56 protein-coding genes, 2 tRNA genes and 1 pseudogene (1 of these 59 cut by a window edge) are annotated in these 55,546 nt (G+C 63.1%); 41 read left to right on the top strand and 18 right to left on the bottom strand.

The window, feature by feature from the left end:
- A protein-coding gene (locus GPA25_RS12185) for an HAD domain-containing protein (RefSeq protein WP_169260665.1) crosses the window boundary here: on the top strand, positions 1 to 352 show its 3' portion. It extends 152 nt beyond the left edge of the window; 352 of the gene's 504 nt are visible here — the last part of the coding sequence; its start codon lies beyond the left edge, outside the window; the stop codon is at positions 350 to 352.
- Positions 353 to 355: 3 nt separating this feature from the next.
- On the opposite strand, the gene GPA25_RS12180 is transcribed toward GPA25_RS12185, so the two are convergent.
- On the bottom strand, positions 356 to 1,348 hold the full coding sequence (locus tag GPA25_RS12180) for a serine/threonine protein kinase (RefSeq protein ID WP_169260664.1): 993 nt from the start codon (positions 1,346 to 1,348) through the stop codon (positions 356 to 358).
- Between the two features lie 140 nt (positions 1,349 to 1,488).
- On the opposite strand from GPA25_RS12180, the gene GPA25_RS12175 reads away from it, so the two are divergent.
- The 4 genes from GPA25_RS12175 to paeA all read left to right on the top strand — a co-directional run bounded on the left by GPA25_RS12175 (position 1,489) and on the right by paeA (position 5,324).
- Positions 1,489 to 2,277, top strand: a complete 789-nt coding sequence (locus tag GPA25_RS12175; RefSeq protein WP_169260663.1) for a hypothetical protein — start codon at positions 1,489 to 1,491, stop codon at positions 2,275 to 2,277.
- A gap of 12 nt (positions 2,278 to 2,289) precedes the next feature.
- Positions 2,290 to 2,835: a YaeQ family protein gene (locus GPA25_RS12170; protein ID WP_169260662.1), complete on the top strand. Its 546-nt coding sequence runs from the start codon at positions 2,290 to 2,292 to the stop codon at positions 2,833 to 2,835.
- Between the two features lie 136 nt (positions 2,836 to 2,971).
- On the top strand, positions 2,972 to 3,925 hold the full coding sequence (locus GPA25_RS12165; protein WP_169260661.1) for a hypothetical protein: 954 nt from the start codon (positions 2,972 to 2,974) through the stop codon (positions 3,923 to 3,925).
- Between the two features lie 100 nt (positions 3,926 to 4,025).
- Complete coding sequence (gene paeA, locus GPA25_RS12160) at positions 4,026 to 5,324, top strand: polyamine export protein PaeA (protein WP_169260660.1); 1,299 nt, start codon at positions 4,026 to 4,028, stop codon at positions 5,322 to 5,324.
- Between the two features lie 12 nt (positions 5,325 to 5,336).
- On the opposite strand, the gene amaB is transcribed toward paeA, so the two are convergent.
- The 4 genes from amaB to GPA25_RS12140 form a co-directional block, all read right to left on the bottom strand.
- Positions 5,337 to 6,854 carry an L-piperidine-6-carboxylate dehydrogenase gene (gene amaB, locus GPA25_RS12155; RefSeq protein WP_169260659.1) on the bottom strand — a complete coding sequence of 506 codons (1,518 nt, stop codon included), beginning with the start codon at positions 6,852 to 6,854 and terminating at the stop codon, positions 5,337 to 5,339.
- A gap of 54 nt (positions 6,855 to 6,908) precedes the next feature.
- Positions 6,909 to 7,199 carry a hypothetical protein gene (locus tag GPA25_RS12150; protein WP_169260658.1) on the bottom strand — a complete coding sequence of 97 codons (291 nt, stop codon included), beginning with the start codon at positions 7,197 to 7,199 and terminating at the stop codon, positions 6,909 to 6,911.
- 78 nt (positions 7,200 to 7,277) lie between these two features.
- Entirely contained in the window at positions 7,278 to 8,144 is an 867-nt protein-coding gene (locus GPA25_RS12145; RefSeq protein ID WP_169260709.1) for a class I SAM-dependent methyltransferase, read from the bottom strand.
- A 32-nt stretch (positions 8,145 to 8,176) separates the two neighbouring features.
- Complete coding sequence (locus GPA25_RS12140) at positions 8,177 to 8,737, bottom strand: DUF1415 domain-containing protein (RefSeq protein ID WP_169260657.1); 561 nt, start codon at positions 8,735 to 8,737, stop codon at positions 8,177 to 8,179.
- A gap of 87 nt (positions 8,738 to 8,824) precedes the next feature.
- Here GPA25_RS12140 and ylqF point away from each other — a divergent pair, with 87 nt between their 5' ends.
- Positions 8,825 to 9,733 (top strand): ribosome biogenesis GTPase YlqF, encoded by a 909-nt coding sequence (gene ylqF, locus GPA25_RS12135; RefSeq protein ID WP_169260708.1) that lies wholly within the window; start codon positions 8,825 to 8,827, stop codon positions 9,731 to 9,733.
- Here the strand turns inward: ylqF and GPA25_RS12130 are convergent.
- Complete coding sequence (locus GPA25_RS12130; protein ID WP_169260656.1) at positions 9,699 to 9,908, bottom strand: dodecin; 210 nt, start codon at positions 9,906 to 9,908, stop codon at positions 9,699 to 9,701. The genes ylqF and GPA25_RS12130 overlap by 35 nt on opposite strands.
- A gap of 223 nt (positions 9,909 to 10,131) precedes the next feature.
- Between GPA25_RS12130 and GPA25_RS12125 the strand changes: the two genes are divergently transcribed.
- The 4 genes from GPA25_RS12125 to GPA25_RS12110 all read left to right on the top strand — a co-directional run bounded on the left by GPA25_RS12125 (position 10,132) and on the right by GPA25_RS12110 (position 13,649).
- Positions 10,132 to 11,340 (top strand): YbfB/YjiJ family MFS transporter, encoded by a 1,209-nt coding sequence (locus tag GPA25_RS12125; RefSeq protein WP_169260655.1) that lies wholly within the window; start codon positions 10,132 to 10,134, stop codon positions 11,338 to 11,340.
- Between the two features lie 60 nt (positions 11,341 to 11,400).
- Positions 11,401 to 13,014 (top strand): NAD(P)/FAD-dependent oxidoreductase, encoded by a 1,614-nt coding sequence (locus GPA25_RS12120; protein WP_169260654.1) that lies wholly within the window; start codon positions 11,401 to 11,403, stop codon positions 13,012 to 13,014.
- A 90-nt stretch (positions 13,015 to 13,104) separates the two neighbouring features.
- Positions 13,105 to 13,350, top strand: coding sequence for a CDGSH iron-sulfur domain-containing protein (locus GPA25_RS12115; RefSeq protein WP_169260653.1), 246 nt, complete (start codon positions 13,105 to 13,107; stop codon positions 13,348 to 13,350).
- A gap of 98 nt (positions 13,351 to 13,448) precedes the next feature.
- A complete protein-coding gene (locus tag GPA25_RS12110; RefSeq protein ID WP_169260652.1) occupies positions 13,449 to 13,649 on the top strand; it encodes a SlyX family protein in 201 nt (66 codons plus the stop codon).
- A 76-nt stretch (positions 13,650 to 13,725) separates the two neighbouring features.
- Here GPA25_RS12110 and GPA25_RS12105 read toward each other — a convergent pair whose 3' ends face one another.
- From GPA25_RS12105 to GPA25_RS12065, 9 genes are all read right to left on the bottom strand, one after another.
- Positions 13,726 to 14,628, bottom strand: a complete 903-nt coding sequence (locus GPA25_RS12105) for a DMT family transporter (RefSeq protein ID WP_169260651.1) — start codon at positions 14,626 to 14,628, stop codon at positions 13,726 to 13,728.
- Positions 14,628 to 15,338: an ABC transporter ATP-binding protein gene (locus GPA25_RS12100; RefSeq protein ID WP_169260707.1), complete on the bottom strand. Its 711-nt coding sequence runs from the start codon at positions 15,336 to 15,338 to the stop codon at positions 14,628 to 14,630. Before GPA25_RS12100 ends, GPA25_RS12105 begins: the two co-directional genes overlap by 1 nt.
- Before the next feature lie 2 nt (positions 15,339 to 15,340).
- The gene (locus GPA25_RS12095) at positions 15,341 to 16,177 is read right to left on the bottom strand and encodes an ABC transporter ATP-binding protein (RefSeq protein ID WP_169260650.1); all 837 of its coding nucleotides are present in this window, start codon (positions 16,175 to 16,177) and stop codon (positions 15,341 to 15,343) included.
- Complete coding sequence (livM, locus tag GPA25_RS12090) at positions 16,174 to 17,475, bottom strand: high-affinity branched-chain amino acid ABC transporter permease LivM (RefSeq protein WP_169260649.1); 1,302 nt, start codon at positions 17,473 to 17,475, stop codon at positions 16,174 to 16,176. Before livM ends, GPA25_RS12095 begins: the two co-directional genes overlap by 4 nt.
- A complete protein-coding gene (locus GPA25_RS12085; RefSeq protein WP_169260648.1) occupies positions 17,475 to 18,389 on the bottom strand; it encodes an ABC transporter permease subunit in 915 nt (304 codons plus the stop codon). Before GPA25_RS12085 ends, livM begins: the two co-directional genes overlap by 1 nt.
- A gap of 154 nt (positions 18,390 to 18,543) precedes the next feature.
- Entirely contained in the window at positions 18,544 to 19,641 is a 1,098-nt protein-coding gene (locus GPA25_RS12080) for a branched-chain amino acid ABC transporter substrate-binding protein (protein WP_169260647.1), read from the bottom strand.
- A complete protein-coding gene (locus GPA25_RS12075) occupies positions 19,638 to 20,336 on the bottom strand; it encodes a GntR family transcriptional regulator (RefSeq protein ID WP_169260645.1) in 699 nt (232 codons plus the stop codon). The genes GPA25_RS12080 and GPA25_RS12075 overlap by 4 nt, the downstream gene beginning before the upstream one ends.
- 422 nt (positions 20,337 to 20,758) lie before the next feature.
- The gene (locus tag GPA25_RS12070) at positions 20,759 to 21,157 is read right to left on the bottom strand and encodes a thioredoxin family protein (RefSeq protein WP_169260644.1); all 399 of its coding nucleotides are present in this window, start codon (positions 21,155 to 21,157) and stop codon (positions 20,759 to 20,761) included.
- 114 nt (positions 21,158 to 21,271) lie between these two features.
- Positions 21,272 to 21,883, bottom strand: a complete 612-nt coding sequence (locus GPA25_RS12065; RefSeq protein WP_169260642.1) for a hypothetical protein — start codon at positions 21,881 to 21,883, stop codon at positions 21,272 to 21,274.
- 192 nt (positions 21,884 to 22,075) lie between these two features.
- Here GPA25_RS12065 and GPA25_RS12060 point away from each other — a divergent pair, with 192 nt between their 5' ends.
- Positions 22,076 to 23,278 carry a PQQ-dependent sugar dehydrogenase gene (locus GPA25_RS12060; protein WP_169260641.1) on the top strand — a complete coding sequence of 401 codons (1,203 nt, stop codon included), beginning with the start codon at positions 22,076 to 22,078 and terminating at the stop codon, positions 23,276 to 23,278.
- A 26-nt stretch (positions 23,279 to 23,304) separates the two neighbouring features.
- Here the strand turns inward: GPA25_RS12060 and GPA25_RS12055 are convergent, their stop codons facing one another.
- Positions 23,305 to 23,733: an acyl-CoA thioesterase gene (locus GPA25_RS12055; RefSeq protein WP_169260639.1), complete on the bottom strand. Its 429-nt coding sequence runs from the start codon at positions 23,731 to 23,733 to the stop codon at positions 23,305 to 23,307.
- A 236-nt stretch (positions 23,734 to 23,969) separates the two neighbouring features.
- Here GPA25_RS12055 and GPA25_RS12050 point away from each other — a divergent pair, with 236 nt between their 5' ends.
- Together GPA25_RS12050 and GPA25_RS12045 are read left to right on the top strand one after the other, a co-directional pair.
- Positions 23,970 to 26,090, top strand: coding sequence for a DUF1631 family protein (locus tag GPA25_RS12050; RefSeq protein WP_169260638.1), 2,121 nt, complete (start codon positions 23,970 to 23,972; stop codon positions 26,088 to 26,090).
- 16 nt (positions 26,091 to 26,106) lie between these two features.
- The gene (locus tag GPA25_RS12045) at positions 26,107 to 27,042 is read left to right on the top strand and encodes an HDOD domain-containing protein (protein WP_169260637.1); all 936 of its coding nucleotides are present in this window, start codon (positions 26,107 to 26,109) and stop codon (positions 27,040 to 27,042) included.
- A 26-nt stretch (positions 27,043 to 27,068) separates the two neighbouring features.
- Here GPA25_RS12045 and GPA25_RS12040 read toward each other — a convergent pair whose 3' ends face one another.
- A complete protein-coding gene (locus GPA25_RS12040; protein ID WP_169260636.1) occupies positions 27,069 to 27,578 on the bottom strand; it encodes a hypothetical protein in 510 nt (169 codons plus the stop codon).
- A gap of 252 nt (positions 27,579 to 27,830) precedes the next feature.
- Here GPA25_RS12040 and GPA25_RS12035 point away from each other — a divergent pair.
- From GPA25_RS12035 to GPA25_RS11905, 27 genes are all read left to right on the top strand, one after another.
- A tRNA-Val gene (locus GPA25_RS12035) sits at positions 27,831 to 27,905 on the top strand.
- 27 nt (positions 27,906 to 27,932) lie between these two features.
- Positions 27,933 to 28,007, top strand: a tRNA-Val gene (locus tag GPA25_RS12030).
- A 155-nt stretch (positions 28,008 to 28,162) separates the two neighbouring features.
- Positions 28,163 to 29,560, top strand: coding sequence for a glutamate--tRNA ligase (gene gltX / locus GPA25_RS12025; RefSeq protein WP_169260635.1), 1,398 nt, complete (start codon positions 28,163 to 28,165; stop codon positions 29,558 to 29,560).
- A gap of 102 nt (positions 29,561 to 29,662) precedes the next feature.
- Positions 29,663 to 30,973 (top strand): L,D-transpeptidase Cds6 family protein, encoded by a 1,311-nt coding sequence (locus GPA25_RS12020; protein ID WP_169260634.1) that lies wholly within the window; start codon positions 29,663 to 29,665, stop codon positions 30,971 to 30,973.
- Between the two features lie 59 nt (positions 30,974 to 31,032).
- Positions 31,033 to 31,431, top strand: coding sequence for a hypothetical protein (locus GPA25_RS12015; protein WP_169260633.1), 399 nt, complete (start codon positions 31,033 to 31,035; stop codon positions 31,429 to 31,431).
- A 253-nt stretch (positions 31,432 to 31,684) separates the two neighbouring features.
- Entirely contained in the window at positions 31,685 to 32,581 is an 897-nt protein-coding gene (locus GPA25_RS12010; protein ID WP_169260632.1) for a helix-turn-helix transcriptional regulator, read from the top strand.
- 418 nt (positions 32,582 to 32,999) lie between these two features.
- Positions 33,000 to 34,139 (top strand): benzoyl-CoA reductase, bzd-type, subunit N, encoded by a 1,140-nt coding sequence (bzdN, locus tag GPA25_RS12005; RefSeq protein ID WP_169260631.1) that lies wholly within the window; start codon positions 33,000 to 33,002, stop codon positions 34,137 to 34,139.
- Positions 34,140 to 34,159: 20 nt separating this feature from the next.
- Entirely contained in the window at positions 34,160 to 35,473 is a 1,314-nt protein-coding gene (gene bzdO / locus GPA25_RS12000) for a benzoyl-CoA reductase, bzd-type, subunit O (protein WP_246265631.1), read from the top strand.
- Positions 35,474 to 35,505: 32 nt separating this feature from the next.
- Positions 35,506 to 36,315, top strand: coding sequence for an acyl-CoA dehydratase activase (locus GPA25_RS11995; protein WP_169260630.1), 810 nt, complete (start codon positions 35,506 to 35,508; stop codon positions 36,313 to 36,315).
- Positions 36,316 to 36,352: 37 nt separating this feature from the next.
- A complete protein-coding gene (gene bzdQ, locus GPA25_RS11990) occupies positions 36,353 to 37,270 on the top strand; it encodes a benzoyl-CoA reductase, bzd-type, subunit Q (protein ID WP_169260629.1) in 918 nt (305 codons plus the stop codon).
- A 106-nt stretch (positions 37,271 to 37,376) separates the two neighbouring features.
- A complete protein-coding gene (locus GPA25_RS11985; protein ID WP_169260628.1) occupies positions 37,377 to 37,661 on the top strand; it encodes a ferredoxin in 285 nt (94 codons plus the stop codon).
- Positions 37,662 to 37,670: 9 nt separating this feature from the next.
- A complete protein-coding gene (locus tag GPA25_RS11980) occupies positions 37,671 to 37,997 on the top strand; it encodes a hypothetical protein (protein WP_169260627.1) in 327 nt (108 codons plus the stop codon).
- A gap of 53 nt (positions 37,998 to 38,050) precedes the next feature.
- The gene (locus tag GPA25_RS11975) at positions 38,051 to 38,503 is read left to right on the top strand and encodes a GNAT family N-acetyltransferase (protein ID WP_169260625.1); all 453 of its coding nucleotides are present in this window, start codon (positions 38,051 to 38,053) and stop codon (positions 38,501 to 38,503) included.
- Positions 38,504 to 38,533: 30 nt separating this feature from the next.
- Entirely contained in the window at positions 38,534 to 39,175 is a 642-nt protein-coding gene (locus GPA25_RS11970; protein WP_169260624.1) for a PHP domain-containing protein, read from the top strand.
- A gap of 47 nt (positions 39,176 to 39,222) precedes the next feature.
- Entirely contained in the window at positions 39,223 to 41,772 is a 2,550-nt protein-coding gene (locus tag GPA25_RS11965) for an FAD-dependent oxidoreductase (protein ID WP_281357713.1), read from the top strand.
- A 10-nt stretch (positions 41,773 to 41,782) separates the two neighbouring features.
- A complete protein-coding gene (locus GPA25_RS11960; RefSeq protein ID WP_169260623.1) occupies positions 41,783 to 41,965 on the top strand; it encodes a hypothetical protein in 183 nt (60 codons plus the stop codon).
- Between the two features lie 32 nt (positions 41,966 to 41,997).
- Positions 41,998 to 42,777 carry an enoyl-CoA hydratase/isomerase family protein gene (locus GPA25_RS11955; protein ID WP_169260622.1) on the top strand — a complete coding sequence of 260 codons (780 nt, stop codon included), beginning with the start codon at positions 41,998 to 42,000 and terminating at the stop codon, positions 42,775 to 42,777.
- A gap of 174 nt (positions 42,778 to 42,951) precedes the next feature.
- Positions 42,952 to 44,019 carry a 6-hydroxycyclohex-1-ene-1-carbonyl-CoA dehydrogenase gene (gene had, locus GPA25_RS11950; protein WP_169260621.1) on the top strand — a complete coding sequence of 356 codons (1,068 nt, stop codon included), beginning with the start codon at positions 42,952 to 42,954 and terminating at the stop codon, positions 44,017 to 44,019.
- Positions 44,020 to 44,055: 36 nt separating this feature from the next.
- Positions 44,056 to 45,186, top strand: coding sequence for a 6-oxocyclohex-1-ene-1-carbonyl-CoA hydratase (oah, locus tag GPA25_RS11945; RefSeq protein WP_169260620.1), 1,131 nt, complete (start codon positions 44,056 to 44,058; stop codon positions 45,184 to 45,186).
- Positions 45,187 to 45,343: 157 nt separating this feature from the next.
- Complete coding sequence (locus tag GPA25_RS11940) at positions 45,344 to 46,090, top strand: SDR family NAD(P)-dependent oxidoreductase (RefSeq protein ID WP_169260619.1); 747 nt, start codon at positions 45,344 to 45,346, stop codon at positions 46,088 to 46,090.
- Positions 46,091 to 46,141: 51 nt separating this feature from the next.
- The gene (locus GPA25_RS11935; protein WP_169260618.1) at positions 46,142 to 47,743 is read left to right on the top strand and encodes a benzoate-CoA ligase family protein; all 1,602 of its coding nucleotides are present in this window, start codon (positions 46,142 to 46,144) and stop codon (positions 47,741 to 47,743) included.
- A 63-nt stretch (positions 47,744 to 47,806) separates the two neighbouring features.
- Complete coding sequence (locus GPA25_RS11930; RefSeq protein ID WP_169260617.1) at positions 47,807 to 48,994, top strand: ABC transporter substrate-binding protein; 1,188 nt, start codon at positions 47,807 to 47,809, stop codon at positions 48,992 to 48,994.
- Between the two features lie 121 nt (positions 48,995 to 49,115).
- A complete protein-coding gene (locus tag GPA25_RS11925; RefSeq protein ID WP_169260615.1) occupies positions 49,116 to 49,982 on the top strand; it encodes a branched-chain amino acid ABC transporter permease in 867 nt (288 codons plus the stop codon).
- A gap of 2 nt (positions 49,983 to 49,984) precedes the next feature.
- A complete protein-coding gene (locus GPA25_RS11920) occupies positions 49,985 to 50,959 on the top strand; it encodes a branched-chain amino acid ABC transporter permease (RefSeq protein ID WP_169260614.1) in 975 nt (324 codons plus the stop codon).
- Positions 50,952 to 51,713 carry an ABC transporter ATP-binding protein gene (locus tag GPA25_RS11915; RefSeq protein ID WP_169260612.1) on the top strand — a complete coding sequence of 254 codons (762 nt, stop codon included), beginning with the start codon at positions 50,952 to 50,954 and terminating at the stop codon, positions 51,711 to 51,713. Before GPA25_RS11920 ends, GPA25_RS11915 begins: the two co-directional genes overlap by 8 nt.
- Positions 51,706 to 52,422: an ABC transporter ATP-binding protein gene (locus GPA25_RS11910; protein WP_169260611.1), complete on the top strand. Its 717-nt coding sequence runs from the start codon at positions 51,706 to 51,708 to the stop codon at positions 52,420 to 52,422. Before GPA25_RS11915 ends, GPA25_RS11910 begins: the two co-directional genes overlap by 8 nt.
- Positions 52,423 to 52,587: 165 nt before the next feature.
- The gene (locus tag GPA25_RS11905; RefSeq protein ID WP_169260610.1) at positions 52,588 to 53,946 is read left to right on the top strand and encodes an MFS transporter; all 1,359 of its coding nucleotides are present in this window, start codon (positions 52,588 to 52,590) and stop codon (positions 53,944 to 53,946) included.
- Positions 53,947 to 54,051: 105 nt separating this feature from the next.
- On the opposite strand, the gene GPA25_RS11900 is transcribed toward GPA25_RS11905, so the two are convergent.
- Positions 54,052 to 54,954, bottom strand: a complete 903-nt coding sequence (locus GPA25_RS11900; RefSeq protein ID WP_169260609.1) for a TetR/AcrR family transcriptional regulator — start codon at positions 54,952 to 54,954, stop codon at positions 54,052 to 54,054.
- Between the two features lie 476 nt (positions 54,955 to 55,430).
- Here GPA25_RS11900 and GPA25_RS24015 point away from each other — a divergent pair.
- Positions 55,431 to 55,546: pseudogene (locus GPA25_RS24015) on the top strand (branched-chain amino acid ABC transporter permease); the annotation flags it as partial.

The following is a 55,546-nucleotide window of genomic DNA, read 5'->3' as shown; positions in this document are numbered from 1 at the left end:
TTTTTCGCTGCCCAAGCTGGTGAGCCGCTTTGCGGAGGACATCCGTCCGCGTGTTGCGGGGGTGACTCCGCATGTGATTCCGAAGCATGGCGCGGAGCTGCATGGCCTGCGCGAGCGCGAGGCGATGCTTTGGCTGGGACAGCATGTGCCCGATGTGGCGACCGCCACGTGGTGTGCGCTGGACGATGCGCCGGGTAACTGGTTCAGCCGGTCGCACTTGTTGTTGACCGATTTCAAGCGTGGTTTCACTGAAGAGGATGCTGGTGCACTTCGGCGCATGCTCGAAAATTTCCGCACGGGAACCCCTGTTCCCGCGGTCAGTCGCCAGCCTTCCTTCCTGCGTCGCGCTTGAGATTCAGACTGACCAAAGCGGTGGCTCGTCCATCAGCGCGATCTGCTCGCGCAGTTCCAGGATGCGGTCCTGCCAGTAGCGCTGAGTGTTGAACCAGGGAAATGCCGCGGGAAACGCCGGATCGTCCCAGCGGCGGGCGATCCATGCCGAATAGTGGATGAGCCGCAGCGTGCGCAGCGCTTCGACCAGATGCAATTCACGCGGCGAGAAATCGTGGAAGTCTTCATAGCCCGCCAGCACATCCCCGAGCTGCCGGCTCATGTCCTCGCGCGAGCCGGACATCAGCATCCATAAATCCTGCACCGCCGGGCCCATGCGGCTGTCGTCGAAATCGACGAACTGCGGGCCGGGCGATTGGCCGGATTCGGTCCACAGCACGTTGCCGCCGTGGCAGTCGCCATGCAGGCGGATCTGCGCGAAATCGCCGGCGCGATCAAAGCAGCGATGCACGCCGTCGAGCGCCTGTGCGACGGTGCTGGCCCACGCCGGTAACAGGTCGGAAGGGATGAAGTCGTGGGCCAACAGCCAGTCTCGCGGTTCCTCGCCGAAGCGGGCAATGTCGAGTACCGGGCGGGCGTAGTAGGGCTTGAGCGCGCCGACGGCATGAATGCGGCCGATGAAGCGTCCCATCCATTCGAGTGTGGCCGGATCGGACAGCTCCGGTGCGCGACCGCCGACTCGTGGAAAGAGCGCAAAACGCAGGTCTTCGTAATGATGCAGGGTTGCACCGCGCAAGGCGAGCGGCGGCACGACCGGAATCTCTCTCTCGGCCAGTTCGACGACGAAGGCGTGTTCTTCCGCGATCGCTTCATCGCTCCAGCGTTGTGGGCGATAGAACTTCACCACCAGCATCGGGGCATCCTCGATGCCGACTTGGTAGACGCGGTTCTCATAGCTGTTGAGTCCCTGCATTCGCCCGTCCGGTTGCAGTCCGACGCTTTCGAGGGCGTCCAGGATGAGATGCGGCGTGAGTGATTCGAACGGCAGGGTCGGCATGAGTTGTTCGGCAGCGGGTGCCGCTAGATCGGGGCGGACCATTCTGTCAGGAATCGGGCAATGCACAAGTCTCATCGCGAACCGATTTGCCGGCGCTGGTCAAGGGGCTCACAATAGTGCGCTTTGCCCGGATCCGAAGGATGACGCAAAACGCTTCCGCTGCAATCGCCAGCTCCATTCCCGACGACACGCTGGCCACACTGGTCGAAGCGGGCGTGCAGAAACACGCCGCGCGCATGGCGCAGGACGGGTTTGCGCAGGTTTTCCGCTTGACGCTCAACGAGGATGACGAGGGGCGTGCGCGCGGAGTCAAGTTGCTGACGACGGCTCTGCGCAACTGGAGCAACGCGGCCGATCGCGACGAGGCCCGTGCCTTGCGCCTGGCGATGATCGTTGCCGGCCTCGATCAATGGGGGCTTGCCTACAGCCAGGCTTTCGGGCTGGCGGCGATTCCCGGGCTGACGGAACTGGTTGGCGCCCTGCGCACCGGGCTGGAGCCGCAACAGGAGGCGCGCTTCCTGCAGCAGTTCGCAGCGATCGACGCTGCGGAGGGCAATGCGATCGACTTCAAGATCGACCTGCGACGTGGCATTCATATCGCGCTGTGGCACGCGATGATTGCGAGCAACGAGCGTGAGCAGGCGACGATGATTCTCACGCGGCTGGGCGGCATGATGTTCGCGCTGGTCGAGCTGATGCCGGAGCTGGGCTGGCGGCTGGTGGCCGATGCGCTCGCCAATATCCAGATTCAATGCCTTGCGGACGGACTTGCCGCAGAGGGGCTGGCGCGCGAGATGAACGAGGCGCTGTTCGCGGCACTGTCGCAGGAACTTCCCGCGCAACATCGCGACCGCGCAATGGCCTACGCGACACAGGCCGTCCTTCGCTGGCAGCAGGCGCGCCGGCCGGCAGACGGCACCACGCACTGACCGGGAGCTGGCATGGCAATCAAGGCAACCATTTACAAGGCCGAACTCGCGGTGGCCGACATGGACCGCAATTATTACGGCGATCACAGCCTGACCATTGCCCGTCATCCGTCCGAAACGGATGAGCGCATGATGGTGCGGCTCCTGGCGTTTGCACTGTACGCCGATCCGGCGCTGGGTTTCGGCAAGGGACTGTGTGTAGACGACGAGCCGGACCTTTGGCAAAAGGATCTCACGGGGCAGATCGAACGATGGATCGATGTCGGACAGCCGGATGAGAAATGGATCCGCAAAGCATGCGGCCGCGCGCGCGAGGTGGTCGTCGTCAGCTACGGCCGCGCTGCGGACATCTGGTGGAACGGTGTCCGCGACAAGCTCGCGCGCTTGTCGAACCTGACCGTCTGGAATCTGCCGAGCGATGTCGCTCCCGCCCTTGCAGCAATGACGGAACGCGGCATGAAACTGCAATGCACGCTGCAGGATGGCCAGCTGTGGATCACCAACGGCATTACGACCGTCCTTGTCGAGCCTGAGCGTCTGATGAGCCCCAGAATTTGAGGCGCCAACGCAAGCTCAGTGGCATGCGTGGTGTGACGGGGTACCGCTCTGTGCGCATATGAGAGTCGCCTTTTGTCCGCCAACGCCGTAAAGTCATGATGGTGTCGCGTTCCGATTGCTGCAGAGGGGATCTGCCATGAGACGCAGTCTGGTGAGTTGTATCCTTTTCGGATACCTGGTGGGGGCAGGCGCAGCAGAACCTGTGCCGTCGGCTCCCGAGCAGGACTTGGGGGGGCAGGATAGCGTCATGGTGCGCGGGCGGGCGGCGGTACGTGACCTGACCGAGTCTGTCGCGCGCCATGTCGATCGATGGTTTGGGGACAAGCCGTTCGAGCCGGGGGGCAAGGTATCCGGCAGCATCGGATTAAAGTTCCTCGCGCAGCAGCATGAGAGCCCGGAAATGAACTTGCGTTTTCGGGCGCGCCTCGACCTGCCGAACGTGAAGGAGCAAACCTATCTCTTTTTCGGTCAGGAAAACGAACAAGAGCTGATCACGGACCAGCCGGACGCGTTCACTCGGCGTGAGTTGCTGCTGCCCGAAGACAGGAAAGCCGATCTGACCGGGTTTGCCGGCCTGGGCTACGCGCTGCGTGACATGATCGATTTCCGTGCGGGCGTGCGTGGCGGATTCAAGCCGTATGCCCAGGCTCGCTACAAAAAGAACTGGCTCGTGTCGGAACGGAACGGTGTGGAGTTTCGCGAGACCCTATTCTGGAAGCCGGACGACGGTTTTGGGGCGACTACGGTGTTCAACGTCAGCCATGCATTCTCGCCCTCGGTGGCGCTGCGCTGGCAAAGTGCCGGAACCATATCGAAGGAAACCGACGGCATGGCGTGGGCGAGCAGTCTGGGCGTTTTCAAGAGTTACGGGGTCGATCGCCTGGCGTCGCTCGAGGCGGTGGTCAGTGGCGCAACCGCCGCGTCCGACGATATTGGCGAATATGGCGTGCGCGCGATCTGGCAACAGCCCATCTATCGCGAATGGACCATCCTAGAGGTGAGCGTCGGGCATTTCTGGCCGCAGGGCGAAGCAAAGGCCGTGCGCGGCCAAAACTGGGCGTTGGGCGTCGGCGTCGATATCAGGTTCTGACAAGGCGACGCAGCGTTACTTGAATTGCCGCTGGTCGTCGCAATAGTTCCGGGGGCGCGCCCGCAGGGTGTTCGGGCGCCGGCGCATCGGGGGCAGTATCGTGAGTCTCACCAATCAGTTTTTTGTCATCGCGCTGTTGATTGTGCTCAGCGCATTCTTTTCGATTTCCGAGATATCGCTCGCAGCGTCGCGCAAGATCAAGCTGCGCGTGATGGCCCAACACGGCGATGCAGCGGCCGGGAAGGTGCTCGCGCTGCAGGAAAATCCGGGGCATTTCTTCACGGTGGTGCAGATCGGGCTCAACGCCATCGCCATCCTTGGCGGTATCGTCGGCGAGTCTGCCCTGTCGCCGGCGCTGTCGCGGTTGATCGGACTCGTCTATGACGGACCGTGGCTGGAGTCGGCAAGTTTCGTGCTGTCATTCGTCGTGGTCACGTCGCTTTTTGTCCTGTTTGCGGATCTGATTCCCAAGCGCCTGGGCATGATTGCGCCCGAGCGCGTCGCGGTGGTCGTGGTCAAGCCGATTCATTTCTTTCTGACGGTATTTGCGCCGCTGGTGTGGCTCTTCGACGGGCTGGCGAACCGTTTGATCGGCCTCTTCAAGCTGCCTACCGTGCGCCCGGAGGACATCACGTCCGACGAGATCGTTGCAATGGCCTTTGCCGGCGCGCAGACCGGGGCATTGCTCAAGCAGGAGCATCAGCTGATCGCCAACGTGTTCGAGCTGGATACGCGCACGGTCGGGTCGGCGATGACCAATCGTGAGAGCATCGTGTTCTTCACGCTGAACGAATCCGACGATAGCATCCGCGCGAAGCTCACCGAACAGCCGCACGGTAAATTCCCGGTGTGCGAGAGCACGATCGATACAGTGGTCGGTTATGTCGATCTGAAGGACATCTTTGCGCGCATTCTGACCGGCCAGAAGCTCTCGCTGCGCGCCGATCCGGTGGTGCGCAACGTGCTGGTAATACCGGATACCCTGACCCTGTTCGAGGCGCTCGACCGCTTCCGCGCCGCACGCGAAGACTTCGCGATGATCGTCAATGAGTACGCACTGATCGTCGGTCTGCTGAGCTTGCAGGACGTCATGAACACGGTGATGGGTGAGCTCGGCAGCACGCAGCAGGAGGAACTTATCGTCAAGCGCGACGAGGATTCCTGGCTAATCGACGGTATTACGCCGATTGAGGACGTGATGTTTGCGTTGGCAATCGACGAATTCGACGACAGCGAGAGTTACGAGACGATCGCCGGCTTCATGATGTACATGCTGCGCAAGGTGCCCAAGCGGACGGACTCGGTGACCTACCGCGACTACAAGTTCGAAGTCGTCGATATCGACAATTACCGTATCGACCAGCTATTGGTCACGCGTGCGCCAAAGTCCGGCGCCTGAGGCTGGCCTGAATTACTCGTCGAGCCCGAAGCGGATGCCCTGCGCCAGCGGCAACGCGCCGGAATAGTTGATCGTGCAGGTGGCGCGGCGCATGTAGGCTTTCCACGCATCCGAGCCCGATTCGCGACCGCCGCCAGTGTCCTTCTCGCCACCGAAGGCGCCGCCGATCTCCGCGCCGGAGGGGCCAATATTCACGTTGGCGATACCGCAGTCGCTGCCGGTGGTCGACAGGAAACGCTCGGCTTCGGTCAGGTCGCGCGTGAAGATCGACGAAGCGAGTCCCTGTGGCACGTCGTTGTGCAGCGCGATGGCGTCGTCGAAGTCGCGGTAGCGCATGACATAGAGGATCGGCGCGAAGGTTTCGCGTTTGACCACGGCGCATTGCGCCGGTATCTCGACGAGGGCGGGTCGCCGGTAGCAGCCGCCTTCGCAGCCCGGGACAGAAATTTTTTCGCCGCCGCGGACGGTACCACCCTCTTCGCGTGCCTCGGCCAGTGCCGCATCCATCGCCGTGCCGGCAGCGCTGTCGATCAGCGGGCCGACAAGAGGTGTGGGGTCGAGCGGGTTGCCGACCGGGATGCGCCGCCACGCGGAGTGCAGGCGTTCGAGCAACGCATCGCACACGGATTCGTGCACGATCAGCCGCCGCAGAGTGGTGCAGCGCTGGCCGGCGGTGCCGGCGGCGGCAAACAGGATGGCGCGTTCGGTGAGCGCGAGATCGGCGCTGGGACAGACGATGGCGCCGTTGTTGCCGCCGAGTTCGAGGATCGAGCGCCCGAGCCGGGCGGCGACACGCGGGGCAAGCGCCTTGCCCATCGCGCACGAGCCGGTCGCCGAGAACACCGCGATGCGTGGGTCGTCGGCGAGCAGGGTGCCGAGTTCGCGTCCGCCGACGAGCACTTCCAACAATCCTTTGGGGACTTCGCCGAGTTCGCGGGCCGCCGCGTTGAAAAGGGCCGCGCAGGCGAGTGCGGTGAGCGGCGTGCGTTCGGACGGTTTCCATACCACGCTGTCGCCGCACACCCACGCGAGCGTTGCGTTCCAGGCCCATACCGCGGCAGGGAAGTTGAACGCGGAGACGACACCGACCACGCCCGCCGGGTGCCATTGCTCCATCATGCGGTGGCCCGGGCGTTCGCTGGCGATGGTGAGTCCGTGGAGCTGGCGCGACAGACCGCAGGCGAAGTCGCTGATGTCGATCATCTCCTGCACTTCGCCGAGACCTTCCTGACGGATCTTGCCGGTCTCGATGGTCACCAGTTCGCCCAGTTCAGCCTTGTGCTGGCGCAGCAGAATGCCGTAACGGCGCACCAGTTCGCCGCGCCGTGGCGGCGGAACCTTGCGCCAGGCGAGGTAGGCGGCGTGGGCGCGCTTCAGTGCGGCATCGGCGTCCGCTGGCGGAGTGGCCGCCAGCCGTGCGATCGTCCCGCCATCGATGGGACTACGCACGGCCAGGTCGCCGCGGTCGAGTTGGTCTGTTGCGACACCGAGGTGCGTCAGCAGCGACGCCGTTAAGGAAGCGAGTTCCATGGCCGGGCTCCGGGAGGGAGATCTCCCGTTGACCGGTCGACGCTCGAGAACGTTCTAGCTTCTTCGCATTTCGGTGTTGCGACTGTACTGGAACATCAGCTTGTCGCAGTGCGCGCAGGCGACGACGCGGCGATGGTCCTCGCCGTCGTGCAGGCCGAATTCGCGCGTGTCGATCGAGCGGCAGCGCTGGCAGGCGGGGGTTTGCTGGCCATGCGCGGCGAGATAGGCGTCACGTTGCGGCAGTGCACGCTGGGCGTCCTGCTGGCGCCGGTGTATGTGAAGCACGGCAAGGCAGCCGAACAGGAAGATGGCGGCGACCAGGATCGGGAAGGGAATATCGGACATTTTAGCGAGTCGCCGGAGTGTGGAACTGCAGATTAACCGTCACTAAGGGCGCTGTACTTCGCCAAGATCAAGTCCGACTCAATACACGAAGCGCTCGTGCAACTCGTCCAGGTTCAGTTCGGCGAGAATCTGTTCCAGACGCTCGCGGGCATTGCCGCGGGGCTGGCCGGCGGCGCGGGCGATGATCAGTTCGTTCTTCATCGAATGCTCCCAGCCCACCAGTTCCGTGACCGTGAGCTGGTAGCCGTGCGATTCGAGCAGCAGGCAGCGCAACACGTTGGTGAGCTGGCTGCCGAATTCGCGGGTGTGGATCGGGTGGCGCCAGATTTCGGACAGCGGGGTCTTCGCGAACGATTCGTTCTTGTGCTTGCGCAGAACGGCGGCGACTTCGGCCTGGCAGCAGGGCACCAGCACGATGAAGCGGGCCTGCTTGTGCAGCGCGAAGCGGATCGCGTCGTCGGTGGCAGTGTTGCAGGCGTGCAGCGCGGTGACGACGTCGATATGCTCGGGCAGTTCCGGGGAATGGATCGAGTCCTCGACCGACAGGTTGAGGAAGGACATGCGCCCGAAGTCGAGCCGTGCGGCGAGTTCGCGCGACTTCGACACGAGTTCGTCGCGGGTTTCGATGCCGTAGATGTGGCCGCTCATGTGCCTCCCCTCACGCGCCTTGAGAAAGAGGTCGTAGAGGATGAAGCCGAGGTAGGACTTGCCCGCGCCGTGGTCGGCAAGGGTGAGATCGCCGTGCGCGCTGATTACCTCTTCGAGCAGCGGCTCGATGAAATTGTAGAGGTGATAGACCTGCTTCAGCTTGCGCCGGCTGTCCTGGTTGAGCTTGCCGTCGCGCGTGAGGATGTGCAGTTCCTTGAGCAGTTCGATTGACTGCCCGGGGCGGATGTCCGGGATCGCAGTGGCCGGAGTTTTCGGTACTTGCGCGGTCGCCAGCATGGTCTCCGAGATGGCCTTTTTGCGCATGCGGTTCACTTTTCGCCGTCCTGTCCGTCGGGAACGCCCAAGGCCTTCCAGCCAGCGTGGCCGAGTTTCTGCAGCGTTTCGATGTTGCGCTCGTAGATCGACTCGGCCTCGGGGTAGGCTGCCACGGCGCGCTCGATGCTTTCTTCGCGCAGCAGGTGCAGCGAAGGGAAGGGCGAACGGTTGGTGAAGTTTGCGATATCGTCTTCGGCGCTGTCTTCGAACTGAAAGCGCGGGTGGAAGCTCGCGACCTGCAGGATGCCTTCGAGTTCGTGCTCGACGACGGCTTCTTCGGCGATGCCGGCGATCTCGTTGAAATCGAGGAAGTCGGAGAACAGGGTCGGGTGGATCAGCAGTGTCGTGTCGACCTCCTGCGGGTCGGCGGCGGCGAGGAAATCGAGTTCGCGGTCGAGTTCTTCGAGAAAGGCGTCGGTGTGCTTCGCGTCGCTGACGACGAAACGTACCTGGGTCTTCACGTACACCGATTTCGCGAACGGACACAGATTGAGCCCGATCACAGCTTTTTCCAGCCACTGCCGCGTCGCCGCAATCACTTCGTCACGATTCATGCGCTACCCCTCGAAAGTCCGCCATTTTGCCCCAATCCACGAGCGAACGAGGCGATAATGCGCCTCTTGTCCACGGTTCCGTCCCAGATGTCCATTCAGTGGTTTCCCGGTCACATGACCTCGGCGCGCAAGAAGGCGGCCGAGACCATGGCGCTGACCGATGTCGTGATCGAGGTGCTCGACGCGCGCATTCCCGAGGCGAGCAGCAACCCGATGATCCGCGAGCTGCGCCTATTCCGGCAGCGGCCCTGCCTCAAGCTGCTCAACAAGGCCGACCTTGCCGATCCGGTCGCGACGCGCGCGTGGCTGGATTTCTTCAACAGCCAACCGGGCGTCAAGGCGGTCGCGCTGTCGTGCAAAAAACCGGGCGATGTCGCTCGCGTGCCGAAGCTGTGTCAGGGGCTCGCACCGCATCGCAATGACGGTACCAAGTTGCTGCGCATCATGATCATGGGTATTCCGAACGTCGGCAAATCGACGCTGATGAACGCGCTGCTGAAACGCCGCGTCGCGGCAGTTGGCGACGAGCCGGCGGTGACGAAGTCGCAGCAGACCCTGGACCTCGGGGACCAGATGACGCTCACCGATACACCGGGCCTGATGTGGCCGAAGATCGACCATGATTCGGACGGCTTCATGCTCGCCGCGAGTCACGCGATCGGGCGCAACGCGGTCATCGACGAGCAGGTGGCGGCCTTTCTCGGCTACCTCTTGCTCGACCGCTACCCCGCGCTGGTGGCCGCGCGCTACGGCATCGCGCCCGAGCGCATGGAAGCGCTCGACGGAGTCGGCGTGATCGAAGCCGTTGCGGCTCGGCGCGGCTGCCGCTTGAAAGGCGGCGCGCCGGATCTCGAGAAGGCGTCGCACATCCTGCTCAACGACTATCGCAGCGGCTCGCTTGGGCGGATCAGCCTCGAAACGCCCGAAACGCGCCGTGCAATGCTGGAGCAGGGCCGCGGGATCACTCTTCCAGTCGAAAGCCCACCTTCAGCTTGACCTGGAAGTGCGCGATCTTGCCGTCGGCAATGTGGCCGCGGATTTCGGTCGTCTCGAACCAGTCCATGTGACGGACCGACTTGCTCGCCATTTCGATGGCATTGCGAATCGCGTCGTCGACACTGACGGGTGATGAACCGACAAGCTCGACGAGTTTGTAGACGTGGGCCGACATTGCCATCTCCTTGCGCGTTGATCGGGGTTGCGCTCCCAGTATAGAGAAGGAGCGAAGGGCTGCGCGCGCGGATATGCAGGATCAAACGCGCTCGCAGCCGTGCTGCCGCATGTCGTGATCGCAATGAATCGTCATCGACGGATCTTATCCCTGCATTTGTGCGACTTGCGATGCCGGGCACCGTACCGTACCGTATCGCAATCACGCACAAGGATCAGGTTCGATGAGCGACGAACAGAAGCAGCGTCTGAAAGTCCTGAGTGCGGGCATCCTGAGTCTGATCCTGGTGCTCGGGATCGCACGTTTCGCCTATACGCCGCTGTTGCCGCTGATGCAGCAACAGGCCGGCCTGGGCCTGGGGGAGGGCGGCGTCCTGGCAGCGTGGAATTACGCGGGTTATCTCTGCGGTGCGCTGATCGCTTCGCTGATCAGCGACCTTGTGTTGAAGGACCGCCTGTACCGCATCGGTCTCGTCGTGGCGGTGGTCAGCACGGCGGCAATGGGCCTGACGACCAACCCGCTGCTGTGGTCGGTGTTCCGCTTCATTGCCGGGCTCAGCAGCGCTGCGGGGATGCTGCTCGGTACAGGGCTGATCCTGAACTGGTTGATCCGCCACCAGCATCGTTCGGAACTCGGCATTCATTTTGCCGGGATCGGGCTGGGCATTGCCGGTTGTGCGGCAGCGGTGGCATTGATGACACAGTGGTTCGACTGGCGCACCCAGTGGTTCATTTTTAGCGCGCTCGGGGTGCTGGTATTGATCCCGGCGTGGCGCTGGTTGCCGCCGCCGGATCGCACGTCCTTTACGGTCGGCGGCCAAAAAATGGTCGATAGTCCGCCGGGGCCGGCATTCATGCGTATCTTCATGGCGGCCTACTTCTGTGCGGGGGTTGGTTACGTCGTCAGCGCAACCTTCATCGTTGCGATCATCGACAAGCTGCCCGGTCTCGCGGGACGGGGCTGGCTGGTGTTTCTTGTCCTCGGACTGGCCGCGGCTCCGGCATGCATCGTCTGGGACTTGATTGCGCGTCGTATCGGTGACCTTAACTCGCTGATCCTGGCCTATGGCCTGCAGATCGGTGGCATCCTGCTGCCGGTGCTGGCCGGCGGTCTGATCCCGGCGTTGCTGGGCGCAGTGCTGTTCGGCGGCACCTTCATCGGCGCGGTCAGCCTCGTCCTGACGATGGCAGGGCGCTATTACCCGACCCGCCCGGCCAAGATGATGGGCAGAATGACGATCGCCTACGGTATTGCACAGATCATCGGCCCGGCAGTGACCGGCTGGCTGGCGGCATTGCGCGGCAGCTACGCCGACGGACTGTATCTTGCAGCGGCAGTGATGGTGGTGGGAACCTTGCTGGTGGTGGTGCTCAAAGGCATGGAAATACGTGATCGCGCAGGCTCTGCGGTGACGGACAGCGATCCCGTTTAGAATCGCGCCCTCGGCCGTTTGTGCCAATACGCTCACCGAACCCGGATACTGGAAACACCCATGTTGCGAATTACCGAACTCAGGCTGCCGCTGGACCATCCGGACGGCGCCCTGAGGGAAGCCATCCTCGCTCGGCTGGACATCAAGCCGGCAGAGCTCATCGATTTCAAGGTCTTCAAGCGCAGTTACGACGCACGCAAGGCCAGTGCGATCATGCTGATCTACACGGTCGACATGACCGTCGCCAACGAGGCGGCATTGCTGACGAAGTTCGCCGGCGACCGCCATGTGACGCCAACGCCCGATACGAACTACCGTTTCGTCGGACGTGCGCCGGAAACGCTCGCACACCGGCCGGTGGTGGTCGGCTTTGGCCCATGCGGCATCTTCGCCGGGCTGATTCTTGCGCAGATGGGCTTCCGGCCGATCATCCTCGAGCGCGGCAAGGCGGTGCGCGAGCGAACCAAGGACACCTGGGGGTTGTGGCGCAAGAATGTGCTGAACCCCGAATCCAACGTGCAGTTCGGCGAAGGCGGGGCGGGCACGTTCTCGGACGGCAAGCTCTACAGCCAGATCAAGGACCCGAAGCACTACGGCCGCAAGGTGCTCAACGAGTTCGTCAAGGCGGGTGCGCCGGAGGAGATCCTGTATGTGGCCAAACCCCACATCGGCACCTTCCGCCTTGTGGGCATGGTCGAGAGCATGCGCCACGACATCGAGGCGCTGGGCGGCGAGATCCGATTCCAGCAGCGCGTTACGGATCTGCTGATCGAGGACGGTCAGGTACGCGGACTGACCCTCGCGTCGGGCGAGGAAATCCGCACCGACCACGTCGTGCTGGCGCTCGGACACAGTGCGCGCGACACCTTCGAGATGCTGCACGCGCGCGGGGTATTCATGGAAGCCAAGCCGTTTTCGGTGGGCTTCCGCATCGAGCACCCGCAGTCGCTGATCGACACGGCGCGTTTCGGCCCCCATGCGGGACATCCGCTGCTGGGGGCGGCGGATTACAAGCTGGTGCATCACGCGAAGAACGGGCGCGCGGTGTATAGCTTCTGCATGTGCCCGGGCGGCACGGTGGTCGCGGCGACGTCGGAGCCGAACCGTGTCGTCACCAATGGCATGAGCCAGTATTCGCGCAACGAGCGCAACGCCAACGCGGGCATTGTGGTCGGCATCACGCCGGAAGATTATCCGGGCGGACCGCTCGCAGGCATCGAGTTCCAGCGCCGCTGGGAGTCGCGTGCGTTTGAACTCGGTGGCGATAATTACGAGGCGCCAGGGCAACTCGTTGGCGACTTCATCGCCTGCCAGCCGTCGTCGGCACCGGGCTCGGTGGAGCCCTCGTACAAGCCCGGCGTCAAGTTTGGCGATCTCTCGACGAGCCTGCCGGATTACGCAATCGCGGCGGTGCGCGAGGCGCTGCCGGCCTTCGAGCGGCAGATCAGGGGTTTTTCGATGCGCGACGCCGTACTGACAGGCGTGGAAACGCGCACCTCGTCGCCGCTGCGCATCACCCGCGGTGCGGACTGCCAGAGCCTCAACGTGAAGGGGCTGTATCCGGCGGGTGAGGGGGCCGGCTACGCCGGCGGTATCCTGTCGGCCGGTGTCGACGGTATCCGGGTTGCCGAAGCGTTGGCGACTACGCTCCTCGGCGCGCCGGTCAGTGCATAGCGACCGCGCTTGCAGCTTCGTGGCGGACGCCTAGATTGAGGGGGTGCGGGCAGGCGAATCAGTCCCGCGCCCTTCGTCAAGGAGAACACCATGAGCGAGCCGGTCCCCAATATTGCGCAGAAAGGCCCTTACGCTGTCGAACTCGAGGCTGGCAAGGTGTACTTCTGGTGCCAGTGCGGCAACAGCAAGAACCAGCCGTTCTGTGACGGGTCGCATAAGAGTGGCCCTTTTACCCCGGTCAAATTCACCGCCGAAACCACCGGCACGGCCTATCTGTGCGGCTGCAAACACTCGGGCCACAAGCCGTTCTGCGACGGTACGCACAAGAGCGTGTAAGCGCGGGTGCGGGACGTCAGCCCGAAAGCTTCATCCACCACTCTGTTCCGGCACGGGTCATCCCGCGGCCTGCGGACGAGGGTATTAAAGGACCATGCATGGAAGATCGCCTCAACCGAATCGAATCCAAGATCGCGCTTTCGGAGGATCTGCTGGAGGAACTGAATCTGATGGTGTTCCGTCAGCAGCAGCAGATCGATCGCTTGCAGCAGCAGATCGTCGATCTGCACCGTCAACTCGCTTCCGGCTCGCCGGGGGAACGCCGCGACCTGCGCGAGGAGATTCCTCCGCATTATTGACGAGGCGAACGGAGGGTCCGCCTAGGGGCGGCACGACAGCCTGCGGAAGCAATTTTCGATGCCGGCGCGAAACGGATCAGGACTTCTCGCCGCGTGCCGCCAGATAGATTCCCGCGAGCAGCAACGCGAAGCCGCCGAACTGCAGCGGTGCGAAACCTTCGCCGAAGACGATGAACGCCATTGCCGCGCTGCCGACCGGTTCGCCAAGCGTGACGACCGCGACGAATGTCGCCGACACGTGGCGCAGCGACCAGTTGTAGGCGGTATGGCCAAGCAGTTGCGGCCCCAGCGCCATGCCGGCGAGCACCGCCCACGCGGTCAGGTCAAAACCGGTCAGCGGCGCACCGGATGCGCTGCTCGCAGCGACGAGGAACAGCGCCGCCGCGCCGTACGCGAGCCAAACGTAGGCGGGTAGCGGCAGCCCGGCGCGCAGTCGGCGACCGATCAGCAGGTACGCCGAGAAGCACCACGAGCCGATCAGCGCAAGCAGATTGCCGAACATGGGGTCAGATCCCGCGCTTGCGGTCTGGCTGTCGCTCCAGAAGATCAGCAGGCTGCCACCGAAGGACAGCGCAATGCCGCCCATCATCATGCGGCTCGGGCGTTCGCGGAACAACACGAAGGATGCGAGTCCGATCCACAGCGGATTCGTCGTCACCAGCGCGGTGCTCGACGCGACCGAGGTGTATTCCAGCGAAGTGATCCAGGTGGCGAAATGCAGTGCGAGGAAGAAGCCGGCCGCCAAAGCCAGCAGTCCCTGGCTGCGATTGAGTGACGCGAGCGCGCGACGCGACTGGAACAGTGCGATCGGCGTGACGATCAGCGCAGCCAACCCCAGCCGCCAGCTCGCCACTGCGAGCGAGGGCACGCCCTCGGCCTGCGCGAGGCGAGCGAGGATCGCGCCGAAGGAGATCGCGAGCAGCCCCGTGCCGAGGACGGCAAAGGGCATCCAGCGCGGCGGGGCGGCGGTCGAACTCATCAGTGCCCGCCCTCCAGATAGGCCGCGCGCACTTCCGGACTGGCAAGCAATTCTGCACCGGTGCCGGCGAGCACGATCTCGCCGTGCTGCAGCACATAGCCGCGGTGCGCGACGCGCAGCGCGTGGTGGGCGTTCTGCTCGACCAGCAGCACCGTCATGCCATGCTCGGTATTGAGCTCGCGGATGATCTGGAAAATGCGCTTGATGTAGATCGGCGCAAGCCCCAGCGAGGGTTCGTCGAGCAACAGCAGCTTCGGTCGGCTCATCAGCGCGCGGCCGATCGCCAGCATCTGCTGCTCGCCGCCCGACAGCGTGCCGGCACGCTGCGACTCGCGCTCCTGCAGGATCGGGAACATCGCGTAGATGCGCTTGATGTCCGCATTGAAGTTCGCCGGGTCGGCGAAGGTCGCGCCCATCAGCAGGTTTTCCATCACCGTCATGCGCGGAAAAATCCGCCGGCCTTCGGGCACGATGGCGATGCCGCGGCGCGAGATCTGGTGGCTCGGCACGCGGGTGATGTCCTCGCCGTCGAACACGATGCGCCCCGAGGACGCACCGGGGCGTCCGAACAGGCTCATCATCAGTGTCGATTTGCCGGCACCATTCGCGCCGATCAGCGTCACGATCTCGCCCACCTGCACCGTCACATCGATTCCGCGCAGCGCGTGGATGTGACCGTAGTGGGCGTGTACGCCTTCCATGTGCAGCATCATCAGGCGTTCCCCCCGATCAGTGTGGCCGGCTCGCTCTCATCGTCCTCGCCGAGGTAGGCCTTGATGACTTGCGGGTCGTTGCGAATTTCAAGCGGTGTGCCTTCGGCGATCTTGCGGCCGTAGTTGAGCACGCAGATGTGATCCGAGACGTTCATCACGACGCTCATGTCGTGTTCGATCAGCAGGATCGCGATGCCTTCCTCACGGCACAGCGACAGCAGCAGCGTGTTCAGCTCCGCCGACTCGCGCGGGTTCAAGCCCGCTGCCGGCTCATCGAGACACAGCAGCACCGGATCGACGCACAACGCGCGTGCGATTTCGATGCGCCGCTGCGTGCCGTACGGCAGGTCCCCCGCGGCGGTGTCTGCGATGCCCGTGAGACCGAGTCGATCGAGCCAATGGACGGCCGTTTTCAGCGCTTCGACTTCCGCCTTGCGGTAGCCGGGCAGGCTGAAGAGGCCGGCGATCGAGAAGCGCGATGCGTCCTGCAAGCGGTTGTGCTGCGCGACGATCAGGTTTTCCAGTACCGTCATCTTGGGAAACAGGCGGATGTTCTGGAAAGTCCGTACCACCTGTGCATCACGCGCGACGCGGTGGCCGGTCATCGTTTCCAGGCGCATTTCACCGCGCTTCGGATGCGCGAGCCGCACGCTGCCGGTGGTCGGCTTGTAGAAACCGGTCAGGCAGTTGAAGAAGGTCGTCTTGCCGGCGCCGTTGGGGCCGATGATCGCGGTGATCTTGCCCGCGGGCACTGACAGCGACAGGTCATCGATGGCGGTCAGGCCGCCGAAGCGCATCGTCAGATTCTCGACCGAGAGCAGTGTGGCGGCGCTCATTTCTGACCTCCCATGGCCGACGCCTTCGCAAGACGGATCGTGGGTTCGCGCGACGACAGCAGGCCGCTCGGCTTCCACACCATGATCAGCACCATCGCAGTACCGAACAGCAACATGCGGTATTCGGCGAAATTGCGCCCGAGTTCGGGCAGCAGCACCAGCACCAGTGCTGCGAGCACGACGCCCATCTGGCTGCCCATGCCACCCAGCACGACGATCGCGAGGATGATCGCGGACTCGCTGAAGGTGAAACTTTCCGGCGAGATGAAGCCCTGGCGCGCGGCGAAGAACACGCCGGCGAAGCCGCCGAGCATCGCGCCGATGGCGAAGGCCGAGAGTTTGACGTTGGTCACGTTCATGCCCATCGCCTTGCATGCGATCTCGTCCTCGCGCAGTGCTTCCCACGCCCGCCCGACCGGCAGCTTGCGCAGGCGCGACACGAACAGGTTTGTCAGCAGCGCGAGCACCAGGATCAGGTAATACAGGAAGATGATGCGGTGCATGCCCGAGAATTCCAGGCCGAAAAATGTCGCGAAGCTCTGTTCGCCTTCGGCAGGATTGCGCTCGAAGGGTAGGCCGAACAGGGTCGGGCGCGGAATCGAGCCGATGCCGTTCGGACCATTGGAAAGCTCGGTCCAATTCACCAGGATGACCCGGATGATCTCGCCGAAGCCCAGCGTGACGATCGCCAGGTAGTCGCCGCGCAGACGCAGGATCGGGTAACCGAGCAGGATGCCGAAGGTCGCGGCCATCGCACCGGCCGCTGGCAATGCCTCCCAGAAGGTCCAGCCGAAGTGCGTGAACAGCAGCGCGTACGTGTAGGCGCCGACGGCGTAAAAGGCGACGTAGCCGAGATCGAGCAGGCCCGCGAGGCCGACCACGACGTTGAGGCCCCAGCCTAGCATCACGTAGATCAGCACCGTGGTCGCGGTGTCGACGACGTAACGATTGTCCGAATACATCGCCGGCAGGAAGAGCGCGACCCCGAGGATCCCCCAGCCCAGCACCTGCACGACTTTTGCCGTGCGATCGACCTTGACGGTGGTGGACTTCGCATCGCGACGGGTACGGTACTGGTCCATGACCCATCGGAACGCAAAGCGACCCGCGAAGGACGCGGCAACGAACGCTGCGAGCACCCCGAAGCGGGTCGTGACGACCAGCGCGCCGCCCTGGTCCACGGTCGTCATGCCGACCATCGGGATGCCCAGCAGCAGCGCGACGAAGGCCACCCATGCGGCGTCCTTGAAACGCTCGGTGGGCGTGCGCGCATGGCGCGCGACAATGACGGCGCTCATCAGACCTTCTCCACTTCCGGACGGCCGAGCAGCCCGCTGGGGCGGAACATCAGCACGAGGATCAGGATCGCGAAGGTCGCGACGTCCTTGTATTCGGCCGACAGATACGCCGCCCAGAAGGATTCGATCAGGCCGATCAGCAGACCGCCGAGCATTGCGCCGGGCAGCGAGCCGATGCCGCCCAGCACCGCGGCGGTGAAGGCCTTGATGCCGGCGACGAAGCCGATATAGAAATCGACGACGCCGTAATACACCGTGACCATCACCCCGGCGACTGCGGCGAGCGCGGCGCCGAGCATGAAGGTCAGCGAAATCGTGCGGTCCACATTGATTCCGAGCAGCGCCGTCATCGTGCTGTCCTGCTCGCAGGCGCGCTGCTGGCGGCCGAACGAGGTCTGTGTGATGAGCCAGGTGAAGGCCACCATCAGCACGACGGTGACGAGGATGATGAGAATCTGCGTCCACGCGATCTGCACGGTGAAGTCGGGCGTCGTCCACAGCACGATGCCGCCTTCGATTACCGGCGGGATCGGCTTGACGCGCGCGCCCTGGGTCAGCTGGACCATGTTCTGCAGGAAGATCGACATGCCGATCGCCGAGATCAGCGGCGCCAGCCGGGTAGAGCCGCGCAGCGGGCGGTAGGCCATGCGCTCGACCGCCCAGCCATAGGCGGACGTGAAGAAGATCGCGACGATCAGCACTGCGGTGATCGCCAGCGGCAGCGAGGTGATGTCGAAGGCCGCGAGCAGGGTGAAGGCGGTGACCGCGATGAACGCGCTCACCATGAAGATGTCGCCATGGGCGAAGTTGATCATGCCGATGATGCCGTACACCATCGTGTAGCCGATCGCGATCAGGCCGTACACGGCCCCCAGCGTCAGGCCGTTGATGAGCTGTTGCAGTGCGTATGCCACAGCGGTCTCCTTTGTCGTTTTACGGTATATCTCACGCTCGACGCCGGCGCTCGGTGGTGGTGTCCGCGCGTGGAGTCAGTCGGAGATGGCACCGCCGGCCTTGTGGGCCGGCGGTGCGATGACCGGGAGGGTTTCCCGGCCAATAGCTGCGGTCTTACTTGGCGGCGTAGTCGTACTGGCCGCCCTTCCACTGGTAGACGACGAAACCGGGCTTCTTCTGGTCGCCCTTGGCATCGAAGTTCATGTCACCGATGACGGTCTTGAAGCTGCCGCCGCGCATCGCCTTTTCCAGATCGGCGAACTTGGTGCTCTTGGCCTGCGTCGCGGCCTGCTCGAACAGCTGCATCGCGGCATAGGCGTACATCACGTAGCCTTCCGGCTCAACCTTGGCGTCGCGGAAACGCTTGACCACCGGGGCTGCGTCCGGATTCTTGCGCGGATCGGGCGAGAACGTGAACATCACGTTGTCGGCGCTGGCGCCGGCGGCGGTGACGAGTTCCGAGTTGGTCATCGTGTCGCCGCCCATCACGGTCAGCTTCAGGCCGGCCTGCTGCGCCTGGCGCAGGATCAGCGCGACTTCGGTGTGGTAGCCTCCGTAGGCCAGCACTTCGACACCGGCCTGCTTGAGCTTGGTGACCAGACCGGAGTAATCCTTTTCGCCCGCGGTGATCGACTCGCGCAGCGTCGGCTTCACGCCCTTGCCATTGAGCGCCTTCGCCATCTCGTCGGCGAGTCCCTTGCCATAGGCGCTCTTGTCGTCGACCACGGCGATCTTCTTGCCCTTGAACTTGTCGGCCAGATACTCGCCGGCGACCAGACCCTGCTGGTCGTCACGACCCATGATACGGAAAACGTTCTTCAGACCGCGCTCGGTAACCTGCGGGTTGGTCGACACCGTCGCCATCGGGATGTCCGCCTCCTGGTACACCTCGGACGCCGGGATCGTCGAGCTGGAACACCAGTGACCGTGCATGAACACGATCTTCTTATTGACCATGGTGTTCGCAACCGAAACAGCCTGTTTCGGATCGCAAGCGTCATCACCGACTTCCAGTTTCAGCTTCTGGCCGAGCACGCCGCCCTTGGCGTTGATGTCGGCGATCGCCATCTCGGCGCCGCGCCGGATCTGGTCGCCAGCGGAGGCATATTGGCCGGTCATCGGGCCGGCAATCGCCACCGTCAGATCGGCATGCGCGAGGTTGATCTGTGCGCCGAGCGCGAGGAAGGCAGTAGCGATCAGGGTCTTCTTCATGTGTTTCCTCCGTGGTGTCTGTGGTCGTTCAGGTACTGCACGAGTGACGCCCCTGCGTCGAGCACATGCGCTCGCGTAAGGGCTGCCGCTGCGTCGGGGTCGCGCCGCGCGAACGCATCCAGGATGGCGGCGTGTTCGCGTTGCGTCTTGGGCATTTCCGTCTGGGTGGTCATCGCCAACAGGGCGCGCACGTAGCGCTCGACCTTGTCGTACAGCGCGCGGATTTCGGCCAGCAGGATGGGGCGGTCCGCGTCTGCGTACAGCGTCGAATGAAACTGCCAGTTCAGCTCGCCCCAACGTCCGGTGTTCGGCGAGGCACCGAACTCGGCCAGCCTGGCGCGCGCTTCGGCCAGATGCTCATCGCTAATCCGCACGGCGGCGAGTCCCGCGGCGCGGGCTTCGAGCATCGCGCGGATGTCCATGTATTCAAGGATTTCCGCTGGGGAGAGACCGGCGACAACGGCGCCGCGGTTCTTCGCGAAGCTCACCAGCCCTTCTGCTTCGAGTCGCTTCAGGGCCTCGCGTACGGGAATCTTGCTGACGTGAAAACGTGCCGCGATCTCGTCCTGGCGCAGCACCTCGCCCGTCGGGAGTTGCCCTTCGACGATGGCATCGCGCAGCGCCTCGGCGATCTGATCCGAGGCCGAAAGCCGCAAGATGCGCGGGATTTCGAGGTGTGCGAGGGGAGAGGTCATTGCGCGGCGTTTCGTAAGATCGTATACGGTATACGTAGAAGCCGCGAAAAGTACCCTTCCTCGATCGGGAACGCAAGCTGCGCTGCAACATGATGATTTGCCGATGTTTCCGGCGGAACGCTCAGGTGTCGGGCTGCTTCAGTGCAATCCACATCACCCACTGGCCACAGGCGTTGCGCGGGCTGCGAAGGGAGCCATGCCACGGCCCTTCATTGCAGGGGCCGCGGGCGTCTTCTGCATATTCAACCTCGCCGGGCGTTGCGCCCGGCTGTCGAATGCCGCCCCAGCGGTTGCAGGAGACACAGCGCTTGCGGTCGGACGGTTGGGTGGCCATGGGGCGACGGGGCGAAAGATGCCTTGGCAGTCGAGAACGGTGACGAGCGTGATGAGTGGTGTCGGGCCTGTCGGAGTGCAAATCCCGATCAGGCGAGGTTGCGCGCCAGGTGCTGCTGCAGCGCCGAGCGCATGTTGCACTCCTGCTGCCAGGCGCGTCGCTCAGCGTTAGCATGCGCATAGGCACGCGCTTCTGCTTCGGTCAGTGCGCTCAGGGTCTCTAGCGTGCGTTGCAGGAAAACGTGCTGCGGCAACATCGTGCCGAAGAACAGCACCAGATCGCCGCGCTGGATAAGCAGGGTGGGGAAGTTCTCGACGTCCAGATCGCCGATCCAGTCGGCGTCATCCTCGACATCTACCCAGTAGAAACCTGCGTTCGGCCACTGTGCGGCGAGCGTGTCAAAGCCTGCGCGATATTCGCGACAGGTTCCGCACCATTCGGCGCACAGGCAGACGACAAGAAGTTCGGGAATCGTTCGGGCGTTCATCGGCGACGGCCATCGTTTCGGAGCAGCCCGAGGCTAGCACATTCACCGGGTGGATCGCCGCCGAATCGCCGCTCGATCGACAACCCTGCCGGATCGGCTCCGGCAGGGCCGTACTTAGTTGCAGGCGCGAATCCGGAACACCTCCGGATCATCACCGTGGTCGATCAGGATCTTGCGTACGCGTTCCTGCCACAGCGTGGCAAAACGCCGCTGTGCTGCACTGTCGCCTTCCTTGTGCAGACAGCGCGCCATCAGTTCCGGCATCTCCGCATCCGCTGGAATGCCCGAGAGGTCCGACTGCGCATCGACGCCAGCACCCGTGTCGAGCCGCGTAAAGCGCAAGCCCAGCGGAATATCGACGGCGAAGTCCTGCAACCCGCGGCGCACGAAACGTCCGGCGATGCCCTTGAAGCCGCCTTCCTGCGCCGCTCCGGTAAGCAGCGTGACGACGCTCGCTGTGACGCCGGTCACGCCATCGTCAAGGCGGGTCCTGAATGCCACGCGAACGCCGCCACGCTCGGGTGGCTGATCCGGGTAAAGCGCCGCAAGGGCATGGCAGCTCAGCATGTAGGCGGAGGCCACGGTGGGGCAGGAATGGCCTGCCAGTTTCACGGCATCCCCATATTCATATTCGATCAATCCGCCATCCGCTGCGCCGAGGAATTCCGCCAGCGGATCGCGGACGGTGATTCGGCGCACGTTCCGGAAAAAATCGGGTTGATGCATGATGAGCCCTTGCTTTTCGCATTCAGGTAGGGGCGATGGGGGCTTGACGCGGCGACGCGCATCATTGACTGTCACCAGCAGCAGGACACTCCCCGTCGTGCAGGTGCGAAGGATCCCAGAAAGGGGGAGCCAATCTCATTGATGTCTGTCAAATTATCCTAAAGATCGGCTTGCTCTGTTCCGGAGACGTTAATGATCCGACTTCTTGCTCTCGTTCGTTCAACCTGCGCGCGGCATGTCCGGCCATCGCGCCATGCGGTTATCCAGTTGCTTGCGCTTTTTGCACTGATTGCTGCAGTGGGCGCCATCCTTGCGTCGTCATCGGTCCGCGCCCAGATCGTGGTGCGGAGCGAGGCCGGACCGGTGAACGTCGCGGAGGTCGCGCGTGGCCTGGAAACCCCTTGGGCGCTGGCCTTTTTGCCTGGGGGACGGATGTTGGTGAGCGAGCGGCCGGGTCGTCTGCGGATTGTCGCCGCGGATGGTACGTTGTCCGCGCCCGTGAAGAATGTACCTGCCGTGCATGCGGAGGGGCAGGGCGGCTTGCTCGACGTGGTGCTGGGTCCGAACTTTGCGACCGATCGCCTGATCTATTTTTCCTTCGCCGAGCCGACGGCACGTGGCGCACGCACCGCGGTCGCACGTGCCGCGCTGGACGTCGAGGACCTGAGTCTGCAGGACGTCAAGGTGATCTTCGCCCAGCGCGACGATCCGGATGGACGCCACCACTGGGGTTCGCGGCTGGTTTTCGATCGCGAGGGAAACCTGTTCGTGACGCTTGGCGACCGCTTCTTTCTTCGCGATCGCGCGCAGGAGCTGCGCAGTCATCTCGGCAAGGTAGTTAGGATCCGCCCGGATGGCAGCGTTCCGCCCGACAACCCGTATGTGAAGATGTCCAGAGCACTACCCGAAATCTGGTCCATCGGCCATCGCAACCTGCAGGGTGCGGCACTTCATCCGCAAACCGGGGCGCTGTGGGCCCATGAGCATGGTCCGCAGGGGGGCGATGAAGTGAATGTCGTCAAGCCGGGACTCAACTACGGTTGGCCGATGGTGACCTACGGTCGCGAATATGGCTCCGGCGCGCGTATCGGAGAAGGCAGCGAACGTGCCGATATAGAGCCCCCCGTGCATTACTGGGTGCCGTCCATCGCCCCCTCCGGGATGGCGTTTTACACCGGGGATGCGTTTCCGAAATGGAAAGGCAGCCTGTTCGTCGGCGCCTTGCGCGGACAGTTGCTGGCGCGCCTCGAACTGGATGGCGACAAGATCGTCCGCGAGGAACGGTTACTTACCGAACTGGGCATCCGCATTCGCGACGTAAGGCAGGGGCCGGACGGCAAGATTTATCTGCTTGATGAGTCGCAGGGGAGAATCCTGCGCCTGGATCCGCCTTGAGTGTGGTCAGCACCGTCCGCTCCGGATCAGACGGCCGAGAGCTGCTCCCTGAAACGCTCGGGAACTGCCACGACCTTGCGATTCCCGTAATCGAAGAACACGATGCCTATCTTGCCGCGCGCCACCTCGCGGCCGCTGTCCCGGTCGCACACACGATAGACCAGGTCACAGCCGTACTTGTTGAAATCATTCGCGGCCATCTCGATGACCAGGGTTTCACCGTGGAAGGCCTCGGACACGTACTGTGTCGCCGCGTCGGCGACAACCGTGCCGACGCCTTCGACCTGCGTCTGTGTGTAGCCGAGCGACTTGAAGAAGCGCTGACGTGCCTCGGACACCAGGGTCAGTAGTTGTGCGTTGTCCAGATGCGCGGCCTCGTTGATATGGCTCGCATAGATCTGCAATTCGGTCGAAAAGGCAAAATGTTCGGGCAGGTCGATGCGAATACGGGGCATGGCGGGTTCCGGGTGCGAAGGTGTAGATTGATCAGCGCTGCGGATGATACCTGTTGTGTCCGTCATCCCTCCATTCGTGCCACGCGGGGCGCCGGCTGTCGGAATGCTGGTGGATTGAGTCGTTTGGCACAGCGACAGGCGCCGTTTTTGTGTCAAACTGCCATTCGACGCGGTTCTCCCCGGAGCCGCCGCAATGGCGGCACAAGCCCCGAACTGCCATCGAAGCGGAGCATGTCGTGACCATCGAACATCCATCGCGCCACTCAGGAGCATCCGAGGCTTTTCGCCCGCACCAGGGTGTATTGCTCGAATGTCGCGATTTTGTCTGTCAGCGCGTGCGTGAAGCGCTTGCCAAGGCCGTGGGCGAAATCGAGGACGAACTCCAGGCCCGCCGTCAGGCTGCGAGCAGTTCCGACGAATCTCAGAAACTCATTGAACTCCAGGTCCTCCTGCGCAGCGTCGGCGCCGGTGTTGACCGTGCCTTCGGTACGGGCTTCGAAGAGCAGTTCCAGGAGCGTGCCAAGACCTCCAATGTGGTCGGCACCATCTATCAGGACGAAAACGGCTTCTTCCCCGAACTGGCGCTGGTCGACGACGCCGAGATCGACGACACGCTGACGGTGCGCAACCTCGCGGCGCGGCTGGAAAAATCCTGCGAAGCGGAAAATCAGGATTTGCAGACGCGCGTCGCCTTCATGCTCGGCGAAAGCGACATCGACAACGCGGCCAATCCGATCGGGCCCGCCGCGATTTGCGAGACCCTCAAGGATATCTGCTGGGCCCAGGATGCATCCGGCGAGCGTCGTGCGACCATCCTCGAAATGCTGGTTACGCGATTGACGGGCGAAATGTCGAACGTGTATCACGAGGTCAATGCGCTGCTGGTGTCGCGGCGGGTGATGCCCAACGTGCGTGCGCGCGCCAAGCGCGGGAAGGCTTCGCAGCGCATTGCAGCGCGCAAGCGCGATGTCGCGGCGGGCGAGCCGGATGCTTCCGACGTCGTCAAGCAGTTGTTCTCGAGCAGATCGTCTGCAGGCGAGGAGCCCGACTGGATCACACGTACCGGCGCGAACGAGTTGATGCAATTGCTCAATGGTCTGCAGAGGGGCCAGTCGGATGTCGCAATCGGCGGTCAGAGTTTTTCGCTTGCGACCGACACATCCGCGTCCGGCAATGTCATCAGTGCCTTGCTCGAGGCCGGATTGGGGAAGCACGTCGGATCGGTCGACGGCATCGTCATCGATGTCGTGGCGACCCTGTTCGACTACATTTTCGACGATTCGCGGGTCCCGGACCCGATGAAAGGGCTGATCGGCCGCCTGCAGATTCCGGTGCTCAAGCTGGCGATGATGGATCACAGCTTTTTCTCCAACCGCGCCCATCCCGCACGCCGCCTCATCAACGCGCTTGCCCAGGCCGGGGTGACCTGGGATGGCCCGCTTACCCCGGACAGTTCGCTACAGCGCAGCGCCGAGGCGATCGTCCTGCGCATTCAGAATGAGTTTTCCGAAGACCCCGGGGTATTCGCCAGCTGTCTTCAGGAATTCGAAACCTACCTGGTCGAGCAGGAGCGTTACGCCGACGCCCGCGCTGCGACCCTGACCGAACGCCTCAAGCAGCGTGAGCGCCAGGAACTTGCCCGTAAGGTTGCGCAGGATGCGCTTGCCGCGCATCTCGCAAACGAAGACATCCCGCAGGTCGTGCGCGACTTCATCGCAGGGGCTTGGTTGAAGGTGCTGGCTCAGGCAGCGCTCGACAGTGGTGCCACCAGTGAGGCGCCAGTCAGCAGCGAGCGCTGGCGCGAGGCCATGGCGACGGTCGAGGAGCTGGTGTGGAGCGTGCTGCCGAAGCAGGGCGCCGAAGCACGCCAGCGCATGGTGCAGCGTCTGCCGGTGATCCTGCGCACGGTCAAGGCCGGCATGGCAACGGCGGGCCTCGATGACGCTGGCCAAAAGGCCTTCTTTTCCGAACTGGTGCAGTGCCACGCGGCAGCTCTGAAAGCGGGCATCACTCAGGCAGACCCCAACTCGATGACGACTGCGCGCAAGACTGCTGCGGTCGGTCTGAAACCGCCCGCCGACGAGCCGACGCCGGAAACGCTCGAACTTGATTTGCTGAGTCGTGGCAGCTGGGTCGAGTTGAAGGACGAGTTCGGCGAGATTCGCCGCGTGCGTCTGACCTGGATCAGCCCGGCGCGGACGATGTATCTGTTCGCCAACCGTCAGGGCCAGCGTGCGCTGGCGTTGACGCGCGTCGAATTGACACGGCGATTCGCCACCGGCGAAGCCGTCACTGCAGATCAAGAACCTCTGCTGGATCGAGTTGTCGACGACGTTCTCGATGAACTGCGGGGTTGAGCCAGAGGAAACCGGCATGACTCAAAGTACAGACCACCGCGATCGCGGCCAGGTGACGGGTAACATCCGCGATTTTCTGCTCGCCGCCGACGAGCTGCCCAGTCCGCGTGGTGCAGCACTCCAACTGATCGAATTATCGCGCGACCCTGAAGTCAGCATCGATGCGATCGTGCGCGTCATCCGTTCCGATCCCGCGCTCTCCGGCTTCGTGCTGCGCGCGGCCTCGGCGGCGCGCTTCGGACGCACCGAACGTCCGCTCGATTTGCGTCAGTCGGTGGTGCGGCTTGGCATGAATATCGTACGCGCCCATGCAGTGGCCCTGTCGCTGGTCGCGAACCGCCCCAAGATCACGTCGCAGCGGTTCGACTACAACGCTTTCTGGACGGCCTCGCTGCTCAATGCTGCCGTAATGGAAGCGCTTGCCCGCCATCGTGGCGACCTTCCCGCGAGCGAAGCGTTCACACTTGGACTGCTCAGCGACATCGGCATGCTTGCGTTTGCGACAGCGGCGCCCGCCAGCTACGATCTGGTGCTCGAGCGGGCAACGCAAAGTCAGGACCCGGTCGAGTCTATCGAACAGCAGACCTTCGGATTTGATCGTCATGAATTGTCGGCCGTGCTGCTCGCCGACTGGGGGATTCCGACTTCGCTGGCAGACGTGGTTTACTGGCAGCGCGATCCGGAGGGCGGCGGCTTCGAATCGGATTCACGCTCGTACAACCTCGCCTGTGGCTTGCAGCTCGCAACGCGATTGGCGGAAACCTGTCTGGCCGAGCAAGCCGATGTGGATAGCGTTGCCACTGTCTACCTGCGCGCGGCGATTCTCGATCTCACTCCGGATGAAACCCGGGCACTCGCGACGGATGCACTTGCCGAGCTGCCGATGTGGACGGAACTCGTCCGGCTGCCCAAGCCGCGCATCGCAGCCTTGCCGTCCAGCTGGGTGGATTGATTCACGCGGGCGCTTGCGCCCCCCGGCTACAGCACCTTCAACAGGTCGTTGCGCAGTTCTTCCGCGCGTCGCCGGCCGGTCCGGCTATCGACGATCATGTGGTACCAGTTCGGGAAGTGTTCGCGCAGTTTTTCGTGGCTGCCCGCCGAGTTGATGTTGGTCATCAGTGAGATCGGCCCGTACAGACTACAGAAGGATTTGAGCGTATTGATCATGAAGTGCCGCGCCATCTCGAGTTCGCGCGGATCAGGTGCGATTGGCAATTCGCGGAACGCGGTGATTGACGGGAGTGGCCCGCTGGGGGCGCTTTGCACGCCCTTGTCGGTTACGACACTATTTACCTCGATCAGGCCAAGCTCTTCGAGGGCTCCGAGCGTATGTGTCAGGTCGTCCGCCGTTACCAGTTCGCGCAGCGCCTCGACGCTGCGGCGACCATCAATCAGTATCAGCACTCGGCGAACGCGTGGTGACAGCTCGCCACTGCGGTTTGCGATTTCCTGCTGCCCCTTGGCAGTCTTGGCGAATACCACGCCCATAGGTTGTCTCCTCTTGTCTGTATCCGCAACGCCCGTCGAGGGGCGTCCGGCGGCGATTCTGGCACGTTTGTCCTATTCGGTGGCAGTGTGTGTGCATGGCTCGCGTTCTGACTGGCCGCGGATGTGGCGTCAGTGCTTCCTGCACATTCGCTCGCTGCGCGTTCGATACGCGCGTGGTTTTCCATCAGTCTAGCTGCGGCAGCCTTGACGAGCGAATTGGCCTGCCTCTACAATCGCGCCTCTTCGCCCAATGGGCGGTTAGCTCAGCGGTAGAGCACTGCCTTCACACGGCAGGGGTCACTGGTTCGATCCCAGTACCGCCCACCAGTTAATGGCGAAGACGCACGGAATACCGGGCGGTTAGCTCAGCGGTAGAGCACTGCCTTCACACGGCAGGGGTCACTGGTTCGATCCCAGTACCGCCCACCAAATACAGGGCCCTGAAGCCTCGGTTTCGGGGCTTTTGTTTTTTGCGAGTGCGGGTTTGCCATCAGCATTGACTGCTGCCAGTGCATGCAAGTGGGGTTGATGCGGTCGATGGCGTAAAATCCGCGTCTTTAGATCCGGCCCTGAGTCCCAATCCGATGTCTTCCAACATTCGCACCCGTTTCGCTCCCAGCCCCACCGGCTATCTCCATATTGGTGGTGCGCGCACCGCGCTCTTTTCCTGGGCCTATGCGCGCCGACACGCGGGAACCTTCATCCTGCGTATCGAAGACACCGATGTCGCGCGTTCGACGCCAGAGGCGGTGCAGGCGATTCTCGATGGCATGAAGTGGCTCGGTCTGGACGCCGACGAAGGGCCGTTCTACCAGATGCAGCGGATGGATCGCTACAAGGCCGTGATCCAGGAAATGCTGGCCGCCGGCACTGCGTATTACTGCTACACCGCACCAGAGGAACTCGACCGGATGCGCGAGGAGCAGCGCGCACGCGGCGAGAAGCCGCGCTATGACGGACGCTGGCGACCTGACGCCGGCAAGGCATTGCCGGTACCGCCGGAAGGCGTCAAGCCGGTGGTGCGTTTCCGCAATCCGACCGATGGCGTGGTGGCGTGGGACGATCTGGTGAAAGGGCGCATCGAGATCGCCAACGCGGAACTCGACGACCTGGTGATCGCGCGCGCCGACGGCACGCCAACCTATAACTTCTGCGTCGTCGTCGATGACCGCGACATGGGAATCACCCATGTCATCCGCGGTGATGACCACGTGAACAACACGCCGCGCCAGATCAACATCCTCAAGGCGCTGGGTGCTGAGGTACCGCTTTACGCACACCTGTCGATGATCCTTGGCGATGACGGCACCAAGCTCTCCAAACGCCATGGCGCGGTGAGCGTGATGCAGTATGCCGACGAGGGCTACCTGCCGGAAGCGGTGGTGAACTATCTTGGTCGCCTGGGCTGGAGCCACGGTGACGACGAGATCTTTTCGCGCGAGCAATTCGTCGAGTGGTTCGACCTCGACCACATCACGCCCTCGGCAGCGCAGTTCAATACCGAAAAGTTGAACTGGCTCAACGCGCATTACATCAAGCAGGCGGACAACAGTCACTTGGCTGCCGACGTATCGAGCCGTCTCGCGCGACGCGGTGTCGATCCCGAGGCAGGGCCGGCGTTGGAAGCAGTGATCGCGCTATACAAGGAGCGGGTCGCGAACCTTAACGAACTGGCGGATTCAGCCGAACTTTATTGCGTGGAAGTCCACCCCGCGCCGGAACTGATCGCGCAGCATCTGACCGACCCCGCAAGGGCCGCGCTGGCGACGCTAAAGGCGCGCCTCGCTTCGGTAACGTGGGACAAGGCGGCGCTGAGCCAGGCGATCAAGGACACGATGGCCGAGCACGGCCTGAAGATGCCCCAAGTGGCGATTCCGCTGCGCGTGGCGACGCTCGGTGTCGCGCAAACGCCGGCGATTGACGCTGTCCTGGAAGTGCTGGGTCGCGAGCGGGTGCAGGCCCGCATGGCGCGTTACGTCTGAAGGATCCGGTCGCATGCCCCATCAGATCGGGGCGTGTCGCTTTTCGTCTGTTTCAATGCGGGGTAGCGCGCAGCGGCCTGGCCGCTGCGATCATTGCACCGTTTGCCGCTGCTCGCCAGGCGGCACACGCTGCGTCGTTTTTTTGTCATGCCTGTTGGCAACGTAACGGTCCGGCGGGGCGATTTGATTACGATCAAATTGCGCTCAGTTTGTCGATACTGCCGCGTGATTCGGACCCTTTTCGGCATTCAGTGCGCCAAGGGGAAGCTGATAGAATCGGTCCCTCCCGCCATTGGTAACAAAATGCAATATCTTTCCTTGAGGCGCTGCATCGGTGTTCGTGTAATCCGGGGCGTCGCCGGTCTTGTGCTTGCAGGGGGGTATGGAATGGCCTTGTCCGCCTCCATGCCGGTGCCCTTCAAAGTCGATTTCCGTCCGGAATTCACCGCGGTCGCCCATGTATCGTGTCCGCAAGCAGGGGCTCTGCCGCGACCGCTCATCGATGCGGTGGCTTGCGGCGATGCATTCCGGGTGCGCGCACGTCTGGCCGAGGGGGCGGATGTATCGGTGACCGATTCGCGGGTACGGTACACGGGGAGAACTGCCCTGCATCATGCGGCGCAGCGTGCGGACCTCGCCACGGTGGAACTGTTGCTCGCGGCGGGCGCGAATCCCGACGCTGCGGACGCCCAGGGCAATACACCGCTGCATTTGCTGGCGATGCGTCGCCGGTCCGATTCCGAGGTTGCCGTTGCCCGGTCCTTGCTCGACGCGGGAGCGGACGGGCGGCTGCGCAATGCGCGCGGACGCAGCGCGGTTGCCGAATTGATGGTGTTTGCGTCGTACAGCCTCGATCCCCTGCGTATCAGCGCGGAACCGCTTGGGGCGGTGCTGGACGAAGCTGAAGCGACCGGCCCCATGCGCGCCAGACATACTACCGGAGCGGCTCCGCAGGCAGCGGGTGAGGCGGTGGAGATTGCGGCGATGCCAGTTGTTGCAGTACAGGCCGGCACGACTGCGTCCGCCGCCAGTGCGACGGCCACAGCCGTGCCATCGTCTGCATCGACGGTTAATGCGGAAGAGTCGGTACGGAACGCCCTGCAGGCGTGGGCGGCCGCGTGGTCGTCGCGCGATGTCGATGCTTATCTTGCTCGCTATGCGAGCAGCTTCAAGCCGGCGGACGGCAAGAGCATCGACGCCTGGCGGACGCAGCGCCGCCAACGCCTGGGCGGCGCTGCATCGATCGAGGTGAAGCTATCGGAACTTGCAGTCACGGTTGAAGGCGATCGCGCCGTGGCTAAATTTCAGCAGGAATATCGCAGCGACAGCCTCCAGGCGATCGATCGCAAGACCGTCGTGCTGATTTCCGAAGCGAAGGTCTGGCGCATTATTGAAGAAAGGTCAGTGAAGTAAATCGCAGTTGCGGCGGGGGCTGGATTTTCTCTTCAGCTTGCGGCAAAGCACTCGCTGAAGTGGCGGTCACGCAAGTCACGCGCTCTGCGTTCGTGATTGAGCTTGTGGCGATTCCGTCGGTGATGGGTCCTGCCGTCTTCGTCGGCGCGTTCGGCGTCCTCGACATAGCGCGCGCAACGCGCGTCCTTGACCTGCTGTTCGGCCTTGCGTCGCTCGCGCTCGGTGTCAGCCTGTCGCCGAGCAGTTTCCCGCTCCGCCTCGGTCTTGCTTACGAAAACCTGTTCTTTGCGTGCAAGGGCTTTGGCTGCCGCGCGTTCAGCACGATTTGGATGATGAATCGCGAGCGGAACCGTGCGGCCGGGATCGGCACAGCGGACGGCCTGGAAGCTCGGCCCGTGTTCGCCCGGACACTCAAAGACCTGTGCGGTCGCGGGGACAGACTGCAGGGCGGTGAGTAGGGCTGCGATGCCGAAAAGGCGGGTTCGCCTGAAAATCGTGGATTGCGGCATTGACGAGTGCGAGAGAGAGAACGAATGCGCCATATCATGACATATGATTGTCCTGCGCGTTCGCCGACGATTGCGCCCGTGATGACTACCGGCTGCAATAGGGGAAATCCACAAGCGAGATGCGTGAATTGCGTGTTGCAATCCCCCCGGACCTTGAGCACTATAGTGCACCGGCAATTTGCCGCCGCGATGAGGTAAGTTCATGCCTAACGATGAAAGCACAGCCAGGCTGAAGCGGCCCGATCTCTCGGTTGAGGAAAACAACTATCTGTTGATGCTGGGGGACCGTATCCGTGATCTGCGCGCGCAGCGCGGGATGACGCGCAAGATGCTGGCGCAGCAGTCGGGGGTCTCGGAACGCTACCTCGCGCAACTCGAAACGGGGCACGGCAACATCTCTATCATATTGCTGCGTCAGATCGCGCAGGGGCTCGGGTTCCCGCTCGTGGATCTGGTGCGCGAGGAGCCGGAGCAGTCGCCTGAACTCACGCTGTTGCTCCAGTATCTGAGCCGGTATCCGCCGAAGACGCACGAGTGGGCAAGGCGTCTGCTGCAGGGTGAACTGGAATCCTCCGGTCGCGCCGCCCGGCGGCAACGCGTTGCATTCATCGGTTTGCGCGGTGCAGGCAAGACGACCCTGGGAAAGATGCTGGCCGAGCATCTCGGGGTGCCGTTCATGGAGCTCGCCAAGGTGATCGAGCACGAGGCGGGTGCCGAGTTGTCGGAAATCTTTTCCCTCTATGGGCAGAGTGCCTATCGACGGTACGAGCGGCGCGGGCTGGAGTCGGCGGTGACGAACAACGAGGCTTTCGTGCTGGTGGCGGGCGGCAGTATCGTGTCCGAGCCGGCCAACTTCGATCTGTTGCTGTCGTCGTGCTTCACGATCTGGCTGCGGGCCTCGCCCGAGGAACACATGTCGCGTGTGATGGCGCAGGGCGATTACCGGCCGATGAAGGGCAATCAGGAAGCGATGGATGACCTAAAACGCATCCTGGCCGGGCGTACGGCCATGTATAGCAAGGCGGATGCCGTGATCGACACTTCCGGAAAATCCCTTGACGACACTTTTACGGAGCTCCTCGAGGTTCTCGCCCGCTGACGCCAGTAGCGCGCCGTCCGGCGCGGCCGATCGGCGACGACGGCGCACTTTGATTCCTTGCACCCCGCCCGAATGGCGGGTTTTTTTTTCGCCCGAATTTCCTTCGTGGCTGAATTTCTGTGCATCGGAGTGCAGGTCGTGCGGGCATGTCCGTGGCGGGCCGCCCTTGTTCATTCCGCGCTGCGATCGATGTTGCGATGCAACAAAATGCATCTGGAAGGCGTTATTTCTTAACGCGATTACCAAAGCGCATCAACAAAATGCACGAGAGTGCATGCCAACCTTCGTTTTGTTTGACTTAAGTCAATATCAACTGCACTCGAGTGCGTAGTATGCGAAATCATGCAGCAACGGAACAATAATGCAGCAACCGTGGATCCGGTAATTGGCCCGCGGACACATCAGAGGAGATAGTTCGATGAGCGATGGTTTGTTCGACCAGTTCAAGACCTGGTACGAGAAGCGCCACGATTATGCACGGGACTGGAAGGCTCGGACCGGTGGCCAAGTGGTGGCGACGATGTGTACCTACACCGCCGAGGAGTTGCTGATCGCTGCCGGGATGTTGCCGGTGCGCGTGCTTGGTGCCCACGAACCGCAAAACGTGACCGAGCCGCACATCTTCGGCATGTTCTGTCCGTTCTGCCGCGACTCGCTGGCGCAGGGCCTGCTCGGCCGTTTCGATTACGCCGAAGGCGTGACCCTGACGCAGTCGTGCATCCAGTACCGCCAGACTTTCGGTTCGTGGCGCATGCATGTCCCGACCGTGAAGTGGGACTACTACGTGCCGATGCCGAACGACGTGCAGTCGCCGCATGCCCGCAAGGCGCATTACGAGGAGCTGCAATCGTTCCGCGTGTTCCTGCAGACGCTGACCGGCAAGACGATTACCGACGACATGCTGCGCGAATCGCTGGCAGTGGTCGACGAGAACCGCCGCCTGCTGCGCCAGCTCTTCGACTACCGCAAGGATGCCAACCCGAAGGTGACCGGTGTCGAAGCGGTGTACGCGTCGCTGACCGCGCAGTTCATCGACAAGCGCGAACACAACGAGCAACTGAAGAAGGTTCTGGCTGCGTTGCCGGCTCGCCAGGTCGAGCGCAAGACCGGTGCCCGCTTCATGACCATCGGTTCAGAGAACGACGACATCGCGTTCATGGCGATGGTGGAGTCGGTCGGCGCGACCATTGTCATCGACGACCAGTGCTCCGGTACTCGTTACTTCTGGAACGAGTCGAAGCCCGAGACCGACGTCATCAAGGCAATTGCCGATCGTTATTGCGATCGTCCGGCCTGTCCGACCAAGGATTACCCGGTCCACACCCGTTTCGACCACGTGCTCGGCCTGGCCAAGGACTACGACGTTCAGGGCGCCATCTTCCTGCAGCAGAAGTTCTGCGATCCGCACGAGGGCGATTACCCGGATCTGAAGCGTCACCTGGAAGCCAATGGCATCCCGACGCTGTTCCTGGAATTCGACATCACGAACCCGATCGGCCCCTTCCGAATCCGTATCGAGGCATTCCTCGAGACGTTGAGCGAAGAAGAGCTGTTCTGAACTGAAGCGGAGAAAGAACGATGAACGCAATGGCAAACAGGTATCCGACCGAGCCGCTCAAGCTCTGGGGCAAGGCCAAGGAACTGCGCGAGCAGTACTACATGAACTACGCGCGGGCGAAGGAAAAGGGTGGTCTGCGCTGGTCCGGTTCGGCGTGGGCGCTCGACGCGCTGCCGGCGGGTCTGGGTGACGACGTCTTTTCGCTGACTGGCGAACCGTACGCGGCGGCCGTCTCGCATGACCGCAAGTTCGCCAAGCAATGCATGGATGCGGCCGAGTCCTACGGTTTTGCCCGCGACCTGTGCTCCTACATGCGGATCTACTGGGGCGGCATGCACCTGAACAAGTATCTGTTCGGCGGCGAGTTTCCGAAGCCCGATTTCATCTTCCAGACGCAAATCTGCTGCTCGCACTCGAAGTGGTACCAGCACGTCGCGAAGGAAGAGCGGGTGCCCGACTTCTACCTCGATGTCGGCGTCGGCCCCTATAAGGACATGACCGACGCACGTCTTGACTACGTGGCTAACCAGCTGCACGACGGCGTCGAGTTCCTTGAGAAGTCGACCGGCCGCAAGTTCAATGACGAGCTGTTCATCAAGGCGGTGAAGAACGAAATGCGTTCGACCAGCCGCTGGGCGGACATCTGCGCGCTGAACAAGGCGAAGCCGGCGCCGCTCGACGAAAAGACGATGTACTCGCTGTACGTGCTCTGCACGCTGTCGAAGTCGTCGCAGTGGTGCGCTGACTTCATGGACGAGCTGTACGAGGAAGTGAAGGATCGCGTTGCCCGCGGCATTGCTGCGGTCCCCAACGAGTGCGTGCGCATGATGTCGGACACGCAGCCGCCCTGGTCTTTCCTGAAGATCTTCCGCTACCTCGAGACCTACGGTGCGGTGTCGATCGGTTCGCTCTACACGTTCGCGCTCGAAGGAATCTGGGAAGACAAGCCGGACGGTTCCTGGGGCGGACGCACGCTGCCGTGGGAAAAGGGCATCGAGATCAACGACCGTGACACGGCAATCCGTCTGTATGCCGACTGGAACCTGTCGAAGCCGCAGTGGCAGCACTTCTACGACCCGCGCCTGAAGACCGAGATGATGCTGCGCATCGTCAAGGAATGGGGTGTCGATGGCGTGATGCTGCACCTGAACCGCGGTTGCGAAGGTCTGTCGCTGGGCATCATGGAAAACCGCCTCGGCATCGCCCAGGCCGGTGTGCCCGTCATGACATACGAAGGAAACATGGGTGACGAACGCGAGTTCGACGAAGTCCGCACCCAAGCGCGTGTCGACGCGTTCATGGAACAACTCGGTCTGCGCCGTCAAGCCGCCTGATCGGAATACTGGAACCCTAGGAGGAGACGAGGATGATTACCGCTGGAATCGACATGGGCTCCCGCAGCGTGAAGGTTGTGCTGCTGGAAGAGATCAAGGTGGATGGCGCACCGCAACTGAACTACTCGGTCAAGAAAGCGCATCTGATGATGCCGGGCGATATCGATGCCGATCAGGCCGCCGAGAAGGCCTTCACCGAAGCGCTGGCCGCGGCCGGGGTGTCGCGTGACCAGGTCACGTCGGTGTTCGCGACCGGTGCCGGGCGCAAGCAGGTCGAGTTCGCGACCGAAGGCGTCACCGAGATGACTGCCGGTGCAAAGGGCGCGGTGTTCATGTATCCGCAGGCCCGCACCGTGGTCGATGTCGGTGCCGAGGAAGGTCGCGGCATCAAGACCGACTCCGATGGCAAGGCGATCGACTTTGCCGGTAACGAGAAGTGCGCCGCTGGGGCGGGTTCCTTCGCCGAGGCGATGAGCCGGGCGCTGCAGATGTCGCTGAAGGAGTTCGGTGAAGCGAGTCTGCGTTCGGACAAGAGCATTCCGATGAACGCGCAATGCACGGTGTTCGCCGAGTCCGAAGTGGTGTCGCTGATCCACTCGGCGACGCCCAAGGAAGACATCGCGAAGGCGGTGCTCGACGCGGTGGCAAGCCGGGTGTGCGCGATGGTGCGCCGCGTCGGCATCGAAGGCAACGTCGTGCTGATCGGGGGAATGGTGCACAACCCGGGCTTCGTCGCTTCGCTGAAGAACGCGATGGATGTCGATCAGGTCCTGCTGCCCGATCTGCCGGAATTCGTCAGCGCGCTTGGCTGCGCGCTGATTGCGGCCGAACGTCAGCACTGAACCGATACGCGATAGATACGGATAAAGGAGCGATCAAATGAACGCAGAAGTTGCAGCTGCTACCGTGGCAGAAGCGGCCCCCGAGAAGAAGGAATTCTGGCGCTGGCAGGAAAACGTCTGGTTCGACGAGACGAAGAACTGGAAAGATGCAAAGGTCATCACCTGCGGCATCGACGTCGGCTCGGTGTCCTCGCAGGCGGTCATCGTCTGTGACGGCGAGCTGTTCGGTTACAACAGCATGCGCACCGGCAACAACTCGCCGGACTCGGCGAAGAATGCGCTGCAGGGCATCATGGACAAGATCGGCATGAAGCTCGAGGACATCCACTATGTCGTCGGCACCGGCTACGGCCGGGTGAACGTGCCGTTTGCCCACAAGGCGATCACCGAGATCGCCTGCCACGCCCGCGGCGCGAACTACATGGGCGGCAACAAGGTGCGCACGATTCTCGACATGGGCGGCCAGGACTGCAAGGCCATCCACTGTGACGAGAAGGGCAAGGTCACCAACTTCCTGATGAACGACAAGTGCGCAGCTGGTACCGGCCGCGGCATGGAAGTCATCTCCGATCTGATGCAGATCCCGATCGCCGAACTGGGCCCGCGCTCGTTCGACGTGGATGTGGAGCCGGAAGCGGTTTCGTCGATCTGCGTGGTGTTCGCGAAATCCGAGGCGCTGGGCCTGCTGAAGGCCGGCTACACGAAGAACAAGGTCATCGCGGCGTACTGCCAGGCGATGGCCGAGCGTGTGGTGAGCCTGCTGGAGCGGATCGGTGTGGAAGAGGGCTTCTTCATCACCGGCGGCATCGCGAAGAACCCGGGCGTGGTGAAGCGCATCGAGCGGATTCTCGGCATCAAGGCGGTCGATACCAAGATCGACAGCCAGATCGCCGGTGCGCTGGGCGCGGCCCTGTTCGGCTACACGCTGATGCAGAAGCAGGCGAAAGCAGCTTAAGGCCAGGCCGGAGTGCGCCGGCGGCGTCCGGGAAGTGCCGCAGTTGAATGCTGCGGTTTCCCGGGCGGCCGGTAGCCGGTGACTCAATTCACAGGAGAGAACGGACATGATCGCGAACTACGGCTACAAGGACGGGTCCGGCGAGTATTACATCAGCATCGATACCGACAAGTGTATCGACTGTGCAGCGAACCGGGCCTGTCTGACCGCGTGCCCGAAAGAAATGTTCGAAATGATCACCGATGACTACGATGACGAAGTGGCCTGGGTGAAGAAATCGAATACGCGCACCCTGGCGTACGACTGTGCCGAGTGCAAGCCGGCCGGTGGCCACACCAGCCTGCCCTGTACCACCGCCTGTACTCCGGGCGCGATCAAGCACTCCTGGTAGGAGGCGGCCATGAACCGGGCGATGACGGAGGGTTTCGCGATGAGCACCAAGAAGACGATCCCGATCAAGCTGGCGTCGGCAAGCCAGGAAGAGGAGGTGGAAGACCGCCTGCTGCGTCAGGGCTGGAAGCGCCTGACGACGATTGGTGAACCGCGCCTGTCCGAAATTGCCGAGGCTTACCGGGGCATGGGGTTCGAGGTACACGTCGAAACGTATCAGACCGAAGGCGACGGGTGCACGACCTGCCTCGACGCCGACCAGGAAATGGGGAAGGTGATCGGCACTGTGTATACGCGCCGCGCCGCGAAGCCCCAGCAGGAAGACGAACTGTTCTGAAGACCGGATGCCGCGCGTGGGCGCAGCGTCGGGACACCAAAGGAGATAGGGAAATGGCCGATCAGAAGCGTGTAATGCGGGTGCTGAAGCAGGACGACCTGAATGCGATCGTGGAGATCGACGCAGCGGGTTCCAAGCAGAATCGCCGTGACTACTACGAGCGCAAGCTCGATGCGATCCTGAACCCGAAGCACAACATCAATGCGTCGATCGTCTGCGAGATCGACGGCAAGGTCGCCGGCTTCGTGATGGGTGACATCTATTTCGGCGAATTCGGTATTCCCGAGACCACCGCGACCATCGACACGATCGGCGTCGATCCGCGCTTCCAGAATCGCGGCGTCGCGAGCGAACTGCTCGACCAGTTCATGATGAACATGAAGGCCGCAGGGGTGAACAAGGTGTACACGTTGGTGAACTGGGACGACTTCGCGCTGGAGAAATTCTTCTCCCGCCAGCGTTTCTCGCCGTCCAAGCGCATCAACCTCGAGTACACGGTTTCCTGAGCGGCCGCGGCGGCGCGCAGAGTCAGTCCCATGTGGATCGATTGCCATTGCCACACCAAGTACTCCTACGACAACTGGCTGGAGCCGGTGGACCTGGTCCGTCGCGCGAAGGCACTGGGACTCGATGGGGTTTGCATCACCGAGCATTATTCGTACGAAGCGTCGGAACCTGTGGAGCAGGTGGGGCGCGACGAGGGTCTGCTGGTGCTGCGTGGGGTGGAGATCGCAACCGATCGCGGACACATGCTGGCGTATGGCGTCGAGGACGACGGTTGGAACATCTGGGGGCGCGACAACTACCTCCCGATCGCCGAAGTCATCGCGCACATCAACAGCCTGGGGGGAATCTGCGTGCCGGCACATCCTTTCCGCGAGGTCGGGGTCGCGAGCCTGCTGGAAGGCCTGCTCGACCTGCGCGGAATCGCCGGGGTGGAAACCCACAACGGCAGCAACCGTGAAAGTGACAATGAGCTGGCGATCAACGCCGCGCGGCACATGGCCTTGCCGGCGCTGGGCGGCAGCGATTGCCACAAGACCGAAGCGGTGGGGCGCTGTGCGACGAAGTTCCAGCAGCCCGTGACCGACATGGCAAGTTTTATCGCGGCGGTGCGCGCCGGTGCGTGCCAGGGAAGCTACTTCCCGGGTTACGTCGGACTGGCGCAGGCGGCCTAGACCGGGGCGCAGCCAGAGCCCGGCAGCGGAAAAAGGACGAGAGAGACATGGAAGCCGTACAGACAACCGAAATCAGGTGGTGGAAGGCGAGCCGGCCGGCCGGGATGGCCGAATTCGGCGAGACCGTCCGTCTGAGTATCGACGGCGTCGAAGTCGAGGCCCCCGCGGGTGCTTCGGTACTGAATGCGGCAACGGCCGCCGGCCTCTACATTCCGGCGTTGTGTGCGCACCCCGATCTGCCGCCGGCCGGCCAGCGTGGCGCGGGTGACGGCGGTTGCAACCTGTGCATGGTGGAGATCGGCGGTGTGGACGGGCTTGCGAAAGCCTGTTCGACGACGGTGTCCGCCGGTATGGTGGTGTCGACACAATCGTCAGCGATCCAGCAGTCGCGCCAAGCGAGTCTTGCGAAGATTCTCGGTCCGCATCCGCACGTGTGCCTGACCTGTCCCCAGCGCGACGGCTGTTCGCGCTCGCAGTGTTCCTACGGTAATCCGCCCGAGACGCGCTGCTGTACGATCTTTTCGAGCTGCGAGTTGCGCAAGGTTTCCGATTACATCGGCATCCCCAACTCGACGCCCCCATACAAGCCGGTGCAGTTGCCGGTGATCAAGAACGAACCTTTCTTCGATCGCGACTACAACCTGTGTATCGACTGCCGCCGCTGTCTCGTCGCCTGTAACGACGTGCGCGGAGTCGGTTGTCTCGAAGTGAAGGAAGTCGAGACGCCGCAGGGCAAGCGCACTTATGTCGGCACGATCGCGCCGACGCTGATCGAGTCCGGCTGTACCTTCTGCCAGGCCTGTGTGACGGTGTGCCCGACCGGTGCCTTGATGGATCGCACGCTCGATCCCGCCAAACGCGAAGAGTCGATGGTGCCGTGCAAGTCGGCCTGTCCGGCCGGCATCGATGTGCCGCGCTACGTGCAACTTGCGGCCGAAGGCAAATATGGCGAGGCGATCGCGGTGGTGCGCGAAAAGCTGCCGTTCCCCGGCATCCTCGGGAGAGCATGCTTTGCGATGTGCGAGTCCGCATGCCGTCGCAAGGACCTCGACGACCCGCTGTCGATCCGCAACCTCAAGCGTATCGCCGCGGACAACGATACCGGGATCTGGCGCGAGCATGCCAAGAAGCTGCCCGCGACCGGCAAGAAGGCGGCGGTGGTCGGCGCCGGTCCGGCGGGTCTGACGGTTGCTTACTACCTCGCGAAACAGGGCCACGCCGTGACGATTTTCGATGCCCAGCCCGCGGCCGGTGGCATGGCGCGCTACGGCATTCCTTCGTATCGCGTGCCCGCCGAGGTCATCGACGACGAAGTCGCCGAGGTCGCTGCGCTTGGCGTGCAATTCCAGTACGGTGCGCGCATCGAGAATGTCGATACGCTCTTCGGTGATGGTTTTGGCGCGGTGTTCGTCGGCATCGGTTGCCAGGGGGGCGACACGCTCGGCATCCCGGGTGACGACCTGCCCGGCGTGATCGATAGCCCGACTTACCTGCAGGCGGTGACGATGGATCTGGTGAACACGCCCGATGGCATCCAGACCGGCAAGAAAGTCGCGGTGATCGGCGGCGGCAACGTCGCGACCGACAACGCACGCAGCTCGCGTCGTTTCGGTGCCGACGTCGATATGGTGTATCGCCGGACCCGTGAGGAAATGCCGGCACGTCTCGAAGAGTTCGAAGGTTGCGTCGAGGAAGGGGTGAATATCCGCTACCTGCTCGCGCCGAAGAAGATCGAGGCAGGCGACAACGGCAGCCGGCTGCAGATTACCTACGCCAGGATGAGCCTCGGCGAACCGGACGCGTCGGGCCGTCGTCGCCCGGTCGAGACCGGCGAGGAAGTCACCGAAGGTGTCGATCTGGTGATCTCGGCGGTCGGGCAGTACCCCAAGCGCTACGAAGGCTTCGGCGTCGAGACCGACCGCAAGGGGCGCATCACGGTGCGCGAGGACTCGATGCTCACCAGCCGGCCCGGCGTGTATGCCGGCGGCGACTGCGTGATGGGACCATCGACGCTGATCGAGTCGGTCGCTCAGGGGCGCGTCGCGGCCTCGGCGATGGACAAGGCGCTCGGCGGCGACGGCGACATCTCGGAAGTGCTGCTGCGCGACGGCTGGGAAACCAGCCCCTATATCGGCCGCAAGGAAGGCTTCAACAAGACGCGCAAGTTCCACCCGATCATGCTGGCGCCGGAAGCACGCAGCGGCTGGGATGAGGTGGAGCTGGGCTTCGACGACGCCACTGCGCGGGCCGAGGCGGCGCGCTGCTTCAAGTGCAACCTCGCGCCGAAGATTGCCGACGCGGTGCTGCCACCGGAGTCGTCACTGACCTTCGACGCCGCGGCAATCGCTGCAGTGCCGACCGAGGCGGGCGTGTTCCAGCTGCTCGATGCGGACAAGAACGTAATGATGATCAAGGGCGTCGAGAATCTGCGCGATGGCCTGACGGAGCAGCTCGAGCGCGGTAGCGAGGCGACCAACTTCGTGTTCGAGGAAGCGGCGATGTACACCTCGCGCGAGAGCCAGATGATCCAGGCCTACCTGCAGCAGTACGGGAAGATGCCCGGCGGCGGTTCCGACGAGCTGGACGACTTGTTCTAAGGGGCGCCACATGGGACAGGTGATCGATTTCTGGTCGGCGGAGGAGATCCGCCCCGCCATCAAGCCGGACGCCAAATGCCGGTGCACGAACTGCGGCGCGGACCTGTGGCACATCCGCTGCGACGGCGAAGTGTGCTGTGCGGACTGCGATGCGGTTTGTCCGTACCGACTGCAAATGAAGAACGAAAACTGAACCACTGAAATTCAGTGACATCGGGAGACAACATGACGCAAGCGCAATTCCAGTTCATCACCTACGGCGTGGCCGACGGCCTCGCGACGCTGACGATCAACCGGCCACCGTTCAACGTGCTCGACATCCCGACAATGGAGGAGATGAACGTCGCGCTGGACCAGTGCGTCGCCGATACGAGCGTGAAGCTGCTGATGATCACCGGCGCGGGCGAGAAAGCCTTTTCGGCCGGCGTCGAGGTCGCGGACCACACGCCGGACAAGGTCGACCGCATGATCGAGGTCTTCCATGGCATCTTCCGCCGCATGCAGCAGCTGCCGGTGCCGACGCTTGCTGCGGTCAACGGTGTTGCGCTCGGGGGCGGCATGGAAGTGGCGATCGCCTGCGACATGATCGTTGCGGCAGCGAATGCGAAGTTCGGCCAGCCGGAGATCAAGCTCGCGGTGTTCCCGCCGATCGCCGCGGTGCTGCTGCCGCGCCTGGTGCCGCCGGCGCGTGCGCTGGAACTGCTGCTGGGTGGCGAGAACATCGGCGCGGACGAGGCGAAGGCAATCGGGCTGGTGAACCGGGTTTTCGCCAAGGAGAGTTTCGCTGCCGACGTGCAGGGCTTTGTCGCGCCCTTCCTGGGGCTGAGCCGCGCGGCGCTGGTGAGCACACGCAAGACGATCCGCGCAGTGGCCGACAAGCCTTTCGGTGCGGCGCTCGATACGGCCGAGAACATCTACCTGAAAGAGCTGATGGTGACCGAGGACGCGAAGGAAGGTCTCGCGGCGTTCCTTGAAAAGCGCAAGCCGGTGTGGCGCAACTGCTGATTTGACGCGGGTTGATGGCCCGCCCGCGGCGAGGCGTGTTGCGCGCTTCGTTGGTGCGGGGCGGACGCCTCAGCACGGAACACGCCTCGCCGCGGGCTACTGCGTGGCATTCGGCGGCGTGATGCAGGAACTGATGGTGTAACAGACCGACATTCGACAAGTGGGAGACAAAGCGTGATTCCAGAATTCATTGATACCTGGCAGATGACCGAGCCGGGCAAGCTGCTGAAGACCCGCGTGCCGATGCCCGAACTAGGCGCTGGCGACGTCGTCGTGAAGATCGCCGGTTGCGGCGTGTGCCACACCGACCTGTCGTACTTCTACATGGGCGTGGCGACGATGCAGAAGCCTCCGCTGTCGCTCGGCCACGAGATCTCCGGCGTGGTGATCGGCGGTGAAGCGTCGATGATCGGCAAGGAAGTGATCGTGCCGGCGGTGATCCCCTGCGGCGAGTGCGAGCTGTGCAAGACCGGGCGCGGCAACCGCTGTCTCGCGCAGAAGATGCCGGGCAACTCGATGGGCATCTACGGCGGCTATTCGAGCCACATCGTCGCGCAGTCGAAGTACCTGTGCGTGGTCGAGAACCGTGGCGACACGCCGCTCGAGCACCTCGCGGTGGTGGCCGATGCGGTGACGACGCCGTATCAGGCGGCGGTGCGCGCCGACCTGAAGAAGGACGATCTGGTGATCGTCATCGGCGCCGCCGGCGGCGTCGGCAGCTTCATGGTGCAGACTGCGAAGGGCATGGGCGCGAAGGCCGTCATCGGCATCGACATCAATGAAGAGAAGCTGGTGATGATGAAGGACTTCGGTGCCGACTTCGTCATCAACCCGAAGGACAAGAGCGCGAAGGAGGTCAAGGAACTCTTCAAGGCCTTCTGCAAGGAACGCGGCCTGCCGTCGAACTACGGCTGGAAGATTTTCGAGGTCACCGGCAGCAAACCCGGCCAGGAGCTTGCGCTGTCGCTGCTGTCCTTCACCGGCAAGCTGGTAATCGTCGGCTACGGCACCGCCGAGACCAGCTACATGCTGTCGAAGCTGATGGCCTTCGATGCCGAGATCATCGGCACCTGGGGCTGCCCGCCAGACCGCTACGCGGCGGTGCGCGACATGTGCCTCGATGGGCGCATCAAGCTCGGACCATTCGTCGAAACCCGCCCGATGAGCCAGATCGAACAAGTGTTCGACGAAGCACACCACGGCAAGCTCAAGCGGCGCGTCATCCTGACGCCCGATTTCTGATTACGCACGCAACTGACAATAGACAGGAGACATCTCATGGCACTCAACTGGCTGCGCCGCGACAACGGCATCAAGGATCACGCCCTGCTCGGCGAAGAGCATTTCGGTACCGAAGCCCCGTCGGTCGTCTTTGAAAAGCGACCGGTGACCGACCCGCAGGGTAACCAGGTCCCGGGCCTGTACGCGGCATGGATCATCCTGAACAACCCGACGCAGTACAACTCCTACACCACAGAGATGGTCAAGGCCGTCATCGCCGGCTTCCAGCGTGCGTCGGCCGACCGCTCGATCGTCGCCGCGGTATTCACCGCAGTCGGCGACAAGGCGTTCTGCACCGGCGGCAATACGGCCGAATACGCCGCGTACTACTCGAAGCGCCCCAACGAGTATGGCGAATACATGGATCTGTTCAACCTGATGGTCGACGGCATCCTGAACTGCAAGAAGCCGGTGATCTGCCGCGTGAACGGCATGCGCGTCGGCGGTGGCCAGGAAATCGGCATGGCGACCGACATCACGATCACGTCGGACATGGCGGTGTTCGGCCAGGCCGGCCCGAAGCACGGCAGCGCGCCGGATGGCGGCTCGACCGACTTCCTGCCGTGGATGCTGAACATGGAAGATGCGATGTACAACTGCATCTCGTGCGAGCCGTGGAGCGCCTACAAGATGAAGGCGAAGAACCTCGTCACGAAGGTCGTGCCGGTGCTGAAGAAGGACGGTGAATGGGTCCGCAACCCGCTGGTGCGCACCGACGCCTACGTCGATGACGGCGAACTGGTGTATGGCGAGTCGGTCGCCGCCGACAAGACGCAGGCAGCGAAGGAACTGATCGCGCAATGCACGACGGACTTCTCGAAGCTCGACGAAGCGGTCAATGCGCTGGTGTGGAAGTTCACGAACCTGTTCCCGCACTGCCTGATCAAGTCGATCGACGGCATCCGCGGCAAGAAGAAGTTCTTCTGGGACCAGATGAAGCTCGCCAACCGTCATTGGCTCGCTGCGAACATGAATCACGAGGCCTATCTCGGCTTCACCGCGTTCGACAGCAAGAAGCAGACTGGCAAGGACGTGATCGACTTCATCAAGTACCGTCAGCTGGTGGCCGAGGGCGCCGTGTTCGACGAGGCGTTCGCCGAGCAGGTGCTGGCCAAGCCGAAATCCTGACGAATTGATTGTGCTGGTTTTGTAAGGTCTCTCCCTTCCCGGGGTGGGGGCAGCGGTGATGCCGTTTCCTTCCACCCCGGTCTTTTCGGCTTCAGGGAAGGGGAGAATTGGCAGCGCAACGACAGGATGGGTCGCCGCGGGGCGAAAGGGAGCAGCCATGCAATTAAAGGACAGGGTCGCCATCGTGACCGGGGCAGGGCAGGGAATCGGTGCAACGGTTGCCAAGGCCTATGCGCTCGAAGGCGCGAAGGTTGCGGTGATCGATCTCGATCTCGCCGCGGCCAATCGTGTTGCCGCGGAAATCATCGAAAGCGGCGGTCAGGCGCTGGGCGTGGCCTGCGATGTTGCCAACCGCGAACAGGTCGAGGCGATGGCGGCACAGGTGAACGCGGCCTGGGGCCGCATCGACATTCTCGTCAATAACGCCGGCATCACGCGTACGGCGATGCTCAACAAGATGACGCCGGATCAGTGGCAGCAGGTGCTGGCGGTGCATCTCACCGGCGCCTTCAACTGCCTGCAGGCCGTCGTCGGCGGCATGATCGAACGCCAGTACGGTCGCATCATCTACGTCACCTCCACGGCCGGCGTGCTGGGCACCATCGGCCAGATCAACTACAGCGCGGCCAAGGCCGGCATCCTCGGCATGACCAAGAGCACCGCCAAGGAACTGGCGCGCTACAACATCACCGCCAACGCGATCGCGCCGGGTGCGGCGACGCCGATGACCGAGACCATCCGCACCGACGAGCGCTTCAAGGACAAATACCTCGACCGAATTCCTCTCGGACGCTGGGCGCAGCCGGAGGAGATCGCGCCGGTGTTCCTGTTCTTCGCGTCGGACGCGTCGAGTTATGTGACCGGGCAGGTGCTGGCAGCAGATGGCGGGATGACCATTCACTAGCCGACACCGCACCGCGTAGCAGGGTCACACGAATTCAAGGAGGAGAAGGAAATGTCAGAACTCAGCAGCGCGGATCACGGTGTCAGCCCGCCGCGCCTTTCCATTCCGCGCGATTACAACGCCGCGCACGACTTGATCGAACGCAACCTGCGCGCCGGTCGTGGTGACAAGGTTGCGATCATCGACGAGTCCGGCAGCCACACCTATGCACAGCTGGCCGAGCGCGTCGACCGCTTCGCCCATGCGCTGGGCGAGCTTGGTATCAGAATGGAAGAGCGGGTATTGCTGTGCCTGCTCGACACGATTGATTTTCCGACGGCGTTTCTCGGCTGCATCAAGGCCGGTGTCGTCCCGATTCCCGTCAACACACTGCTGACTGCGTCCGACTACAGTTACATGCTGCGCGACAGCCGCGCACGTGCACTGGTGGTTTCGTCCCTGTTGCTGCCGGCTTTCGCGAATGCGATCGAATCCAGCCCCTTCGTCAAGAACGTCGTCGTCTCCGGTGGCGATGCGGGCGTGAGGGGGAGTCATCTCGATTTTGCCGAACTGGTGGCGGCGCCGCGCCCGCCGTTCGAAGCCGCGCCGACCTGTGTCGATGATCCCTGTTTCTGGCTGTATTCGTCGGGCTCTACCGGCGCACCGAAAGGCACGGTGCACGTCCATTCGAGCCTGATCCATACCGCCGAATTGTATGCACGCCCCATCCTTGGCGTGCGTGAGGATGACGTCGTTTTTTCTGCGGCCAAACTGTTCTTCGCCTACGGTCTGGGTAACGGGTTGACCTTCCCCCTTGCGGTTGGCGCAACGGCTGTGCTGATGGCAGAGCGGCCGACGCCTGCGTCCGTGGCACGGGTGCTGCGCGAGCACCAGCCGACGATCTACTGTGGTGTGCCGACGCTGTACGCCTCGATGCTCGCGAGTGAGGAACTCCCGGGGCGCGAGGAGGTGTCGATTCGCCGCTGCGCGTCGGCAGGCGAAGCCCTGCCGGCGGAGGTTGGCAAGCGCTGGACCGAGCATTTTGGTGTGGAAATTCTCGACGGTCTGGGTTCCACCGAAATGCTGCATATCTTTCTGTCGAACCGGGCCGGAGACGTGCATTACGGTAGCAGCGGCAAGCCGGTTCCCGGTTACGAGCTGCGCCTCATCGGTGATGACGGCGAGGAGGTCGCCCCCGGCGAGTCGGGTGAACTGCAGGTGCGCGGACCGACCAGTGCGGCGTATTACTGGAACAACCGGGCGAAGAGTCGTGAGACCTTCGTCGGCCAGTGGACGCGCAGCGGCGACAAGTACAGCCAGGATGCGGACGGCAACTTCAACTATGCCGGGCGCAACGACGACATGCTCAAGGTGGGCGGCATCTACGTATCGCCGATCGAAGTCGAATCAGCGCTGATCACACATGCTGCGGTGCTCGAAGCGGCGGTGGTGGGAAAGGCCGATGATGATGGCCTGATCAAGCCGCTTGCGTTCGTCGTGCTCAAGCCCGGATTGACTCCGTCGGAAAGCATCGCTGCGGAACTCAAGCTGCACGTCAAATCGAAGCTGGCGCCCTACAAGTATCCGCGCTGGCTGGAGTTCGTCGAAGAACTGCCGAAGACGGCAACAGGCAAGATTCAGCGATTCAAGCTGCGTTCCGTCTCCACAGTGTAGGTTCCGCAGCACAACGACAAACAGAGCCGCAGAAAGCGGCCATACCACTGGAGGAGTGCCGACATGGACCAAGGCTTTAATCGCCGTCAATTCCTGCTGTCGACGGCCGGCGTCGCAGCCGGTCTCGCATTGCCCGCAAGTCCGCTTTTCGCACAGAGCAACAGGAAGATCCGGATCGGACTGATGCTGCCCTACACCGGCACCTACGCATCCCTGGGCAATGCCATCACCAATGGATTCAAGCTGGCGGTCGAGGAGAGCGGCGGCAAGCTGGGCGGCATGGACATCGAGTACTTCACCGTGGATGACGAGTCTGACCCTGCCAAGGCGCCGGAAAACGCCAACAAGCTCGTCAAGCGCGACAAGGTCGACGTGCTGATCGGCACCGTGCATTCGGGCGTGGCGCTGGCGATGGCGCGGGTGGCACGCGAGACCAATACGCTGCTGATCGTTCCCAACGCGGGGGCGGACGAGATCACGGGGCCGCTGTGTGCGCCGAACATCTTCCGCACCTCGTTCTCGTCGTGGCAGCCGTCGTATGCGATGGGCAACGTGATGGCGGAGCGCAAGCACAAGACCGTGGTCACGCTGAGCTGGAAGTACGCTTTCGGCGAACAATCGGTGGCGGGCTTCAAGGAGGCCTTCGAGAAGGCGGGCGGCAAGGTCGTGAAGGAGATGTACCTGCCGTTCCCGAACGTCGAATTCCAGCCGTATCTCACCGAGATCGCTGCGCTCAAGCCCGACGCGGTGTTCGTGTTCTTCTCCGGTGGCGGTGCGGTCAAATTCGTCAAGGATTACGCGACCGCCGGGCTGCGGACTTCGATCCCCCTGTACGGGCCGGGCTTTCTCACCGACGGCACGCTCGAAGCACAGGGCGAGGCGGCCGAGGGCCTGCTGACGACGCTGCACTACGCCGATAACCTCGACTTTCCGAAGAGCAAGTCCTTCAAGGCCGCCTACTTCAAGGCGTTCAAGGTCCAGCCGGACGTCTTCGCCGTGCAGGGCTACGACGCCGCGCAGCTGTTCGGGGCTGGCCTCGCGGGGGTCAAGGGCGACGTCGGCAAGCGCGCCGAACTGATCAAGGCGATGGAGAGCGCGACCATCGACAGCCCGCGCGGCGCCTTCACGCTCTCCAAGGCGCACAACCCGGTGCAGGACATCTATCTGCGCAAGGTGGAAGGGAAGGAAAACAAGTTGGTGTCGGTAGCCGCCAAGGCGCTGGCCGATCCTGCGCGCGGCTGCCGGATGTAGTCCTCGCACCGCCCCGGCGGGCTGCACCTTGCCGACATAGGGCAATCGCATGGCACATGCGAACGCCCGCCTGCTGCTTCATTTGCGTTCGGGCGCCCGTGGCGCCCGGAGGAGAAAGCTGATGGATTTCTCGACCTTCCTGATCCAGCTGCTCAATGCGCTTCAGTACGGCCTGCTCCTGTTTCTGGTCGCCAGTGGCCTGACGCTCGTCTTCGGCATCATGGGCATCATCAACCTCGCGCACGGCAGCTTCTACATGATGGGCGCTTACATGGCGTTCTCGCTGACCTCGCTCACCGGCAATCTGCTCATCGCCGTGGTACTGGGCGTGGCGCTGAGTGCGCTGATCGGCTTCCTGCTCGAATGGGGCTTGTTCAGCCGGCTGTACAAGCGTGACCACCTCGACCAGGTGTTGCTGACCTACGGGTTGATTCTGATGTTCGAGGAAACGCGCAGCCTGATCGTCGGTGACGACGTGCATGGCGTGCCGATCCCGGAACTGCTGTCGGCGTCGATCCAGCTCAGCGAGACGCTCAGTTATCCGGTGTATCGACTCTTCATGTCGGCGGTCTGCATCGCGCTGGCGATAGGAATGTACTGGCTGATCCGTCGCACCCGCCTGGGCATGATGATCCGCGCCGGCAGCAGCAATCGCGAGATGGTGCAGGCGCTGGGCATCAACATCGACCTCATCTACCGCCTCGTGTTCGCGCTCGGCGTCACGCTCGCCGCGTTCGCCGGCATGCTCGCCGCGCCGGTGTCGTCGGTGTATCCGGGGATGGGCAACCAGGTGCTGATCATCTGCTTCGTGGTCGTCGTGATCGGCGGCGTCGGATCAGTGTGGGGCGCGTTGGTGGCAGCACTGCTGATCGGCCTGGCCGATACCTTCGGCAAAGTCATCATCCCCGACTACGCGGGGCTGACCGTATACATCCTGATGGCTGCGGTGCTGCTGTGGCGGCCCGAAGGCATCTTCCGGAGGATCTGACCATGCCTGCTGCCGTGAAAAAACGCCGTAACGCACTGCTGCTGATCCTGTTCGTGCTGGCCTTGTTCCCGCTGTTCGGATCCGCGTACTACAACGAGTTGCTGGCGAAGATCATGATCATGGCGATCTTCGCCATGAGTCTCGATCTGCTGGTGGGTTTCACCGGACTCGTCAGTTTCGGCCATGCCGCGTTTTTCGGTGTTGCCGCCTACGCGGTCGTGCTGGTGTCGCCCAAATACGATCCCGGAAACCTGTTGGTGGTGCTGCCTGCGGCGATTTTTTCCGCGGCGGCGGTGGCTTTCGTCGTCGGCCTGTTCGTGCTGCGCACCAAGGGGATCTATTTCATCATGGTGACGCTCGCCTTCGCCCAGATGATTTACTTCGTGTTCCACGATTCGCCGCTGGGTGGTGGCTCGGACGGCGTGTTCCTCAACGTCAAGCCGGAACTGCGCATCGGCGAGACGCTGCTGCTCGATCTCGGCTCGCCGTCGCAGTTCTACTACCTCGTGTTGCTGTTCCTGGTCGTGGCCTACGTGTTCCTGCGCGTGTTGCTGCGCTCGCCACTGGGGCATGCGCTGGCGGGCATCAAGAGCAACGAACACCGCATGCTGTCGCTGGGTTTCCCCGTGTTTCTCTACAAGCTCGCGGGCTTCGTCGCGGCGGGCGGGCTCGCCGGGCTGGCGGGCTTTCTGTCGGCGTGCCAGTTCGGCTTCGTCACGCCGGAAATCCTGTCCTGGCACCAGTCGGGCAACGTGCTGCTGATGGTGATCCTCGGCGGCATGGGCACGCTCAACGGCGCGGCCATCGGGGCATTCGCCTTCGTCGTGTTGCAGGAAGTGTTCTCCTCGGTGACCAAGCACTGGCAGTTTCTGATGGGCGGGATGATCGTGCTGGTGGTGATGCTGCTACCCGGCGGCCTGTCCAGTCTGCCGCGGCGCTTGCGCGGCCTGCTGATCGGGGGAGGCACCCATGGCTGAGCTGGTACTGACAGCAAAGGGGCTGTCGCGCCGCTTCGGCGGCCTGTTCGCCAACAAGGATGTATCGCTCGACCTGCATCGCGGCGTGCTGCACGCGGTGCTGGGCCCCAACGGCGCGGGCAAGTCGACGCTCATCAACCTGCTGTCAGGTGACTTGCCGCCGACCAACGGACAGATTCTCTACCGCGACCAGGACATTTCCGGCTGGAGTCCCGACAAGCGCTCGCGTGCCGGCATCGGGCGCAGCTACCAGCGTACGAACATCTTTCCGGCCTTCACGGCGTTCGAGAACTGCCGACTTGCCGCGCAATCGCGAGCGCCGCGAGCGCTGCGCATCCTGTCGAAGGCGCAGGGCTATGCGGACCTGGCCGAGGCCGCCGACCGGGCGCTTGAGCAGGCCGGGCTCGCGGAACGGCGCGACATGGTCGCGTCGACGCTGAGCCACGGCGAACAGCGTCAGCTTGAGATCGCGATGGTGCTAGCGACCCGGCCTTCGGTGCTGCTGCTCGACGAACCGCTGGCGGGCATGGGCTCGGAGGAATCGCAGGCGATGGTGGCATTGCTGCAGAAGCTCTCGCCGGATCACGCGATCCTGCTCGTCGAGCACGACATGGATGCGGTATTCGCGGTGGCCGACGTGATTACCGTGATGGTGGCCGGGCAGGTGCTGGAGAGTGGCCCGCCGGAGCAGATCCGGGCGAGTATCGCGGTGCAGGAAGCCTATCTGGGTGGGGGAGAGTCCGACAATGAGTGACATCCTGCTGGAAGCCGAAGGGCTGCATTCGTTTTACGGGACCAGCCACATCCTGCACGGCATCGACTTTGCCGTGCGCCGTGGCGAGACGATCGGGCTGATGGGCCGCAACGGCATGGGCAAGACCACGCTGATCCGCAGCATGCTTGGCCACGTGCGACCGCGCCACGGCCGCGTCGCGGTGCGCGGCAAGACAATGACGGGTGCAGCCCCGTATCTGGTGGCGCGCAAGGGCATCGGCTACGTGCCGGAGGGCAGGGGGATCTTCCCGAACCTGACGGTGCGCGAGAACCTGATCATGGCCGCCAAACCGGGCGTGGACGGGCGGCGCGACTGGGATCTGCGGCGCGTGCTCGACACCTTTCCGCGTCTCGGCGAGCGGTTCACCAACGGCGGCGGGCAACTTTCGGGCGGCGAACAGCAAATGCTCACCATCGGGCGCGCGCTGATGACGAACCCCGACCTATTGATTCTCGACGAGGCCACCGAAGGTCTGGCGCCGCTGATCGCCAAGGAGATCTGGTACATCGTGCGCCAGATCCGCGCGACCGGTATTGCGACCATCGTCATCGACAAGAACCACGCGGCAGTGACGTCGATTGCCGATCGCAACGTCATTCTCGTCAAAGGCAAGGTGGCTTACGAGGCCAGCAGCGCCGAACTGCGTGCCCATCCGGAAGTGCTGCACAAGCATCTGGGGGTGAGCTGAGAGGATTCCCGAGATCGGCACCTCGCGCCGGCGATGTGCCGAAGAAATTCAGCCGGCTTCGGGCGGGACACCCGTCCGTACCGAAGCGTGACCCGGTGTTGCCCGCATTCCCGTGATGCAAGCCGCCCCGACACGCTTCAGACCATAAAGAGGAGACACAGAGGCATGCGAAACATCGATGTTCACAAACTGATCGACGGCGCGCGGTTCAACCGCTTTCACTGGCAGGTACTGTTCTGGTGCGCGCTGATCATCATTTTCGACGGCTACGACCTGGTGATCTACGGTGTCGTGTTGCCGGTACTGATGAAGGAGTGGGCGCTGACCCCGATGCAGGCCGGAACCCTGGGTAGTTACGCCCTGTTCGGCATGATGTTCGGTGCCCTGATTTTCGGTCCATTGTCCGACCGCTTCGGACGCAAGCGCGTGATCGCGATCTGTGTCGTGCTGTTCAGTTTCTTCACGTTCATCAATGGCTTCGCGCGCGATGTGACGGAGTTCGCAATCTGCCGATTCCTTGCCGGACTTGGCATCGGCGGGGTGATGCCGAACGTGGTTGCGCTGATGACCGAGTATTCGCCGAAGAAAATGCGCACCACGCTGGTCGCGATCATGTTCAGCGGCTATTCCGTGGGGGGCATGCTCTCGGCAGGCCTCGGCATCTACATGATTCCGGAATTCGGCTGGTCGTCAGTGTTCTTCGTCGCCGGCATTCCGCTGTTGCTCTTGCCCGCAATCCTTTATTTTCTGCCGGAATCCATCGGCTTCCTGCTGCACGCAAAGCGTGATGGCGAGGCCGCGATCACGCTTGCCCGCCTGGAACCGAGCTTCGTGCCTCAGCCGGGAAATCAGTACGATTTTCCCACTGGCAAGAGCCAGCACGTGTCGCTGGTGGCGTTGTTCAAGAACGGCCGCGCGTTGAGTACGGTGATGTTCTGGCTGGCGTTCTTCATGTGCCTGCTGATGGTCTATGCGCTGGCATCGTGGCTGCCGAAGCTGATGACTCAGGCCGGTTACGGACTCGGCTCCAGCCTGTCCTTCTTGCTTGTGCTGAACCTCGGGGCGATTTTCGGTGCGGTGGGCGGTGGCTTCGTGGCGGATCGTCTGCATCTCAAGACGGTGCTGATGGTGTTCTTTGCGATCGCCGCGATGTCGATCAGCCTGCTCGGGTACAAGAGCCCGACCGGCGTGCTGTATCTCCTGGTGGCGCTGGCCGGCGCGACCACGATCGGCTCGCAGATCCTGCTGTATGCCTATGTCGCGCAGTTCTATCCGATGGCGATCCGCTCGACCGGTATCGGCTGGGCCTCCGGTGTCGGCCGCAGCGGTGCGATCGTCGGCCCGATTCTCGGTGGCACCTTGCTCGCGATGGCGATGCCGCTGCACTTCAACTTCCTGTTCTTCGCCATTCCGGGAGCCATCGCCGCGTTTGCCGTGTCGCTGGTCGCACGCAGCGCCGCGCACGCACCCGAAGAGGAAGAGCCGCTTGCGTATGCGGGCGAACTCGGCGTGGTGGGGGAGTGACGGCGTAATGACTGCCCGCTTCGCGTGTGGCGGGGCGGGCGGGTGTTCCGCTTACGCGGCTGAGGCCGCTTGACGATTCATCCGTGGCTGCGTGTGCAGTGATGCTCAGGCGGACTGCACGCCGCGCCGCACCATCTCCACCATCGCGTCGGCGATCTCCTTCGGCGACCGCCGGCCTTCCCGGTACCATAGATAGACCCAGTTCATCGCGCCGAGCAGCATCAGCCGCAGCAACGTGCGGTCGGCGCCGGGCGTGACGGGCAGGGCGTCGATCAGCGCGCGGAACACATCCTCGTAGGCGGCGCGCACCGGCTGGATCTTCGCGAGCAACTCGTGGTTGCCGATGAGCGAGAGGCTGTGGCCGGTGACACGGTGGATCGGCGATCCTCCGACGATCAGATGCACATGCACCTCGCAGGCACGGGTCAGGCGGTCCCATGGATCGCTGCCCTCCGCGATCGCGGCCTTCACGGCTTCCATCACCTCATGGAAGCCTTCGCGATGGACTGCGAGATACAGCTCTTCCTTCGACGCGAAGTGGTGATACACGGATCCCGGCAGCAAACCGACCTTGCGCGCGATGTCGCGGATCGAACTGCGGTCGTACCCCTGTTCGGAGAACAGCTCGGCCGCCGCATTGAGTATTACCTGGTACCGATCGAGCGGCTCGTCGCCCGGACTGCCGGGTTCCCCCGGCGACGGTGCGCGGGCGAGCTGGGCACTCAACGCGCCGCGTTCGAGCAGGCTGCGTTGCTGGTCCGTGAGGGCTGCGATGCCCTCCCCGGATCCGTCGGCGAGTGCCCGCAGCCGCTTGACGGTCGTCTCGAGGCCGTGTTTTTGCCAGAGGTATCGGACGCCCGACGCCGAGATCGAGAAACCGGCGCGACGCAAGCGTTCGGCGACCGCAGCCTGACCAAGTTCCGGCTCCTCGCGGGCAAGCCGGAGGATTTCGACTTCAGTAGCCGGGATATGTGTTTGGTGGTCAGCGTCAGTCAAGGCGGAGTTCATCGAAGCGGGTCGATCATCGCGGTACGGGTCGCAATCATAGCGATCCTCAGGCTGGCACGCACGGCATCATCACCGTCAGCGCCGGGTGGTTGGTGTTTTCAGGCCCGACGCATCCTGTTGGAATAGAGTATAACAAACTACTTAACCAAGTGTTTGACAAGACTGTTTAACGTCTGTAATTTTGTCGTACGCAGGTGAGCATCCCCCGCCGAAATATCAGAGAGCGGTCATCAGGCTGCCATGTGCCGGACCCCGATCGGGGGCGGCAAGTCCAGGAGGAGGTACGAGATGAACGCCACTTTTCCCCCGAGCCGTGCCACATGCCGGCGATTCGATTTCCCGGCTGATTTTCTTGTGCCGTTTTGCGCGGCGCCACCTAGCACCTTGGCACGGGTTCTAGACCGCCGGTCTGAGCCCTAGCCTTCCTCGATGTCGTTTGCTTCCCGCTCCACGGAGCGGGTTGAAGGGGTTCGTCCATGGATTTCCAGATAGCGCTGTTGCTCGCACAGGACGGCATCACCAACGGTGCGATTTATGCGCTGCTCGCGCTCGCGCTGGTGCTGGTGTTTGCCGTGACGCGGGTGATCTTCAT

This window comes from Aromatoleum diolicum (assembly GCF_012910955.1).
In the GTDB taxonomy this organism is placed as follows: Bacteria; Pseudomonadota; Gammaproteobacteria; order Burkholderiales; family Rhodocyclaceae; genus Aromatoleum; species Aromatoleum diolicum.
This window is presented reverse-complemented; position numbering and strand designations above follow the sequence as displayed.

What these genes read in the sequence shown, in the direction of transcription:
- GPA25_RS12150 (WP_169260658.1), bottom strand. Translation starts at nt 7,199, where the DNA reads ATGTCCGATATTCCCTTCCCGATCCTGGTCGCCGCCATCTTCCTGTTC.
- GPA25_RS12175 (WP_169260663.1), top strand. Translation starts at nt 1,489, where the DNA reads ATGACGCAAAACGCTTCCGCTGCAATCGCCAGCTCCATTCCCGACGAC.
- GPA25_RS11905 (WP_169260610.1), top strand. Translation starts at nt 52,588, where the DNA reads ATGCGAAACATCGATGTTCACAAACTGATCGACGGCGCGCGGTTCAAC.
- GPA25_RS12105 (WP_169260651.1), bottom strand. Translation starts at nt 14,628, where the DNA reads ATGAGTTCGACCGCCGCCCCGCCGCGCTGGATGCCCTTTGCCGTCCTC.
- GPA25_RS12045 (WP_169260637.1), top strand. Translation starts at nt 26,107, where the DNA reads ATGACTCAAAGTACAGACCACCGCGATCGCGGCCAGGTGACGGGTAAC.
- GPA25_RS11935 (WP_169260618.1), top strand. Translation starts at nt 46,142, where the DNA reads ATGTCAGAACTCAGCAGCGCGGATCACGGTGTCAGCCCGCCGCGCCTT.
- GPA25_RS11920 (WP_169260614.1), top strand. Translation starts at nt 49,985, where the DNA reads ATGCCTGCTGCCGTGAAAAAACGCCGTAACGCACTGCTGCTGATCCTG.
- GPA25_RS11900 (WP_169260609.1), bottom strand. Translation starts at nt 54,954, where the DNA reads ATGAACTCCGCCTTGACTGACGCTGACCACCAAACACATATCCCGGCT.
- bzdN (WP_169260631.1), top strand. Translation starts at nt 33,000, where the DNA reads ATGAGCGATGGTTTGTTCGACCAGTTCAAGACCTGGTACGAGAAGCGC.
- bzdQ (WP_169260629.1), top strand. Translation starts at nt 36,353, where the DNA reads ATGAACGCAGAAGTTGCAGCTGCTACCGTGGCAGAAGCGGCCCCCGAG.
- GPA25_RS11995 (WP_169260630.1), top strand. Translation starts at nt 35,506, where the DNA reads ATGATTACCGCTGGAATCGACATGGGCTCCCGCAGCGTGAAGGTTGTG.
- GPA25_RS12070 (WP_169260644.1), bottom strand. Translation starts at nt 21,157, where the DNA reads ATGAACGCCCGAACGATTCCCGAACTTCTTGTCGTCTGCCTGTGCGCC.
- GPA25_RS12165 (WP_169260661.1), top strand. Translation starts at nt 2,972, where the DNA reads ATGAGACGCAGTCTGGTGAGTTGTATCCTTTTCGGATACCTGGTGGGG.
- ylqF (WP_169260708.1), top strand. Translation starts at nt 8,825, where the DNA reads ATGTCCATTCAGTGGTTTCCCGGTCACATGACCTCGGCGCGCAAGAAG.
- GPA25_RS12055 (WP_169260639.1), bottom strand. Translation starts at nt 23,733, where the DNA reads ATGCCCCGTATTCGCATCGACCTGCCCGAACATTTTGCCTTTTCGACC.
- GPA25_RS12040 (WP_169260636.1), bottom strand. Translation starts at nt 27,578, where the DNA reads ATGGGCGTGGTATTCGCCAAGACTGCCAAGGGGCAGCAGGAAATCGCA.
- amaB (WP_169260659.1), bottom strand. Translation starts at nt 6,854, where the DNA reads ATGGAACTCGCTTCCTTAACGGCGTCGCTGCTGACGCACCTCGGTGTC.
- GPA25_RS12180 (WP_169260664.1), bottom strand. Translation starts at nt 1,348, where the DNA reads ATGCCGACCCTGCCGTTCGAATCACTCACGCCGCATCTCATCCTGGAC.
- GPA25_RS11915 (WP_169260612.1), top strand. Translation starts at nt 50,952, where the DNA reads ATGGCTGAGCTGGTACTGACAGCAAAGGGGCTGTCGCGCCGCTTCGGC.
- GPA25_RS11970 (WP_169260624.1), top strand. Translation starts at nt 38,534, where the DNA reads ATGTGGATCGATTGCCATTGCCACACCAAGTACTCCTACGACAACTGG.
- GPA25_RS12130 (WP_169260656.1), bottom strand. Translation starts at nt 9,908, where the DNA reads ATGTCGGCCCACGTCTACAAACTCGTCGAGCTTGTCGGTTCATCACCC.
- GPA25_RS11910 (WP_169260611.1), top strand. Translation starts at nt 51,706, where the DNA reads ATGAGTGACATCCTGCTGGAAGCCGAAGGGCTGCATTCGTTTTACGGG.
- GPA25_RS11930 (WP_169260617.1), top strand. Translation starts at nt 47,807, where the DNA reads ATGGACCAAGGCTTTAATCGCCGTCAATTCCTGCTGTCGACGGCCGGC.
- GPA25_RS11965 (WP_281357713.1), top strand. Translation starts at nt 39,223, where the DNA reads ATGGAAGCCGTACAGACAACCGAAATCAGGTGGTGGAAGGCGAGCCGG.
- bzdO (WP_246265631.1), top strand. Translation starts at nt 34,160, where the DNA reads ATGAACGCAATGGCAAACAGGTATCCGACCGAGCCGCTCAAGCTCTGG.
- GPA25_RS12170 (WP_169260662.1), top strand. Translation starts at nt 2,290, where the DNA reads ATGGCAATCAAGGCAACCATTTACAAGGCCGAACTCGCGGTGGCCGAC.
- GPA25_RS12120 (WP_169260654.1), top strand. Translation starts at nt 11,401, where the DNA reads ATGTTGCGAATTACCGAACTCAGGCTGCCGCTGGACCATCCGGACGGC.
- GPA25_RS11940 (WP_169260619.1), top strand. Translation starts at nt 45,344, where the DNA reads ATGCAATTAAAGGACAGGGTCGCCATCGTGACCGGGGCAGGGCAGGGA.
- GPA25_RS11960 (WP_169260623.1), top strand. Translation starts at nt 41,783, where the DNA reads ATGGGACAGGTGATCGATTTCTGGTCGGCGGAGGAGATCCGCCCCGCC.
- GPA25_RS12080 (WP_169260647.1), bottom strand. Translation starts at nt 19,641, where the DNA reads ATGAAGAAGACCCTGATCGCTACTGCCTTCCTCGCGCTCGGCGCACAG.
- GPA25_RS12095 (WP_169260650.1), bottom strand. Translation starts at nt 16,177, where the DNA reads ATGAGCGCCGCCACACTGCTCTCGGTCGAGAATCTGACGATGCGCTTC.
- GPA25_RS11925 (WP_169260615.1), top strand. Translation starts at nt 49,116, where the DNA reads ATGGATTTCTCGACCTTCCTGATCCAGCTGCTCAATGCGCTTCAGTAC.
- GPA25_RS12010 (WP_169260632.1), top strand. Translation starts at nt 31,685, where the DNA reads ATGCCTAACGATGAAAGCACAGCCAGGCTGAAGCGGCCCGATCTCTCG.
- GPA25_RS11955 (WP_169260622.1), top strand. Translation starts at nt 41,998, where the DNA reads ATGACGCAAGCGCAATTCCAGTTCATCACCTACGGCGTGGCCGACGGC.
- GPA25_RS12075 (WP_169260645.1), bottom strand. Translation starts at nt 20,336, where the DNA reads ATGACCTCTCCCCTCGCACACCTCGAAATCCCGCGCATCTTGCGGCTT.
- GPA25_RS12145 (WP_169260709.1), bottom strand. Translation starts at nt 8,144, where the DNA reads ATGCTGGCGACCGCGCAAGTACCGAAAACTCCGGCCACTGCGATCCCG.
- GPA25_RS12115 (WP_169260653.1), top strand. Translation starts at nt 13,105, where the DNA reads ATGAGCGAGCCGGTCCCCAATATTGCGCAGAAAGGCCCTTACGCTGTC.
- GPA25_RS12100 (WP_169260707.1), bottom strand. Translation starts at nt 15,338, where the DNA reads ATGCTGCACATGGAAGGCGTACACGCCCACTACGGTCACATCCACGCG.
- GPA25_RS12060 (WP_169260641.1), top strand. Translation starts at nt 22,076, where the DNA reads ATGATCCGACTTCTTGCTCTCGTTCGTTCAACCTGCGCGCGGCATGTC.
- GPA25_RS12140 (WP_169260657.1), bottom strand. Translation starts at nt 8,737, where the DNA reads ATGAATCGTGACGAAGTGATTGCGGCGACGCGGCAGTGGCTGGAAAAA.
- GPA25_RS12125 (WP_169260655.1), top strand. Translation starts at nt 10,132, where the DNA reads ATGAGCGACGAACAGAAGCAGCGTCTGAAAGTCCTGAGTGCGGGCATC.
- GPA25_RS12065 (WP_169260642.1), bottom strand. Translation starts at nt 21,883, where the DNA reads ATGCATCAACCCGATTTTTTCCGGAACGTGCGCCGAATCACCGTCCGC.
- GPA25_RS11980 (WP_169260627.1), top strand. Translation starts at nt 37,671, where the DNA reads ATGAACCGGGCGATGACGGAGGGTTTCGCGATGAGCACCAAGAAGACG.
- GPA25_RS11975 (WP_169260625.1), top strand. Translation starts at nt 38,051, where the DNA reads ATGGCCGATCAGAAGCGTGTAATGCGGGTGCTGAAGCAGGACGACCTG.
- gltX (WP_169260635.1), top strand. Translation starts at nt 28,163, where the DNA reads ATGTCTTCCAACATTCGCACCCGTTTCGCTCCCAGCCCCACCGGCTAT.
- GPA25_RS11985 (WP_169260628.1), top strand. Translation starts at nt 37,377, where the DNA reads ATGATCGCGAACTACGGCTACAAGGACGGGTCCGGCGAGTATTACATC.
- GPA25_RS12110 (WP_169260652.1), top strand. Translation starts at nt 13,449, where the DNA reads ATGGAAGATCGCCTCAACCGAATCGAATCCAAGATCGCGCTTTCGGAG.
- livM (WP_169260649.1), bottom strand. Translation starts at nt 17,475, where the DNA reads ATGAGCGCCGTCATTGTCGCGCGCCATGCGCGCACGCCCACCGAGCGT.
- oah (WP_169260620.1), top strand. Translation starts at nt 44,056, where the DNA reads ATGGCACTCAACTGGCTGCGCCGCGACAACGGCATCAAGGATCACGCC.